The 57,671-nt window shown below is 68.4% G+C and carries 42 protein-coding genes (2 of these 42 running past the window's edge); 28 read left to right on the plus strand and 14 right to left on the minus strand.

Annotated elements, in window-relative coordinates:
• The 10 genes from TSO5_RS07950 to uxuA form a co-directional block, all read left to right on the plus strand.
• A protein-coding gene (locus TSO5_RS07950) for an ABC transporter ATP-binding protein (protein WP_109151089.1) crosses the window boundary here: on the plus strand, positions 1–44 show its end. The gene continues 1,024 nt to the left of window position 1, outside the view; 44 of the gene's 1,068 nt are visible here — the last part of the coding sequence; its start codon lies off the left edge, out of view; the stop codon is at positions 42–44.
• Positions 41–943 carry a sugar ABC transporter permease gene (locus TSO5_RS07955; protein ID WP_109151090.1) on the plus strand — a complete coding sequence of 301 codons (903 nt, stop codon included), beginning with the start codon at positions 41–43 and terminating at the stop codon, positions 941–943. The genes TSO5_RS07950 and TSO5_RS07955 overlap by 4 nt, the downstream gene beginning before the upstream one ends.
• A gap of 12 nt (positions 944–955) precedes the next feature.
• Positions 956–1,789: an ABC transporter permease subunit gene (locus tag TSO5_RS07960; RefSeq protein WP_109151091.1), complete on the plus strand. Its 834-nt coding sequence runs from the start codon at positions 956–958 to the stop codon at positions 1,787–1,789.
• A 284-nt stretch (positions 1,790–2,073) separates the two neighbouring features.
• Positions 2,074–2,832: a GntR family transcriptional regulator gene (locus TSO5_RS07965; RefSeq protein WP_109151092.1), complete on the plus strand. Its 759-nt coding sequence runs from the start codon at positions 2,074–2,076 to the stop codon at positions 2,830–2,832.
• A 182-nt stretch (positions 2,833–3,014) separates the two neighbouring features.
• Entirely contained in the window at positions 3,015–4,529 is a 1,515-nt protein-coding gene (locus tag TSO5_RS07970; protein ID WP_109151093.1) for a mannitol dehydrogenase family protein, read from the plus strand.
• Between the two features lie 39 nt (positions 4,530–4,568).
• Positions 4,569–5,597, plus strand: coding sequence for a Zn-dependent oxidoreductase (locus TSO5_RS07975; RefSeq protein WP_109151094.1), 1,029 nt, complete (start codon positions 4,569–4,571; stop codon positions 5,595–5,597).
• 211 nt (positions 5,598–5,808) lie between these two features.
• Positions 5,809–6,834 (plus strand): TRAP transporter substrate-binding protein, encoded by a 1,026-nt coding sequence (locus tag TSO5_RS07980; RefSeq protein WP_109151095.1) that lies wholly within the window; start codon positions 5,809–5,811, stop codon positions 6,832–6,834.
• 198 nt (positions 6,835–7,032) lie between these two features.
• Positions 7,033–7,536 carry a TRAP transporter small permease subunit gene (locus TSO5_RS07985; protein WP_109074232.1) on the plus strand — a complete coding sequence of 168 codons (504 nt, stop codon included), beginning with the start codon at positions 7,033–7,035 and terminating at the stop codon, positions 7,534–7,536.
• Positions 7,536–8,810 (plus strand): TRAP transporter large permease, encoded by a 1,275-nt coding sequence (locus TSO5_RS07990; RefSeq protein WP_109151096.1) that lies wholly within the window; start codon positions 7,536–7,538, stop codon positions 8,808–8,810. The genes TSO5_RS07985 and TSO5_RS07990 overlap by 1 nt, the downstream gene beginning before the upstream one ends.
• Positions 8,811–8,853: 43 nt before the next feature.
• Positions 8,854–10,050, plus strand: a complete 1,197-nt coding sequence (gene uxuA / locus TSO5_RS07995; RefSeq protein WP_109151097.1) for a mannonate dehydratase — start codon at positions 8,854–8,856, stop codon at positions 10,048–10,050.
• Positions 10,051–10,067: 17 nt separating this feature from the next.
• On the opposite strand, the gene TSO5_RS08000 is transcribed toward uxuA, so the two are convergent.
• Positions 10,068–11,495, minus strand: a complete 1,428-nt coding sequence (locus TSO5_RS08000) for a sigma 54-interacting transcriptional regulator (protein WP_247870638.1) — start codon at positions 11,493–11,495, stop codon at positions 10,068–10,070.
• Positions 11,496–11,824: 329 nt separating this feature from the next.
• Here TSO5_RS08000 and TSO5_RS08005 point away from each other — a divergent pair, with 329 nt between their 5' ends.
• From TSO5_RS08005 to TSO5_RS08015, 3 genes are all read left to right on the plus strand, one after another.
• On the plus strand, positions 11,825–13,684 hold the full coding sequence (locus tag TSO5_RS08005; protein ID WP_109151098.1) for a histidine kinase N-terminal 7TM domain-containing protein: 1,860 nt from the start codon (positions 11,825–11,827) through the stop codon (positions 13,682–13,684).
• Between the two features lie 161 nt (positions 13,685–13,845).
• On the plus strand, positions 13,846–14,385 hold the full coding sequence (locus TSO5_RS08010; RefSeq protein WP_109151099.1) for a TRAP transporter small permease: 540 nt from the start codon (positions 13,846–13,848) through the stop codon (positions 14,383–14,385).
• Positions 14,382–15,665, plus strand: a complete 1,284-nt coding sequence (locus TSO5_RS08015) for a TRAP transporter large permease (RefSeq protein ID WP_109151100.1) — start codon at positions 14,382–14,384, stop codon at positions 15,663–15,665. The genes TSO5_RS08010 and TSO5_RS08015 overlap by 4 nt, the downstream gene beginning before the upstream one ends.
• Here TSO5_RS08015 and TSO5_RS08020 read toward each other — a convergent pair.
• On the minus strand, positions 15,662–15,928 hold the full coding sequence (locus TSO5_RS08020) for a hypothetical protein (protein WP_109151101.1): 267 nt from the start codon (positions 15,926–15,928) through the stop codon (positions 15,662–15,664). The two genes, TSO5_RS08015 and TSO5_RS08020, sit on opposite strands and share 4 nt — an antisense overlap.
• Positions 15,925–17,538 carry a nitric oxide reductase transcriptional regulator NorR gene (gene norR / locus TSO5_RS08025; protein WP_247870639.1) on the minus strand — a complete coding sequence of 538 codons (1,614 nt, stop codon included), beginning with the start codon at positions 17,536–17,538 and terminating at the stop codon, positions 15,925–15,927. The genes TSO5_RS08020 and norR overlap by 4 nt, the downstream gene beginning before the upstream one ends.
• Positions 17,539–17,684: 146 nt before the next feature.
• Here norR and hmpA point away from each other — a divergent pair, with 146 nt between their 5' ends.
• The 4 genes from hmpA to TSO5_RS08045 all read left to right on the plus strand — a co-directional run bounded on the left by hmpA (position 17,685) and on the right by TSO5_RS08045 (position 23,341).
• A complete protein-coding gene (gene hmpA / locus TSO5_RS08030; protein ID WP_109151103.1) occupies positions 17,685–18,860 on the plus strand; it encodes an NO-inducible flavohemoprotein in 1,176 nt (391 codons plus the stop codon).
• A 490-nt stretch (positions 18,861–19,350) separates the two neighbouring features.
• Complete coding sequence (locus TSO5_RS08035; RefSeq protein ID WP_247870640.1) at positions 19,351–21,528, plus strand: methyl-accepting chemotaxis protein; 2,178 nt, start codon at positions 19,351–19,353, stop codon at positions 21,526–21,528.
• 233 nt (positions 21,529–21,761) lie between these two features.
• On the plus strand, positions 21,762–22,688 hold the full coding sequence (locus TSO5_RS08040; protein ID WP_109151104.1) for an SIS domain-containing protein: 927 nt from the start codon (positions 21,762–21,764) through the stop codon (positions 22,686–22,688).
• Positions 22,688–23,341 carry a bifunctional 4-hydroxy-2-oxoglutarate aldolase/2-dehydro-3-deoxy-phosphogluconate aldolase gene (locus TSO5_RS08045; RefSeq protein WP_109151105.1) on the plus strand — a complete coding sequence of 218 codons (654 nt, stop codon included), beginning with the start codon at positions 22,688–22,690 and terminating at the stop codon, positions 23,339–23,341. Before TSO5_RS08040 ends, TSO5_RS08045 begins: the two co-directional genes overlap by 1 nt.
• A 35-nt stretch (positions 23,342–23,376) precedes the next feature.
• Here the strand turns inward: TSO5_RS08045 and TSO5_RS08050 are convergent, their stop codons facing one another.
• Positions 23,377–26,820 (minus strand): ATP-binding protein, encoded by a 3,444-nt coding sequence (locus TSO5_RS08050; RefSeq protein WP_247870641.1) that lies wholly within the window; start codon positions 26,818–26,820, stop codon positions 23,377–23,379.
• Between the two features lie 141 nt (positions 26,821–26,961).
• On the opposite strand from TSO5_RS08050, the gene TSO5_RS08055 reads away from it, so the two are divergent.
• Positions 26,962–28,044: a transporter substrate-binding domain-containing protein gene (locus TSO5_RS08055; RefSeq protein ID WP_109151107.1), complete on the plus strand. Its 1,083-nt coding sequence runs from the start codon at positions 26,962–26,964 to the stop codon at positions 28,042–28,044.
• Between the two features lie 226 nt (positions 28,045–28,270).
• Positions 28,271–29,986, plus strand: coding sequence for an MFS transporter (locus TSO5_RS08060; protein ID WP_109151108.1), 1,716 nt, complete (start codon positions 28,271–28,273; stop codon positions 29,984–29,986).
• 118 nt (positions 29,987–30,104) lie between these two features.
• On the opposite strand, the gene TSO5_RS08065 is transcribed toward TSO5_RS08060, so the two are convergent.
• Positions 30,105–31,280 (minus strand): hypothetical protein, encoded by a 1,176-nt coding sequence (locus TSO5_RS08065; RefSeq protein ID WP_109151109.1) that lies wholly within the window; start codon positions 31,278–31,280, stop codon positions 30,105–30,107.
• 255 nt (positions 31,281–31,535) lie between these two features.
• Here TSO5_RS08065 and TSO5_RS08070 point away from each other — a divergent pair, with 255 nt between their 5' ends.
• Entirely contained in the window at positions 31,536–35,033 is a 3,498-nt protein-coding gene (locus TSO5_RS08070; protein WP_109151110.1) for a NahK/ErcS family hybrid sensor histidine kinase/response regulator, read from the plus strand.
• Between the two features lie 44 nt (positions 35,034–35,077).
• On the opposite strand, the gene TSO5_RS08075 is transcribed toward TSO5_RS08070, so the two are convergent.
• The 3 genes from TSO5_RS08075 to gltA form a co-directional block, all read right to left on the minus strand.
• Positions 35,078–35,728: a response regulator transcription factor gene (locus TSO5_RS08075; RefSeq protein WP_109151111.1), complete on the minus strand. Its 651-nt coding sequence runs from the start codon at positions 35,726–35,728 to the stop codon at positions 35,078–35,080.
• A gap of 127 nt (positions 35,729–35,855) precedes the next feature.
• The gene (locus TSO5_RS08080; RefSeq protein WP_109151112.1) at positions 35,856–36,869 is read right to left on the minus strand and encodes a hypothetical protein; all 1,014 of its coding nucleotides are present in this window, start codon (positions 36,867–36,869) and stop codon (positions 35,856–35,858) included.
• A 46-nt stretch (positions 36,870–36,915) separates the two neighbouring features.
• Complete coding sequence (gene gltA / locus TSO5_RS08085) at positions 36,916–38,247, minus strand: citrate synthase (protein WP_109151168.1); 1,332 nt, start codon at positions 38,245–38,247, stop codon at positions 36,916–36,918.
• A 231-nt stretch (positions 38,248–38,478) separates the two neighbouring features.
• Here gltA and TSO5_RS08090 point away from each other — a divergent pair, with 231 nt between their 5' ends.
• Positions 38,479–38,727 (plus strand): hypothetical protein, encoded by a 249-nt coding sequence (locus TSO5_RS08090; RefSeq protein WP_109151113.1) that lies wholly within the window; start codon positions 38,479–38,481, stop codon positions 38,725–38,727.
• Positions 38,728–38,754: 27 nt separating this feature from the next.
• Here the strand turns inward: TSO5_RS08090 and TSO5_RS08095 are convergent, their stop codons facing one another.
• The 3 genes from TSO5_RS08095 to TSO5_RS08105 form a co-directional block, all read right to left on the minus strand.
• On the minus strand, positions 38,755–42,525 hold the full coding sequence (locus TSO5_RS08095) for a response regulator (protein ID WP_109151114.1): 3,771 nt from the start codon (positions 42,523–42,525) through the stop codon (positions 38,755–38,757).
• Positions 42,522–43,958, minus strand: a complete 1,437-nt coding sequence (locus TSO5_RS08100; protein WP_109151115.1) for a sigma-54 dependent transcriptional regulator — start codon at positions 43,956–43,958, stop codon at positions 42,522–42,524. The genes TSO5_RS08095 and TSO5_RS08100 overlap by 4 nt, the downstream gene beginning before the upstream one ends.
• 149 nt (positions 43,959–44,107) lie before the next feature.
• Entirely contained in the window at positions 44,108–44,878 is a 771-nt protein-coding gene (locus TSO5_RS08105) for an FCD domain-containing protein (protein ID WP_109151116.1), read from the minus strand.
• A 479-nt stretch (positions 44,879–45,357) separates the two neighbouring features.
• On the opposite strand from TSO5_RS08105, the gene TSO5_RS08110 reads away from it, so the two are divergent.
• From TSO5_RS08110 to TSO5_RS08135, 6 genes are all read left to right on the plus strand, one after another.
• A complete protein-coding gene (locus TSO5_RS08110) occupies positions 45,358–47,034 on the plus strand; it encodes an L-lactate permease (RefSeq protein ID WP_109151117.1) in 1,677 nt (558 codons plus the stop codon).
• Between the two features lie 49 nt (positions 47,035–47,083).
• Positions 47,084–49,954 (plus strand): FAD-binding and (Fe-S)-binding domain-containing protein, encoded by a 2,871-nt coding sequence (locus tag TSO5_RS08115; protein WP_109151118.1) that lies wholly within the window; start codon positions 47,084–47,086, stop codon positions 49,952–49,954.
• Positions 49,955–50,124: 170 nt separating this feature from the next.
• Positions 50,125–50,874, plus strand: a complete 750-nt coding sequence (locus TSO5_RS08120) for a (Fe-S)-binding protein (RefSeq protein ID WP_109151119.1) — start codon at positions 50,125–50,127, stop codon at positions 50,872–50,874.
• The gene (locus TSO5_RS08125; RefSeq protein WP_109151120.1) at positions 50,864–52,288 is read left to right on the plus strand and encodes a LutB/LldF family L-lactate oxidation iron-sulfur protein; all 1,425 of its coding nucleotides are present in this window, start codon (positions 50,864–50,866) and stop codon (positions 52,286–52,288) included. The genes TSO5_RS08120 and TSO5_RS08125 overlap by 11 nt, the downstream gene beginning before the upstream one ends.
• The gene (locus TSO5_RS08130) at positions 52,281–52,943 is read left to right on the plus strand and encodes a lactate utilization protein (RefSeq protein WP_109151121.1); all 663 of its coding nucleotides are present in this window, start codon (positions 52,281–52,283) and stop codon (positions 52,941–52,943) included. The genes TSO5_RS08125 and TSO5_RS08130 overlap by 8 nt, the downstream gene beginning before the upstream one ends.
• Positions 52,940–53,197: a hypothetical protein gene (locus TSO5_RS08135; RefSeq protein WP_109151122.1), complete on the plus strand. Its 258-nt coding sequence runs from the start codon at positions 52,940–52,942 to the stop codon at positions 53,195–53,197. Before TSO5_RS08130 ends, TSO5_RS08135 begins: the two co-directional genes overlap by 4 nt.
• Here TSO5_RS08135 and TSO5_RS08140 read toward each other — a convergent pair.
• Positions 53,140–54,441 carry a D-amino acid dehydrogenase gene (locus TSO5_RS08140; RefSeq protein ID WP_109151123.1) on the minus strand — a complete coding sequence of 434 codons (1,302 nt, stop codon included), beginning with the start codon at positions 54,439–54,441 and terminating at the stop codon, positions 53,140–53,142. The two genes, TSO5_RS08135 and TSO5_RS08140, sit on opposite strands and share 58 nt — an antisense overlap.
• 330 nt (positions 54,442–54,771) lie before the next feature.
• On the opposite strand from TSO5_RS08140, the gene TSO5_RS08150 reads away from it, so the two are divergent.
• Positions 54,772–56,343, plus strand: a complete 1,572-nt coding sequence (locus tag TSO5_RS08150) for a sigma-54-dependent transcriptional regulator (protein WP_247870642.1) — start codon at positions 54,772–54,774, stop codon at positions 56,341–56,343.
• Between the two features lie 21 nt (positions 56,344–56,364).
• Here TSO5_RS08150 and TSO5_RS08155 read toward each other — a convergent pair whose 3' ends face one another.
• Entirely contained in the window at positions 56,365–57,177 is an 813-nt protein-coding gene (locus tag TSO5_RS08155; RefSeq protein WP_109151124.1) for an MJ0042-type zinc finger domain-containing protein, read from the minus strand.
• A gap of 134 nt (positions 57,178–57,311) precedes the next feature.
• Positions 57,312–57,671, minus strand: the 3' portion of a protein-coding gene (locus TSO5_RS08160) for an electron transfer flavoprotein-ubiquinone oxidoreductase (RefSeq protein WP_109151125.1). 1,290 nt of this gene lie beyond the right edge of the window; 360 of the gene's 1,650 nt are visible here — the last part of the coding sequence; its start codon lies off the right edge, out of view; the stop codon is at positions 57,312–57,314.

Raw genomic sequence — 57,671 nt, forward strand, 5'->3', positions numbered from 1 at the left:
GCGCCGATGCCGGCCGCGTGCTGGTGTTCGGTGACGCGCGATGAGCGCCGTCATGGAAGGCCGCGCCGAGGGCCCGACCCTGCGCCAGCGGCTGGCCGCCCGCGGCATCGACGGGGCGACCCTGCTGGTGCTGCCCTGCGTGGCGCTGATCCTTGGGCTGTTCATCTACCCGTTCCTGTACGGGCTGATGCTGTCCTTCGAGCCGAAGGACGGGTCGCTGTTCGGCAACTATGCCAGATTCTTCAGCGATCCGTTCCTCTACGGCACCATCTTCAAGACGCTGCGACTGGCTTTCCCGGTGACGCTGCTGAACCTGCTGATCGCGATCCCCATCGCCTTCCGGGTGCGGCTGATGCGGCGCCAGCGGCTGCTGACCACCCTGCTGGTGTTGCCGATCACGCTTGGCACCGTGCTGGTCGCCGAAGGCATGCTGTTCTATTTCGGGCCGCAGGGCTGGTTCAACCGGGTCCTGATGGCGGTCGGGCTGCTGTCCACCCCGATTTCGGTGCTGAACGGCTATTGGGGCGTCTTCATCTCGCTGGTGCTGACCGGCTTCCCCTTCACCTTCCTGCTGACGCTGTCCTACGTCACCGGCATCGACCCGTCGCTGGAGAATGCGGCGGCGACGCTGGGCGCCGGGCCGGCTGCCCGCTTCCGTGAGGTCTTCCTGCCGCTGCTGATCCCCGGCCTCGCCATCACCTTCTGCCTGTCCTTCGTCCAGGCCTACTCGGTGCTGCCTTCGGCGGTGCTGGTCGGCGATCCGGCCAACGCCACGCGCGTCATCTCCATCGCCGCCTATCAGGCCGCGTTCGAGGAGTACGACTACTCCATGGCCTCGGCCATCGCGATGATCATGGGGGCGGTCCAATTGCTGGTGGTCGTGGCGGTTCTCGGCTGCCGCTCGCTGTTCTACCGCGGCCCCGCCGCGGGCGCCAAAGGCTGAGGAGAGGCGGCAATGCAGAAATCCATCATGTCCCGCCTGTGGGTCTTCGCCGTCTGGGCGGTGATCGGGCTGTTCCTTATCAATTTGATGGGGCTGATCGCCTCGGTGCTGACCTCCTCGGTGGCGACGCGCTGGCTCGGCACCTTGATGCCGGCGGGCTTCACCACCCGCTGGTATTTCGCCGCCTGGGACGAGTTCCAACTGGGAGACGTGCTGTGGGTCACCTTCCAGGCGGTCGGGGCTGTGGTCCTGCTGTCCGGCCTGCTCGGCGTCCCGGCCGCCTATGCGCTGGCGCGGCGCGAATTCCCGGCCAAGCGGGCGGTGATGCTGCTTCTGCTTCTGCCCCTTCTGGTTCCGCCGATCACCTACGGCATCCCGCTGGCGACGGTGCTGTACAAGGCGGGGCTGGGTGGCACGCTGACCGGCGTCATCCTGGCCAATCTGGTGCCCACCGTGCCCTTCGTGGTGCTGGTGATGATCCCCTTCATCGAGCAGATCGATCCCCGCACCGAGGCGGCCGCCCGCGTCTTCGGCGCCAACATCTTCCAGATGTTCGTCCATGTGCTGGTGCCGATGCTGATGCCGGGCGTGCTGGCGGCGCTGCTGCTGGTGCTGGTGCGGACCATCGGCATGTTCGAGCTGACCTTTCTGGTCTCCGGGCCGGGCAGCCAGACGCTGGTGGTGGCGCTCTATTATGCGGTGTTCGCCTCCGGTGTTCGGGCGGTGCAGTCGATCGACGCCATGGCGGTCATCTATATGGCGACCACGCTGGTCTGGCTGATCGTCGCCCTGCGCTTCGTCAACCCGACCCAGATCGTCGGCCGCGGCAAGCGTCCCGCAGCGTAAGCTCGGGGTTACGGCCCGGCTCCACTCAAGACCATGATGCCGGCATCATGGTCTTGCAGTCGGTCCTCACAATTTCCGTCGGCACAGGCCGACGGTTTATTTGTGGAACTCTGGCAGGGACTGTTTGGCGGGAAAGAGCTTTCGTTGGCAAATCCGCACCATGCCAAGTCGGGGTGGCGGGAAATACTCTTGCCGCTGGCTTGGTATGGTAGTATCCTGATAGACCAGATATTCGCTCCGGCCCTTTGGGCCGGTTTCGAGGCGCCATAAACCATGACGTGCCGATGCTGAACAAGATCGACGTGGAATCCGGCGAACCGATCGCGCGGCGCGTGTACCGGGTGCTGCGCCAAGCCATCGTGACGATGCAGTTCCGTCCCGGTCAAGCCCTGTCCGAGCAGGAGATCGCCGATCAGCTCGGCGTCAGCCGCCAGCCGGTGCGCGAAGCCTTCATCAAGCTGAGCGAGTCGGGGCTGCTGACCATCCGGCCGCAACGCGGGACATTCGTCGTCAAGATCTCGGTCAAGCAGGTGCTCGACGCCCGCTTCGTGCGCGAGGCGGTGGAGACCGCCGTGGTGCGCAAGGCCTGCGAAACCATCACGCCGGCCGGTATCGCCGAACTGCGCGACAACCTGAAGGCCCAGTGGGACATCGCCGACGAACCGGTTCCGGTGCGCTTCCTGGAACTGGACGAAGCCTTCCACCGGACCATCGCCATCGGGGCGGAGTGCGAGTATGCGTGGCGCATCGTCGAGGAGACGAAGGCCCAGATGGACCGCGTCCGCTATCTCAGCGTTCCTTACGCCACGCCGATCCGCCGGCTGATCTCGCAGCATCAGGCGGTGGTCGAGGCCATCGTCGCCCGCGACCCCGCAAAGGCGGAGGCGGCGATGGGGCTGCATCTGCGCGAAATCCTGACCTCCCTGCCCGAGCTGGAGGGCAAGTTCCCCGACCTGTTCACCCTGGACGACGCCGCGCCTCCGCCGCCCCAGAAGGCGGCCTCCCGAAATGCGGGCCGCGCGAGGGTTGCCGGAGCGCGCTGATCGGCCCAGCTTTCAGGGGACGGTGAGGGGCGGTCCGGCATGGTTCGTCCGTCTCCATCGACGGCGCGGTCGGGGAGATCAGTTCGCCCAGGGAACAATCCGGATTGCCCTTCTCCGATTCCTGTGACATACTACCATACAAGAATGTGAGCGCGCAGCTCGCCAGGAAGGAAGCAGTTCCCATGCAAACGCCCGCATCGTCCTCTTCTCCTTCCGGTGCCCCGTCCCGGCGCCTCGACGCCTCCACATTGGCCACCCTGCCGGCGGCGGTGGCGCGGCCCGGTTACGACCGCAGGGATCTGGAGATCGGCATCGTCCATCTCGGGGTCGGCGCCTTCCAGCGCGCCCATCAGGCGGCCTATACCGACGCGCTGCTGGAGACGCAGTTTGGGGCGTGGGGCATCGCCGGGGTCAGCCTGCGCAGCCCCGACACCCGCGACGCGCTGGAACCGCAGGATGGGCTCTACACCGTCGCCGTGCGCGACGCGGAGGGGGAGCGGCTGCGGGTGATCGGCTGCCTGCTGGAACTGCTGGTGGCGCATGAGGATCCGGAAGCGGTGCTGGAGCGGATGTGCCGCCCGTCGGTGCGCATCGTCACCCTGACGGTGACGGAGAAGGGCTATTGCCACGACCCGGCGACCGGGGCGCTGAACGAGGACCATCCCGACATCCGCCACGACCTGGACAATCCGGCCAAGCCGCGCACCGCCATCGGCTTCCTGGCCGAGGCGCTGTCCCGCCGCCGCGCCGGCGGTCTGCCGCCCTTCACCGTGCTGAGCTGCGACAACCTGCCGAGCAACGGCGACACCGTCGCCCGCATCCTGCGCCGCTTCGCCGAGCTGCGCGGTGCCGATTTCGGCGCCTGGGTGGCGGAGTCCGTCGCCTGCCCCAACAGCATGGTCGACCGCATCGTTCCGGCCACCACCGAGGCCGACCGTGCCCGCGTATCCCAGTCGCTGGGCGCGCAGGACGCCTGGCCGGTGGTGACGGAGCCCTTCACCCAGTGGGTGGTCGAAGACCGTTTCCCTGCCGGCCGCCCGGCCTGGGAGACGGTGGGGGTGGAACTGGTCGCCGACGTCCACCCCTATGAGACGATGAAGCTGCGGTTGCTGAACGGCAGCCACTCGACCATCGCCTATCTGGGCTATCTGGCGGGCTATGAGACGGTGTCGGACACCATGGCCGATCCAGCCTTCGCCACGCTGGTCCGCAACCTGATGGACCGCGAGACCGGGCCGACGCTGCGCATGCCTCCCGGTGCGGATATGGAGCAGTACAAGGACGCGCTGATCGCCCGCTTCCGCAATCCGGCGCTGCGCCACCGCACCTGGCAGATCGCCATGGACGGCACGCAGAAGCTGCCGCAGCGGCTGCTGAACCCGATCCGCGACCGGTTGGCCGCCGGCCTCTCCATCGACCGGCTGGCCTTGGCCGTCGCCGCCTGGATGCGCTACGTCGCCGGCACCGACGAGGCCGGCAAACCCATCGACGTGCGCGACCCGCTGGCGACCCGTCTGGCGGAAATCGCTGCCTCCACCGCCGGCAACCCCAACCGGCTGGCCGAGGCTCTGTTCGGTCTGACCGCAGTGTTTGGCGAGGATCTGCCGCGCGACCCGCGCTTCACCGGCCCGGTCACCGCCGCGCTCAACCGGCTGTTTGCCGAGGGTGCGCGCGCCGTGGTTGCCGCCACCGCCTGACCCCGCTTTACAGCATCATCTTCTTTAGGGAGTGTTCCCGTGGTTGCCCTGACCGTCGAAAAGCCGCATGTGCTGGCGCTCCGCCCCGAAAACGCCCCGGATGCCGGGCCGGTCAAGGCCGGCGAGGTGCTGGTCCGCGTCCGGCGCGCCGGGATCTGCGGGTCCGACCTGCACATCTACCACGGCTCCAACCCCTTCGCGGTCTATCCCCGCGTGATCGGCCACGAGTTCGCCGGCACGGTCGAGGCGGTGGGCGACGGCGTGGGCAATGTCGCGGTCGGCGACCATGTGGTGGTCGATCCAGTGGTGTCCTGCGGCCGCTGCTACGCCTGCCGCGCCGGGCGGACCAATGTCTGCGCCAATCTGGAGGTGTTCGGCGTCCATCGCGACGGCGGGTTCCGCAACCATGTCGTGGTGCCGGCAGCCAACGCCATCAAGGTGCGCTCCGACCTGCCCTTCTCGCTTGCTGCACTGGCGGAGCCGCTGTCCATCGCCGCGAACGTGCTGTCGCGCACCGGCATCGGCGCCGACGACACGCTGCTGGTCTATGGTGCCGGGACGGTGGGGCTGACGGTGGTGCAGGTCGCCAAGCTGCACGGCGCCCGCTGCATCGTCGCCGACCTGGACGACAAGCGGCTGGAGCGGGCGAAGGAGTTCGGCGCCGACGTGGTCCTCAACTCGTCGCGCGTGTCGGTGCCCGACGCGGTGCGCGACGAGAATGACGGGCTAGGGCCCACGGTGGTGATCGACGGCGCCGGCGTCCCGGCCCTGCTGGAGGAGGCCTGCCGCCTCGCCAGCCCGGCGGCGCGCATCGGCCTGCTGGGCTTCTCCCCCGCCCCCTGCAACATCAGCCAGCAGGAGATCGTGAAAAAGGAGTTGACGCTGGTCGGCTCCCGCCTGAACCGCCGCCTGCTGCCGCAGGTCATCGACTGGCTGGAGAGCGGCAAGCTGCAGCCGGCGGCGATGATCACCCAGGTCTTCCCGATTGCCGACGCGGCTAGCGCCTTCGCCCTGATCGAAACCGACCCGTCCAGCACGATCAAGGTGCAACTGGACTTCGAGGGCTGAGGGTTTGTGAGCTTTTCTCGGCTGTCATTCCCGCGAAGGCGGGAATCCAGACCTGCCGAATGGAGGCTTTCATCGTGAAGCCTGGATCCCCGCCTTCGCGGGGATGACGGCCGAGAAGGGAGCCTGAAGGTTCACAGCCTCTTACCGCCTCAGTCCATCCATCACCCAATGCAAGGCGGACCTGATCCGCCCATAACGGAGGAACACCAGGATGAACAGCAAGACCCCGATCTCCCGCCGCACGCTGGCGAAGAGCATCGGCCTCGGCGCCGGCATCGCCGCAGGTGCGACGCTGCTGGGCGGCATCGCCGCGCCGGCCATCGTCCGCGCCCAGGCCAAGACGACGCTGAAGCTCGGCCACCTCGCCAACGAGGACAATGTCTGGCACAAGGCCTCGCTGGTCTTCGCCGAGGAAGTCGCCAAGCGCACAAACGGCGCGGTCGAGGTCAAGGTGTTCCCCAACGAGCAGCTCGGCAAGGAAACCGACCTGATCAAGGGCATCCAGCTCGGCACCATCGACTTCACCATCACCGGTGAATCGCTGCAGAACTGGGCGCCGGCCGCGGCGCTGCTGGCGGTTCCCTATGCCATCCGCGATCTCGACCATCTCGACAAGGTCGTCACCGGCGAGCCGGGCAAGAAGATCGCCGACGCCATCGAGCAGAAGACCCAGTTGGTCCCGCTGACCTACTTCGCCCGCGGCCCGCGCAACCTGACCAGCAAGCGCCCGATCAAGTCGCCGGACGAGCTGAACGGCCTGAAGATGCGCGTCCCCAACGTGCCGCTGTTCGTGTCCTTCTGGCAGGGGCTGGGCGCCAAGCCGACGCCGATGGCCTTCTCGGAGGTCTTCACCGGCCTGCAGAACGACACCATCGAGGCGCAGGAGAACCCGCTGGCCCTCATCAAGTCGGCGAGCTTCTACGAGGTCCAGAAATACGTGAACCTGACGGAGCACGTCATCAGCTGGATCTATCTGGTCGGCGGGTCGAAGAAGCTGAACAAGATGCCGGCCGAGCAGCGCACCGCGATCATGGAAGCCGCCAAGGCAGCGCAAGCCGCCGAGCGCAAGCTGTTCATCGAGGACGAGACCAAGCTGGCGGCCGACCTGAAGGCCAAGGGCATGGAGTTCATCACCGTCGACAAGGCCGCCTTCGCCGAGATGGGCCGCCCGGCCGTCGTCGCGGCGCTGTCGCCGGAGATCAAGCCGATCTACGACGAAATCCTCGCGGTGAAGTGAGGGGGAAGACCCTAGCCCTCTCCCGTCCCGGGAGAGAGAGGGGACCCACGAAGTGGGGAGGGTGAGGGGGAATGCGAGAATCCCGAACCGCATGGTTCCTTGCACCACCCCTCACCCCTCCCACCGCTTCGCGGCGGGCCCCTCCCCTCTCCCGGGGCGGGAGAGGGTGTACTCCCCCCAACCGCAAGAGCCTTTCCAATGCGCAACGCCTTTGCCGCCGCGGTGTCGGCCGTCTCCGCCCTTTGCCGCTGGGGAACCCTGGCGGCCATCGGCGTCCTCATCGTCGTCGTGACCATCCAGGTGCTGGGCCGCATTCCCGGTTTCCCCTCGCCGCCCTGGACGGAGGAGGTGGCCCGCTTCGCGCTGGTCCATCTCGTCGCCTTCTCCTGCGGGCTGGCGCTGCTGCGCGGCGAGCTGGTGAACGTCGACATGTTCATCCTGCTGCTGCCCAAGCCCCTGCAGACGGCGGTCGCCCGACTGGTCGATCTGGCGATCCTGGTCTTTGCCATCGCCATCATCCCCGGCGCCTGGGATTACGTGGTCGGCAGCATCGGTGAGCGGGCACGCTCCATCAACGTGCCGATGATCTGGGTCTATGTGGTGACGCTGATCATCCCGGTGTCGCTCGCCTTCTTCTCGATCGCCCGGCTGGCCGGGCTCGGGCGCGATTCCGCGCCGCCCAGCCATGGGGAAACCGTCTGATGGTCACCGCACTGTTCGTCACCTTCGCCGTCCTGCTGATCCTGGGCGCGCCGGTGGGCATCGCGCTGGGCGGGGCTTCGGCGGTTTATCTGGTCGGCAGCGACATCGACCTCGCGGTGGTTCCGCAATTCATGTATGCGGGCATGGACAGCTTCGTTCTGCTCTGCATCCCCGGCTTCGTGCTGGCCGGCAACCTGATGAACGGCGGCGGCATCACCGACCAGATCGTGCTGTTCAGCAACCGGCTGGTCGGCCATATCCGCGGCGGCCTCGGCCTTGCCAACGTGACGGGATCGATGGTGTTCGCCGGCATCTCCGGCACCGCGGTGGCGGAGACCGCCTCCATCGGCGCGGTGATGATCCCGGCGATGCGCAAGTCCGGCTATGACGCGCCCTTCGCCGCCGCGGTGACCGCCGCCGCCTCCACCGTCGGGCCGATCATCCCGCCCAGCGTGCCGATGATCATCGTCGGCACCCTGACCGGCCTGTCGGTCGGCAAGATGTTCATGGCCGGCGCCATTCCGGGCCTGCTGCTGGGCATCGGCATGATGCTGACGGTCTGGATCCTGGCGCGGGTGCGCAACTATCCGCGGGAGCCCTGGCAGGGTTTCGGCGCCCTGCTGCGCGCCAGCCGCGGTGCCTTCTGGGCGCTGCTGATGACGGCGATCATCCTGTTCGGCATCGTCGGCGGCTATTTCACCCCGACCGAGGCTTCCATCGTCGCGGCGCTCTACGCCTTCGTCATCGGGTTGTTCGTCTACAAGGGCTTCAAGCTGCGCCAACTGCCCGGCATCCTGCTGGAAAGCGCCATCGGGGCGGGCGGGCTGATTCTGCTGGTGGGCCTCGCCAACGTCTTCGGCTGGATCCTGACCAGCGAGCAGATCCCGCAGGCCATCGCCGCCTCGATGCTGGCGCTGACCACCAACAAGTATCTGATCATCCTGCTGATCAACATCCTCCTGCTGATCGTCGGCACCTTCATGGAGACGATCGCGGCGCTGATCATCCTGTTCCCGCCGCTGCTGGCGGTGGCAACCCAGGTCGGCATCGACCCGATCCATTTCGCCACCTTCGCCGTGCTGAACCTGATGATCGGCCTCACCACCCCGCCGGTCGGCGTCTGCCTGTTCGTCGCGGCGAACATCGCGAAGATCTCGCTGGGCGCCATCACCAAGGCGATCTGGCCCTTCCTGCTCTGCAACATCGTGATCCTGTTCCTGGTCTCCTACATCCCGGCCCTGTCGCTGTGGCTGCCGAGCCTGCTTTTCCGCTGACACCCAAATCCAAAGCCCCTCTCTTTCCAAGGAGTTCGCAGCCATGGAACAATCCTGGCGCTGGTTCGGCCCCGAAGACGCCATCAAGCTGAACCACATCCGCCAAGCCGGCGCCACCGGCGTGGTCACCGCCCTGCACCACATCCCCTACGGCGTCGTCTGGTCGGTCGAGGAAATCCAGAAGCGCAAGGCGATGATCGAGTCCGACAAGGAACTCGGCCTCAGCTGGACCGTCACCGAAAGCCTGCCGGTGCACGAGGCGATTAAGATCGGCGAAGGCGACCTGACCGAGCTGTTCGACAACTACCGCCAGTCGATGCGCAACCTCGCCGCCTGCGGCGTGACCACCATCTGCTACAACTTCATGCCGGTTCTGGACTGGACGCGGACGGACCTGGCGGCGGCTCTGCCGGGCGGCGGCACCTCGCTGCGCTTCAACGCCCATGAGCATGCCGCCTTCGACGTCTACATGCTGGAACGTCCGGGCGCCGAGGAGGACCATTCGCCGGAGGTCCTCGCCAAGGCCAAGGAGTGGTTCGACCGCTCGTCGGAAAGCGACCGGGCAAAGCTGCTGTCGAACATCATGGCCGGCCTGCCGGGCGCCTATGACCGCTACGACATTCCCGGCCTGCGCAAGATGATCGCGCGCTTCAACGGCATGTCCGCCGACGGCCTGCGCGAGACGCTGGCCCGCTTCCTGCGCGAGGTGATCCCGACGGCGGAGGAGGTCGGCATCCGCATGGCGATCCACCCCGACGACCCGCCCCGCCCGCTGTTCGGCCTGCCCCGCATCGTCAGCACCGAGGACGACCTCGCCCACCTCATCAACGCGGTGAAGTCGCCGAACAACGGCCTGACCTTCTGCACCGGCTCGCTGGGCGCGGGCCAGACCAACAATGTGCCGGCGATGGCCAAGCGCTTCGCCGAGGACATCCATTTCGTCCACCTGCGCAACGTCGCCAAGGAACCGGACGGGTCCTTCGAGGAAGCCGACCATCTCGGCGGCGACGTCGACATGGTGTCGGTCGTCACCACCCTGCTGGAGGAGCAGAAGCGCCGCCAGGACGCCGGCAACGACAACTGGCGCCTGCCCTTCCGCCCCGATCACGGGCATGAACTGCTGGACGATGTGGGCAAGCCGACCCACCCCGGCTACCCGATGATCGGCCGCCTGCGTGGTCTGGCCGAAATCCGCGGCGTGATGACCGCCGTCGCGGCGGTGAAGCAGCTGCCGATGTGAGTGGGGAGGCGCCGGCGTCACCCGCCGGCGCGCATCCCCAGCCGGGCGAGTTTCTTGTAAAAGGCGGCGCGGGAAATGCCGAGCGCCCGTGCCGCCTCCGTCGCCCGGCCGCCGCTGGCCGCGAGCGCACGGCCCAGCAGCCCGCGCTCGAACTCGTCGAAAGCCTCGTCATAGCCCGGTGGGGGCTGCGGCGTCGCATGAACCAGCGCCTGGACCGGCGTCGGACGCGTCACCTCTGCCGGTTCTGCATCCGCCAGATCCGGCAGCGCCTCGGCGAGGTCGGCGGCGGTCAGGCGCCGGTTATCGGTCAGCAGGCAGGTGCGTTCCAGCACGTTGCGCAGCTCGCGCACATTGCCGGGCCAGCGGTGGCGGCTCAGCGCCTCGACCGCTTCCGGGGTCAGGCCGCGCAGGGGAAGGCCGCTGCGGGCGGCGATCTCTTGAAGAATAGACTCTGCGATGGCTTCCAGCCCGCCGCCCATCTCCGCCAGGGCCGGCAGGCGGATCGGCAGCACGTTCAGCCGGTAATAAAGGTCGGAGCGGAAGCGGCCGTCGCGGATCCGCTGCTCCAGATCGACATTCGTCGCCGCGATCACCCGCACATCCACCTTCACCGGACGGTCGGAGCCCAGCGGTTCGATCTCCTGCTCCTGCAATGCCCGCAGCAGCTTGGCCTGCAGCCCCAGCGGCATGTCGCCGATCTCGTCCAGGAACAGGGTGCCGCCGTCGGCGGTCTTGAAGCGGCCTTCCCGGCCCCGGCGGTCCATCCCGGTATAGGCACCGGGCACCGCGCCGAAGAACTCCGCCTCCAGCAGTGTTTCCGGGATCGCCGCGACGTTGACGCCGACGAAGGACCGGCCGCTGCGCGCCGACAGGCCATGGATGGCCTGGGCGATCAGCTCCTTGCCGGTGCCGGTCTCGCCCAGCAGCAGGATCGGTGCATCGCTGCGGGCGGCGAGGCGGGCCTTGCGCTTGACCTCCAGGCAGACCGGGCTGTCGCCGACATAGCTTTGCAGCGTGTAGCGCGGCTGCCGCCCCTCGTCGAGCCGGCGTCGGGTCGCCGCGAGTTCGGCCTCCAGCCGCGACAGCTCGGCCAGCAGGGGTTTCAGGCGGTGCAGGCTGTCATAGAGGACGAAGCCGACGGCGCCGATGATCCCGCCGCGGTCGTCGGTCAGGGGAAAGCGCGTCACCACCAGCCGCTGGGTTCCGAACAGCATCAGGTCGAGCAGGATCGGCTGGCCGGTCGCCAGCACCTGACGCATCTGCGAATGGGGGATGATCTCCTCCACCTCGCGGCCGATGGCCTCGGCGGGATCGGAGATGCCGAGCATGCGGGCGTATTTCTCGTTGATCCACACCACCCGCGCGTCGCGGTCGACCGCCACCGTGCCCTCGGACTGGGTTTCCAGCGCCTCGAACAGCGACGGGATGGCACGGCTGCGCAGCAACGCGGCATTCCCGGCAAAGGCATCGCCTGCCAGGGGAACCGCCGCCCTGTCCGCTCCGCCCCGCCGTCCGCCGTCCGCCCGTTCCGTCACCCCAACCGCTCCCCATGATCGTCGCATCCAGGTGTTATCGGGACCGCGCCCGGATTCCGCAATGCCGGATTCCGCAATGGTAGAGCGACCCTCGGGCCAAGGCCGATCACAGTGCCGCAGGCTCTTGCGGAGTTGCGGCCGGCCGGTCCATGCTGCGGTGCCGTAGCGCTTTCCCGCTCCATTGCGGAACGGCCGCGCCACTCCTCCGGAGCCATCTTGCCCGTTCCGTCCGTTCCGCCATGCTGACCCTGCCGGCCCTTCTCCTGCTTGCCGCGGTACTGGCGACCTTGTGGACGGCATGGCGCAGCTGGGCTCTGCCCCCCTTTCCTGGGCGCTTCAACTTTGTGGCGATGCAGTTGTCCGCCTCCTGGTGGACGACGGCCGCCGCCATCGAAACCATCGTCCCGGCCCCGGCGGACAAACTGTTCTGGGCCGAGATGGCGTGGTTCGGCATCGTCTGCACCCCCAGCTTCTGGGCACTGTTCCTCTGGTCCTACACGCAGGAGGAATTGGCGGCGCGCTGGCGGCTGGTGCCGGTCGTGGTCGGCGCGCTGACCTGGGTGGCGGCGCTGACCAACGATGCCCATCAGCTGATCTATACGGCGGTCCAACCGATCAGCGACGCGCCGGGCGCCGCGCTGGACTACAGCCACGGCCTGCTGTTCTTCGTCGTCACCATCTATCTCTATGCCTTCATGGTGATGAGCATCGTCGTCACCGCCAGCGGCATCCACCGGGCCACGCCGGCCTACCGCACCCATTACCTGGGCTTTCTGGTGGCGATGGCGGTGCCGTGGGTGGCGAATGTCGGCTACGTCACCGGCAACCTGACCCTGTTCGACTTCGATCCCACTCCCTTCAGCTTCCTGCTGATGGGCGCGGTGTTCTACTGGCTGATCACCCGGCGGCGCCTGTTCGTCCTGCTGCCGGTCGCCCGTGATGCCCTGCTGGACGCCGTACCCGACCCCGTTCTGGTGCTGGATGCCGACGGCACGGTGGTGGAGGCGAACCCGGCGGCCCTGGCGCTGGTGCCCGACGGCACGCCGCTCGGCCGCCGGCTGGCCGACCTCCCCGGCCTGTCGGCGCTGTCGCCGCGGAACATCACCCTTCCGGTGCCGCTGACGCTGGAGAGTGACGGCACCTTGCGCAGCTTCGAGGCGACCCGCGTCCCGCTCACCTCCGGCAGCGCCGGCGGGCGTGCTGCGGCGCGCGAGGTCGGCTGCCTGCTGATGCTGCGTGACGTCACCCATCGCCGCCGGGCCGAAATGCGGCTGGAGGACATGGTGCGGCGCCTCGACCTCGCCCGGCTGGAGGCGGAGGAACGGCTGGTGGCCGAGCAGGAGGCCAAGCGGGCGCTGAACGGCTTCCTGTCGATGGCGGCCCACGAGTTCAAGACGCCGCTCGCCATCATCGACGGCGCGGCCCAGCTTCTGCTGATGGATGCGGAGGTGAAGGCCCCCGGCATGCTGCCGCGGCTGGAGAAGATCCGTCGGGCCGTGCGCCGGCAGGTCAACATCCTGGAGACCTGTCTTGCCGACGACCGGCTGAGCGACCCGGCTTTCGCTTTGCGCCGCGATCCGCTGGAACTGCCGGCCCTGCTGCGCGCCGCCGCTTCGGCCCAGGGCGACGCCGCCCCCGGCCGGCGGATCGAGCTGGATCTGGACGGTTGTCCGGCCCGGATGACCGGCGACGGCCCGATGCTGGAGCTGTGCGTCCACAACCTGCTGAACAACGCGCTGAAATACTCGCCTCCAGGCACGCCGGTCCGGCTGCGCGCCTGCAGCGAGGACGGGCCGGACGGTCAATCACAGCTGGCGCTGTCGGTGGCCGACCAGGGCATCGGCATCCCGGACAGCGAGCGGGAGCGGGTGTTCGACCGGTTCTTCCGCGCGTCCAACACCGGAACGGCGGCGGGCAGCGGCGTCGGGCTGAACATGGTCCGCCGCATCGCGGCGCTGCATGGCGGGACGGTGACAGTGGACAGCCGGCTGGGCGAGGGAAGCGTCTTCACGCTGCGGATCCCGCTCGGTAAAGACGCGCTCTGCGAAGACCGGATGGCCGGCATGCCGGCGGATCAGGGTCTGTCAGATGCTTATTAAAGCACCTGACAGACCCTAAACTTTTGGTTTTCCAGTGTGATTCGCGGTTCAAGCGTTTCCGCTCGAACCGATCACACTTTAGTCCGTCGGAGAGATCGTTTCTTGCATTGATTGACAGGTGAAGGGAATAATCCCGCTCCCACCATCTGGACCCTGGCAATATGAGCGATCACGACCCCACCGTCGTCCGGCCGGTGCCGAAACCCCGCGTCCCCCTGGGCATCGAAGAGGTGCTGGTCGCCATCACCATGGCGGTGGTGGCGCTGATCACCTTCGCCAACGTCGTGGTGCGCTACCTCACCGACGTCTCCTTCGCCTTCACCGAGGAATATTCGATTGCGCTGATGGTGATCCTGACCTTCCTCGGCGCCTCGGCCGCGGTGGTGAAGGACCGGCACATCCGCATCACCTTCATCACCGACAAGCTGTCGCCCACCAACCGCCGCCGGGCGGAGCAGTTCGCCATGGCCTGCGTGGCGGTGATGTACGGGCTGCTGGTGGTCTATGGCACCTGGACGACCTGGGACGATTACCGGTTCGAGGTGACCTCCCCGGCGCTGGGGCTGCCGCAGTGGATCTACACGATCTGGCTGCCGGTCCTGTCGCTGGTGGTGCTGGCCCGCACCATCGGCCGCATGATCCGCATCCATCGCGGCACCGAACCGCTGGAAACCGGACATATCCCGGAGGGCGAACCGTGATCACCACCCTGCTCTTCGGGTCCTTCCTGGTCATGATGCTGGGGGGCGTGCCGATTGCCGCCGCCCTTGGCCTGGCCGGCACCGCCGCCATCGCCTTCGCCCATCTCGGCGTCATTTCGGTTCCGACCAGCGTCTATACCGGCATCGCCAAATATCCGCTGCTGACCATCCCGATGTTCGTGCTGGCCGGCACCATCTTCGACCGGTCGGGCGTGGCGCAGAAGCTGGTGCGCTTCGCCACCGCCATCGTCGGCCAGGGCAAGGGCGCGCTGGCGATCATCGCGGTGGTGGTGGCGATGATGATGGGCGGCATCTCCGGTTCCGGCCCCGCCATCGCCGCGGCGGTCTGCGGCGTGATGGCGCCCAGCATGATCCGCGCCGGCTATCCCCGCCCCTACATCGCCAGCGTCATCGCCGCGGCGGCGGCCACCGACATCCTGATCCCGCCGTCGGTCGCCCTCATCATCTACAGCGTCCTGGTGCCGGCCGCCCCGACCACCTCGATGTTCGCCGCCGGCATCATTCCCGGCACGCTGGCCGGCCTCGCCCTCATCATCCCGGTCTTCTGGCTGGCGCGGAAACACAATCTGGGCGCCAAGCTGTCGCACGAGCCGCGACCGCCCTTCTGGCGCAGCCTGTGGGACGCATCCCTCGGCCTGTTCGCCAAGGTCATCATCCTGGGCGGCCTGCGGATCGGCATCTTCACCCCGACCGAGGCGGCGGTGATCGCCGTGGCCTACGGCCTGCTGCTCGGCATGGTGGTCTACCGCACCATCCGCTTCCGCGATCTCTATTCCATGCTGGTGGAGGCTGCGGAGATCTCCGCCATCATCCTGACGGTGATCGCGCTGGCCAGCGTGTTCGGCTGGGCGCTGAGCACCCTGTCGGTGATCGACCCCATCGCCGACGCCATCATCCACTCGGGCCTTGGCGAATATGGCGTGATGGCGCTGCTGGTGGTGATGCTGACCATCATCGGCACCTTCCTGGACGGCATCTCGATCTTCATCATCCTGCTGCCGCTGCTGATCCCCATCGCCACCGCCTACAAGTGGGACCTGACCTGGTTCGGCGTCATCCTGACCCTGATGATCGCCGTCGGCCAGTTCACCCCGCCGATGGCCGTCAACCTGATGGTGGCCTGCCGCATGACCGGCTGTTCGATGGAAAGCACCCTGCGCTGGGTGATGTGGCCGCTGGTCACCATGCTGCTGGTGGTGGTCGCGGTGATCATCTGGCCGGAACTGGCGCTGTGGATGCCGCGGCAGATGGGGTTCTAGAGGAAGCGGGCGATGTCGCGGCTGGTCAGATGCAGACTGGCCGCGGCGCCGTAGCCGCGCCCTGATATCTTGCCGGCCGCCGCGGCCTCGAACGCGGTGCGGTGGGCGGCGGCGTAGGCGAGGCAGTCCTCCGGCGTCGGGTCTCGCCGGCCGAGCAGGGCGCGGAAGGCCAGACGGTGGACGGCGCACCAGCCGCCGTGGCCGGCCGGGCGGAAGACCAGCGCGTCGATGTCCGCGCGCCAGGACAGCCCCTCCCCGCTCATTCCCGCAATCCCAACCGCCGGGCGAGACGGAACAGGTTGCTGCGGTCCAGGCCGAGCGACCGCGCCGTCTGCGCCCAGTTGCCGTCGTGGCGGGCCAGATGCTCGCGGATCATCCGGCGTTCGAGATCTTCCACCGCGTCGCGCAACGGCAGTTCGGGCAGGTCCGGCGGTTCCGGCAGGCGGGACCGCTGTGCCGGCATCGCTGCCGTCATGGCACTCCCCCCCTCCTGCCCCGGATCGGCCAAGCCCAAATCCTCCAAGCCCAAATCCACCGGGGTCAGGGTCAGCACGCCGCCGTCCGGCGGACGGGCGACGCGGGCGCGGATGGCGCCTCGGCCGATGGCGTGCTCCAGTTCGCGCACGTTGCCGGGCCAGGGGTAGGCCAGCATGCGCCGCTCCGCCGCCGCCGACAGACGCAGGTTGCGCAGGCCCAGCCGCGCCCGGTTGCGTTCCAGGAACAGGCCGGCCAGCCGCAGGATATCGGTGCCGCGGTCGCGCAGCGGCGGCACCCGCAGCGGATAGACGCTGAGCCGGTGATAGACGTCGGCTCGGAAGCGGCCCTCCCGCACCTCCGCCGCAAGATCGCGGTTGGTGGCGGCGATCACCCGCACGTCGACGGTGATGTGGCGGTCGGAGCCGACTCGCTGGATCTCGCCGTTCTGCAGCGCCCGCAGCATCTTGGCCTGCACCGCCAGCGGCAGTTCGCCGACCTCGTCCAGGAACAGGGTACCGCCGTCAGCCAGTTCGAACTTGCCGCGCCGGTCGGCCACCGCACCGGAGAAGGCGCCGCGCACATGGCCGAACAGCTCGCTTTCCACCAGCGCGTCCGGCAGGGCGGCGCAATTGACGTGGACCAGCGGCCCGGCGGCGCGGGGGGAGTGGGCGTGCAGCCGGCGGGCCACCAGCTCCTTTCCCACCCCGGTCTCGCCCAGCACCAGCACGACGAGGTCGCTGGCCGCCACGGTATCGACCTCCGTCAGCAGAGCCGCCATCGCCGGGCTGCTGCCGACGGGGTCGAAATCGAGCCCATGCGGCGGATCGTCGAGGATGCGCAAGGGCGTTCCGCCATCCGCTGCCATGGCTGCGTCCTGTGCCGCCCGCCGCTCCACCGCGGTCGCGAGGTCGGCAGTCAATTGCGCCCAGGCGGCAATCGCCCCGTCCCAGCCGTCGAAACGCCCCTCGTTCAGCGCGTCCAGCGTCAGCACGCCCCAGGGCCGCCCGTCGACGCTCAGCGGCGCCCCGACGCAGTCATGCACATGCAACCGCTCGCGCAGGTCGGGGATCAGCCCGTCATAGGGGTCGGGCAATTCGCAGCCGGCGGGGAAGCGCAGCGGCCCGTCCTCCGCCTCGGCAATCGCCTGCAGGCGGGGATGCTCACCCAGTTCGAATCGCCGGCCGAGCGTATCGGGACTGAGTCCGCGCGTGGCCAGCGGCACCAGCAGCCCCTCCTCCCCCAGCCGGCTGTCGTGACGCAGCAGCGCACAGGCATCGCAGGGCAGATGCCGCGCCATCAGGTCGAGCAGCAACGGCCACAGTTGCGCCGGATCGTCCAGCGCCCGCAAAAGCGCCCCTGCCTCCGCGAGCGGCAGCACCGTTGTCGAAATGACCATATCGTTGTTCATTCGACATCATAGCGTCCGCGGTCGCTTTGACAACGCTCCCTTCTGTGCAGTGCGGAATCGCTGGCTGCGTCGCTTTGGCACAGGGTTTGCCATCTGGTTGCGACAACGTGACGCGTAAAAGGATTGCCCTCTTCATGCTGACGCCTGCACAGATCGCCGTCATCAAGGCCACGGCTCCCGCCGTCGCCGCCAATGCAAACGAGATCACCGGCACCTTCTATCCGCTGATGTTCGAGCGCTTCCCCGAGGTGCGCGCAGTCTTCAACCAGAGCCACCAGCGCAGCAGCGCCCAGCCGGAAGCGCTGGCCAACGCCATCATCGCCTACGCCTCCAACATCGACCGGCTGGAGGTTCTGGGCCCGGCGGTGGAGGCCATCGTTCAGAAGCACGTTTCGCTCAACATCACCCCCGACCAGTACAAGATCGTCGGTACCTGCCTGATGGAAGCCATCGGCAAGGTGCTGGGCGATGCGGTGACCGCCGAGGTCGCCGACGCCTGGGGCGCGGCCTACTGGCAGCTGGCCGAGTTGCTGATCGCGGCGGAGGAAAAGGAATATGCCCGCAAGGCGGCGCTGACCGGCGGCTGGCGCGGCGCCCGGCGCTTCCGCATCGTCGAAAAGACGCCGGAAAGCGCCGTCATCACCTCCTTCCGGCTGGCGCCGGTCGATGGCGGACGGGTGATGGACTTCCATCCCGGCCAGTATCTCGGCCTGCGCCTGACCGTCGCCGGCGACACCGTCCACCGCAATTACAGCCTCTCGGCCTCGCCGAACGGCCGCGACTACCGCATCTCGGTGAAGCGCGAGCCGCAGGGTCTGGTGTCCGGCTTCCTGCATGACCGCGTGCAGGTCGGTGACGAGATCGACGTCTATCCGCCGGCCGGCGAGTTCGTGCTGCGCGAGGGCGCCGGCCCGCTGCTGCTGATCACCGGCGGCGTCGGCCAGACCCCCGCCCTGCCGCTGGCGGAACAGGCGCTGGCCGCCGGCCGCAAGGTCATTTACGTGCATGCCGCGCTCAACGGCTCGGTCCACGCCTTCCGCCGGCAGATCGACGAGCTGGCCGCCCTGAACGAGGCGCTGAAGCCGGTCTATTGCTATGCCGAGCCGCAGCCGGGCGACCAGCCGCACATGGTCGGCCTGCTCGACCAGCAGCGTTTGGCCAACCTGCTGCCGAAGGAGCCGGGCGTGGCCGCCTATGTCGTCGGCCCGAAGCCCTTCATGGCCGCGGTGGTCAAGGCGCTGACCGCACTGGGCCTCCCGGAGTCGGCCATCGTCCATGAGTTCTTCGGCCCGCGGGAAGCGCTCGCCTGACGCGGCACCCGAACAAAGTTGCCTCCAAACCTCACGAGCCGGCCTTTCCCCAAAGGCCGGCGATTTTTTGGGCCGATGTCCGTCCGCCTGACGCCTTTGCGGCCGGCGGTTGCGAGTAAATCTGTTATATCACTTAAATCAGATGTGATTTGCCGCGGCATAGGCCACCCTTCCGACTTGCGTCCGGCAGAGTGTGCTCCTTCTCGGTGAAATCCTCATGTGACGCGGCGGGCCATCCATTGCGATGCGGCATGATCCGCAACGCAATGCGGAAGAATCGTGGATTCTCCTTATTTCTTTCTTAGCGATTTTGGCGCTTTCCTAGTCACGGAACGGTCAAATTATTTGCAACTGTTCCTTTCCCGTGACCTCGCCGATGGCCGTCCCGGGGAGGGGACGGAGGAAACGGTGATGCGGCGAGAGCCGGAACGGCCGGCCGCAGTGACGTGTGGAGCGCTGGTGCCCGAGAGCATCAAGGGGGGAGGACGGTATGTCGAACGATAGCCGGAGCATGATGCTCCAGGGCGCGCCCGCGAAAGGCGCCGCCTGGTATTCCGGGCTGCGCGCCAAGCTGATGATCGCCATCGGCGTGGTGTTGTCCGGCACGCTGGTCGCCGCCGCCGTGGCGCTGATCGGCTATGCGAATGTGCGCACCACCATCGACGCCATCGTCGGCGAAGCGGTGCCGGCGATGACCGAGGGCATGGCGGTGGCGCAGCAGGCCGAACGGCTGGTGGCGCTGGCACCGGCCCTCACCTCCGCCGACGACGCCGCCGCGCGGGAAGCGGTTTCCGCCCGCATCGCGGAGGCGAAAGAGGAATTCAACACGCGCCTGTCCCGGCTGCGCGCCACCGGCTCCGCCGGGGACCAGCTCGCCGCCATCGAGCAGGCGTCGCAGGGGCTGCTCAACAACCTCGTGCAGCTCGACCAGGCGGCGGCCGAACGGGTGGCGCTCGCGGCCGAGCGCACGGCGATGCTGCCGAAGGTGATGGCGGCCGAGGCGGAAATCCAGAAATTCGCCGCCCCGTGGACCTCGGTCCTCAACAACGACGAGGAACAGGCCCGATCCACCCTGGGAGAGGCGGACACCGCTCCCGCCGCGCTGCGCGAAGCGGCGGCCGCACTGTCCAAGATCACGACTCAAAAGAAGCCGCTGATGGTCGTCACGAACGAGGCGGCCAACATCCGCAACATGCTGATGGAAGCGGCGACGACCAACGACGATCAGCGGCTGGCGATCATCGAGACGCGGGTCGGCGTGTCGCTCGCCGGCCTGTCCAACGGTGCCCAGGGGCTGCCGGAGCGGCTGGCTGCCGTCGCCTCGAAGCAGGCGGACCTGCTGAAGGATTATTCGATCGGCGAGACCTCGCTGGTCACCCTCCGGCAAAAGGAACTGGCGATCCAGGGCTATTTCACCCAGCTGCTGGAGAGCAACCACGCCCTGACCACCACCCTGTCCAAGGGGATCGCCACCCTGGTCGAGGGCCAGAAGCACAACATCGCCGAGGCCAGCGGCGCCACCACCCGCATGCTGGACAACAGCCAGCTGACGCAGATCGCCGTCGCCGTCGCCAGCATCCTGGTGTCGATCCTGGTCGTCTGGCTCTATATCGGCCGCATCGTCATCCGTCGGATGATGGCTCTCAAAGCTGGCATGGGCCGGATCGCCGCCGGCGACCTGGACGCCGAGATCGCGCTGCACGGCCATGACGAGATCGCGGAGATGGGGGCGGCGCTGCTCGTCTTCCGCGACACCGCGCGCGAGGTGGAAACAACCCGCGCCGCCGCCGAGGCCGAACGCCAGCGGGCCGCCGGCGAACGCCGCCAGACCATGCTGTCGCTGGCCGACCAGTTCGAGAACGGCGTGAAGACTGTGGTGGAGACGGTGTCCGCCGCCGCCACCCAGATGCATCAGACCGCCGCCGGCATGGTGGCGACCGCCGACGACACCTCCCGTCAGGCCGGCAGCGCCGCCGAGGCGGCGGAGACCGCGTCGGTCAACGTCGACGGCGCCGCGTCGGCCGCGCATGAGCTGTCGCAGTCGATCAGCGAAATCGCCCGGCAGGTGACCGAATCGGCGACCATCGCCGCCAAGGCGGCAAACGAGGCCGACCGCACCGACAGCACCATGCGCGAACTGAACGAGGCCGCCAGCCGCATCGGCGCCGTGCTCGACCTGATCTCCGACATCGCCGGCCAGACCAACCTGCTGGCGCTGAACGCCACCATTGAGGCGGCGCGAGCGGGAGAGGCCGGCAAGGGCTTCGCCGTGGTGGCGCAGGAGGTCAAGCAGTTGGCCAGCCAGACGGCGAAGGCCACCGACCAGATCGCCGGCCAGATCGGCGCCATGCAGCAGGCGACCGGCGAGGCGGTGAACGCCATCCGCAGCATCGGCCTGACCATCGGCCGCCTGAACGACATCGCTGCCAGCATCGCCGCAGCGGTGGAGGAGCAGGGCGCCGCCACCTCGGAGATCGCCCGCAACGTCCAGCAGGCGGCGGGCGGCACCGCCCAGGCCTCGCAGAACATCGGTCAGGTCCGCACCGCCGCCGGCCAGACCGGCCAGTCGGCCCAGGAGGTCCTGTCGGTCGCCCAGGAGGTCTCGACCCAGACCGGTCACCTCCAGCAGCAGATCGACCGCTTCCTCAGTCAGGTGCGGTCGGCCTGACCCAGCCGAAAAGCCCCTCTCCCCCAGGAGAGGGGCTTTTCATTTGTAACGCCAGGATCACCTCCTGCATCGGGCACTCTCCCCTTCGACACCCGCCAAATCCGCTCGGGCAAGGGTACGGCAAGTGAAGGGGTACGCGGACGAAATGTAGCGTTGCTTCACAGACGGGTCGACAAAGCGGCGTGTCTGTAGTAAAACTACATTCGTTCCTCGGCAGCCACGCTGGCCCTTCCATGCTGGACACCATCGCCTCGTCCCTCGACAGCCTGCGCCGCGCGGAAGCCGCGGTGGCCCGCACCGTTCTGGCCGATCCGGAGGCCGCGGTCCGCGACAGCCTGGCACAGCTGGCCGGGAAGGCAGGGGTCAGCGAGCCGTCGGTCCTGCGCTTCTGCCGTTCCGCCGGCTTCGGCGGCTTTCAGGAATTCAAGATCTCGTTGGCCCAGCATCTGGCGGCCTCCGCCGTGCGGGAGGAGGTCGGCGACCGCCCGACCCCGCTGGTGCGCGACCTCACCCCCGGAGACAGCGTCGCCAGTGCGGCGGAGAAGGTGCTGAACCGCTCCATCGACGCGCTGGTCCGCCTGCGCAGCCGGCTCGACAGCATGGCGCTGGAAAAGGCGGCCGGGGTGCTGGCGCGGGCGCGGCGGGTGCAGATCGTCGGCGTCGGCGCGTCGGGCGCGGTGGCGCTGGACGCCCATCACAAGCTGTTCCGCCTGCTGCCGCAGGTCACCGCCAGCACCGACGCCCATCTGCAGGCGATGGCGGCGGCAACACTCGGCCCCGGCGACGCCCTGCTGGCGATTTCAAAGACAGGCACCAGCGACGAGATCTTCGATGTCGCCGCCATCGCCCGCGACGGCGGCGCCACGGTGATCGCCATCACCGCGTCGGCGACTCCGCTGGCCGAACGTGCCGACATCCGCCTGACCGTCGACGTCGACGAGGACACCGCCGTTCACACCCCGATGGCGTCGCGGCTGGCGCAGCTGGCGCTGATCGACGTGCTGACGGTCGCCGTCGGGCTGCAGGCTCCGCCGGGCCTCGACCGCCGTCTGGCCCGCATCAAGGCGGTCCTGGCCGGGCACCACCGCGTGCCGGAGCGGCCGGCTTCCCTTTCAAACTCCGCATCCCCAATCATCCAGAAGAAATCCGAGGAATCCTGATGTCGACCACACAGAGCCCTGTTGAAATCCTGGACCAGCTGGTCGCCTACGGCGTCGTTCCGGTCATCCGCAACAGCTCCGCCGATCTGGCGCGCACCGCCGTCACCTGGCTGCGCGAGGCCGGTTACGGCACCTTCGAGATCACCATGACCACCCCCGGCGCCGTTGGCCTGATCGAGGAGCTGTCGGCCGAGGGCGACGCCCTGATCGGCGCCGGCACCGTCCTGACCCCCGCCGCCGTCGCCGAGGTGGTGAAGGCCGGCGCCAAGTATGTGGTGTCGCCCTGCGTCGTGCCGAAGGTGGCAGCCGCCTGCCGCGACCACGGCGTCGCCTGCCTGATGGGCGCCCTGACCCCGACCGAGGTGCATGCCGCGATTTCCGCCGGCGCCGACGCCATCAAGATTTTCCCGGCCTCCACCGTCGGCCCGGCGCACATCAAGGCGCTGAAGTCGGTCTTCCCCGGCGTCCGCTTCGTCCCCACCGGCGGCATCGATGCCACCACCGTGGCGTCCTATGTCGCGGCCGGCGTGGCCTGCGTCGGCGCCGGCGGCAAGCTGGTCGACGAAACCCTGGTCAAGAAGGGCGACCGCGAGGGCATCCTCGCCGCCGGCCGCCAGCTGATGGAAGCCTACCGCGCCGCCAAGGGGGCGTGAGCAAGTCGGCATGAGGCGGGGGAGAACTCCTCGCCTCACACCCCCTCCAGCACACCCCGCACCGCATCCATCGCCGCGAGACCGCGGCTGAACGCCGACTCCGCGGTGGCGGCCAACTCCTGCGCCTCGGCCCGGCGGCCTTCGCGCATGCCATCCTCCACCGCGCGCATCAGGCCGACGAAGCCGGTCAGGCCGAAATGGCTGGCGGCGCCGGCAAGCCGGTGGGCGATGTCCTCGATCTCGTCGTCGGAGCTGTCGGCGGCGCTCAGGCGGGGCAGCCCGTCCTGCGCCGATTCCAGCAGCAGGCCGCGGATGGTGGCAAAGCGTGCCGGACCGAGGGAGCGGATGTAACGCTCCAGAATTTCCTCGTTCACATCGTCCTCCACCACCGGCGGACGGGCGGACGGCTCGAACGGCACCGTTCCGGCACCCGTCTCCTCGTCCTCATCGGATCGCGCGGCGACGGCGTTCGACAGCAGGTGCATCAGGCGTTCCGGGAAGATCGGCTTCTCGATCACCGCATCAATACCGGAGGCGATGTAGCGGGCACGGTCGGCGGCGAAGACGTTGGCGGTCACCGCCACGATCGGCACCGCCGCGCGGTCGGCGTCGTCAAGCGCGCGAATGCGGCGCGCCACCTCCGGCCCGTCGATGTCGGGCAGGCGGATGTCCAGCAGGATGGCATCGAAACGCCGCCGCGTCGCCAGTTCCAGCGCCTTTTCCCCCGTCTCCGCGACGGTGATGCGGTGGCCAGCGTCGGACAGCAGGCCCAGCGCCACCTCGCGGTTGATCGCGTCGTCCTCCACCAGCAGCAGGGCCAGCGAGCGCACCCGGCTGATCGGCAGAAGCCGGCCGGGCCGGGCGGGAAGCGCCGGCTCGATCACCCGTTGCAACGGAATTGTGACGGTGAAGACGCTGCCAAGCCCCTCGGCGCTGTCGACGCGGATGCTGCCCTGCATGGCATCCAGCAGGTGGCGGACGATGGCCAGTCCCAGGCCGCTGCCGCCGAAGCGCCGGGCGATGGTCGGATCGGCCTGCTCCAGCTTTTCGAAGATGGCGGCGCGGCGGTCGGCTGGAATGCCGATGCCGGTGTCGCGCACGGCCAGACGCAGCATCTCTCCGGAACCGGAACGTTCCGGCCCCGGTTCGATATCGACGCGCAGGTCCACCCCGCCGCGCTCGGTGAATTTCACCGCATTGCCGACGAGATTCACCAGAATCTGACGCAGCCGCTGGCGGTCGACCACCACCAGCTCCGGCACCTCCGGCGCGATGTCGAGGTCCAGGTCGATCCCCTTCTCGTTCGCCAGTCCTTCCACCGTCGCAACGACCTCTTCCAGCACCGGCAGCAGGGCGCAGGGGGCGGGGTCGAGGTCCAGCTTGCCGTCCTCGATCTTGCGCAGGTCCAGGATGTCGTTGACCTGATCGAGCAGCCCATGGCCGCAGCGCATGATCGACATGGCATAGCGCCGCTCCCCGGCATGGAGCTGGCCGGTCAGCAGCAGCCGGCACAGGCCGAGGATGCCGTTCAGCGGTGTACGCATCTCGTGACTGACAGTGGCGAGGAATTCGGTCTTCGCGGCGTCGGCCCGCTCCGCCCGCTCCTTGGCCTGCCGCAACTCCTCGCGCGCCCGGCGCGACGCGGTGATGTCGTTGGCGACGCAGATGATTCGGCAGCGCCCGTCGCCCGACCATTCGAAGGGATGGCGCTGCAGGGCGAAGACGGTGTTCTCGCCGTTGCGGGGAAGCACCAGCTCCTCCACCCCCAGCGAGCGCATCGAACCGGGATCGCCGCCGGCAAGCGCCCGGCCGGTTTCCGGCCCCAGAACCTCGCCCAGCGTGCGGTTCTCGATGTCGGCGCGGCGGGTGCCGAAACAATCCTCCGCCGCCCGGTTCCACAGGACGACGCGGCCGCTGTCGCCGTCCAGCACGTAGAGAACGCTCGGCACATTGTCGATCACCGCATCCAGGAAGGCCTGGGTCCGGCGCAACAGTTCCTCCGCCTCGCGGCGGCGGGTGATGTCGACGACCGAACTGAGCAGCACCTCCTCGCCCTGGAATTCGAAGGCGATGCCGGACAGCAGGCCCCACAACCGGCGACCGGACTGGGTCACCAGCTCTGTCTCCACATCGAGCGCGATGCCGCTGGTGAAGACGTCGCGGACGAACTCGTCGCGCACCTGCGGGACGTACCAGACACTGGCGGCGGGGCGGCCGAGCAACTCGCCGGCCTCGTCCACCTCGAACAGGTCGGCGGCGCGGCGGTTGACGAAGCGGATCTGGCCGTCGGCGCGGCCGGAGATCACCAGCGGGACGGGAGCCGCCTCCAGCACCGTGCGCAACCATTGCTCGTTGCGGCGGAGCGCCGCGCTCTTATCCTCCGTCTCCTGGATGTAAAAGCGCAGCGCGCGGGCAAGCTGGCCGATCTCGTCGGCGCCGGTCACCGGCACCTCGGCCCGGCCGCCGCCGGTGCGGTCGCGAATCGCCTCGCTGACCGCCCACAGCCGGGCCAGCACCTTGCGCCGCACATACAGAACCGACAGCACCATCCCCAGCACGACCACGCCGACCGAGGCGAAGAACAGGCGGGTGTAGGTGGTGGAGACCTCGATCACCTGCTGGCGGCTTTCCTCCGCCGCCTTGGTCTGTTCGACGAAGATGCCGGTGTTCAGCCCGGTGTTGACCAGCGACACCTGATTGGCGCGGTCGACCAGCCCGTTCAGCATCTCCGACGCCTGCAACTCCGCCTGCCGCTGGCGAAAGACGGAACGGTCGCCTTCCACCACCGACCGCATGCCCTCGGCAAGCCGGGCAAGCCGGTCCGACACGTCCCCCGCCGGAACCGACCCGTCCAGCGTTGCCAATTGCGCCGCGGCGCTGTCGGCCAGCCGGGCAAGCGCGAAGCTGTTCTCCGCCTGATGGACCGAGGCGATCAGAAACAGCAGCCGTTCCGCCATCGCCAGCCAGCGCTGCACGCCGGCATCCTCTACCCCGCGCAGCGCAGGTTCGGCCAGGGCGTCGGCCATCCGCCGCACGTCGCGGGTGCGGTCGGCCAGGGCGCGGCGGGCGGTGATGCGGGCGGCGACGCCGCGGTCGATGGCGTCGCGCAGCCGCAGGATCTCGTCGCGCTGCAGCTTCAGCCCGGCGATCCGTTGGGCCTGCCGGCCGTCGGCCGAATCCAACTCGGCCAGCAGGCGATCATAGCCGTCGAGCTGGTCGGCCAGCCCCTGCTTGATCGTTTCGCGTCCGAAATTCTCTTCGGACAGGGCCAATTGTTCCAGGGTCCGCATGATCCGCTGGTGCTGGCGCTCCAGCTTGGCGGAGGCGACGACGGCCGGGAACTGCTCCGACGTGACCTTGGTGATGCCGGCATGCAGCCCGTCAAAGGCGATGTAGGCGCCCAGTCCGATCAGGAAGGCGACCAGCCCGTTGAAGGCAAGCGCGCCGAACAGCCGCGCCCCGACCCCGATCCTGACCATCCCGGCCCTGTCCGGTTCAGAACCGCCAGACCCCGACCCGCTGCCGTCCGCCATTCCTGTCCCTGCTTATCCGGTCCCGCATCGTTTGCGCGAGAACGATCGCAGCGTATCATAGCCCGGCCGTGGGATAAGGGGAGAAGGATGGGGTCGAAGCCTGTTGCCGTCGCGTTCGGCCTGCTGCTGGCGCTGCAGTCCTTTACCGGTGCCGTCACCGGAGCCGCCGCGGCGCAGCCGGACTCCGCCGCCGCGCGCAATGGCGACCGGCCGGTGCTGGCGGAGATCGAGCGGCGTGGGGTCGTGCGCTGCGGGGTGTCCTTCAACCCCGGTTTCGCCGCCAACGACGACGGTGGCCGTCCGGTCGGCTTCATGGTCGATCTGTGCCGGGCGCTGGCGGCTGCGGTGCTGGGCAAGGCCGACGCCATCGAGATCCGCCGGCTGTCGAAGCTGCAGGAGTTCGACGCCGTCGCCGCGGGCGAGGTCGACGTCTCCTTCGCCCAGACCTCCTGGACCCTGACGCGCGACGCCACCTATGCCGTCGATTTCGGACCGCCGATCTTCTACGACGTGCAGGGGATCGCCGCGTGGCGGCTGCCCGACGGCCGGTCGGCGCTGGACGGCGAGCTGACGGTCTGCGTGCCGGCCGGCACCACCACCCAGGCCGAGTTGGAGTCCCTGATCGCCGGCGGCAAGCGACCCTGGAAGCTGCGCAGCTTCCCCGGCTGGCCCGACACGCTGGAGGCCTTCCTCAGCCGCGACTGCGCGGCGGTCAGCGCCGACCGGGCGTTGCTGACCACGGCGTTGAATATGCTGGACGCGCCGCAGGACGCGCTGGAAATCGCCGACACCCCCGTGGCCTCTTCCGTTGCTGCCCGCGAGCCGCTGGCCCCACTGACGCCGAACAGCGACCGCATGTGGATGGCGGCGGTACGCTGGGTCATGTTCGCGCTGTTCCTGACCGACGATGCCGGCGTCACCGGCGCCAACGCCAATTTCCAGCGCATCACCGGCAGCAGCGAGATGCGGCGCCTGCTGTCCGGCATGCCGGACGTTGCGGCGAAGGCGGGCCTGCGTCCGGACTGGGCCTATCAGGCGGTGGTGCAGGTCGGGAATTACGGCGAGATCTTCGACCGCAATCTCGGCAGCCGCTCCCCCTTCAAGCTGGACCGCGGCGTGAACAGGCCCTGGACGCAGGGCGGGCTGCTCTATGCCCCGGTTTTCCAGTAAGGGCTGTTCCGGCAAGCGGCCGAATTCGCACAATAGGACAGCGTAACCCAATACCGCGCCCCGTTGCCCCCCGACCATGGTCGGGGGTGACGCTGATAGTTTGTGTACACAACTATCCGCACAACGACCAAGAAGCGGGCTCGGTCATTCAACGGCATGACCGCGATGTGCCGCTCACCAAAAACCTACCACAGTCCTGGCTTATTCACTTGGGAGGGTGAAGACCATGGCCTATGCGGCTTCGACGGCTGATGCCGTCCGACCGATGACGGGCGAGGAGAAGAAAGTCATCTTCGCGTCCTCGCTCGGGACCGTTTTCGAGTGGTACGACTTCTACCTCTACGGATCGCTCAGCGCGGTCATCGCCGCGCAGTTCTTTTCGGGCGTGAACCCGACCGCGGCCTTCATCTTCGCCCTGATGGCGTTCGCCGCCGGCTTCGCGGTTCGGCCCTTCGGAGCCCTGGTCTTCGGCCGTCTCGGCGACATGATCGGCCGCAAATACACCTTCCTGGTCACCATCCTCATCATGGGCCTGTCGACCTTCATCGTCGGCATCCTGCCCAACTATGCCTCGATCGGCATCGCCGCGCCGATCATCCTGATCGGGCTGCGCCTGCTGCAGGGTCTGGCTCTCGGTGGTGAATATGGCGGTGCCGCCACCTATGTTGCCGAACATGCGCCGCATGGGCGCCGTGGCAACTACACCTCCTGGATCCAGACCACTGCGACGCTCGGCCTGTTCCTGTCGCTGCTGGTCATCCTGGGCTGCCGCGTGTCGATGTCGCCGGAGGATTTCAACGCCTGGGGCTGGCGCATCCCGTTCCTGATCTCCATCGTGCTGCTCGGCATCTCGGTGTGGATCCGGCTGATGCTGAACGAATCGCCCGCCTTCAAGAAGATGAAGGAGGAGGGAAAGCATTCGACCGCGCCGCTGACCGAATCCTTCGGCCGGTGGAAGAACCTGAAGATCGTGCTGCTCGCCCTGTTCGGCCTCGTCGCCGGTCAGGCGGTGGTCTGGTACACCGGCCAGTTCTACGCCCTGTTCTTCCTGACCCAGACGCTGAAGGTCGACGCCCAGGCGGCCAACCTGATGATCGCGGCGGCGCTGCTGATCGGCACGCCCTTCTTCGTGATCTTCGGTTCGCTGGCCGACAGGATCGGCCGCAAGCCGATCATCATGGCGGGACTGCTGCTGGCCTGCCTGACCTATTTCCCACTGTTCAAGGGCATCACCCACTACGCCAACCCGGCGCTTGAGGAAGCCATCGCCACCGCGCCGGTCGTCGTCGTCGCCGATCCGAACGAATGCTCGTTCCAGTTCAACCCGGTCGGCACCAGCCAGTTCACCAGCTCCTGCGACATTGCCAAGAGCGCCCTGGTGAAACGCGGCATCCCCTACACCAACGAAGCGGGGCCGGCCGGGACCGTCGCCTCGATCAAGGTCGGCAGCACGGTCATCCCCGGCTACTCCGCCCTGCCACAGGCCAACACCACCGTGTCGCTGAGCCACGGTCCGGCCACCGCCGCCACCCCGGCCGACGCCAAGGCGGCGGGCGCCGCCTTCGACAAGGGGCTGGGCGACGCGCTGAAGGCGGCCAACTATCCGCCGAAGGCCGATCCCGCCCGCATCGACACGGTGATGGTCGTCGCCCTGCTGACGGTGCTGGTCCTCTATGTGACCATGGTCTACGGCCCGATCGCCGCCATGCTGGTGGAGATGTTCCCAACCCGCATCCGCTACACCTCGATGTCGCTGCCCTACCACATCGGCAACGGCTGGTTCGGCGGCTTCCTGCCGACGACCTCCTTCGCCATCGTGGCGGCCACCGGCGACATCTATTCCGGGCTGTGGTACCCGATCATCATCGCCGCCGCGACCCTGGTGATCGGCCTGCTGTTCGTCCGCGAGACCAAGGACGTGGACATCTATCAGCACGATTGACGCCACCGGCCTTCGCCTGAACCGGCGATGGTCCAGCAAAGGAAATGGGCGGAGGGGATTTCCCTCCGCCCATTTTCCGTCCGGGTTCCGTCAGGCGGCCGCCGTCAGGTGACCCCCATCAGGCAATCGACAGCGCCGCGTGCGGCTGCGTGGCGTCGGCCGCGGCAAAGGCGGTGCCGGTGGCGAGCGGCGAGGCGTCGCGGCCTTCCTGGTAGCCGAACTGGACGTAATGGTTGGTCGCGGCCTGCAGATCGGTGCCGAAGGCGGCCTGCAGATCCGGATAGCGCGCCAGATAGGACGAGGCGTCGAACTCCAGGTTCCGGCCCTCGTTGCGGCCGAACTGGGCATAATGGAGCGCCGCCGCGGTGGTGTCCGTGCCGAAGGCGGCGATCAGGTCCGGGTTGGCGGCGAGATAGCTCATGGAATCGAAATCGGTCTGGCGGCCTTCCAGCCGTCCCATTTCGATATAGTGACGGGTCGCCGCGCTGGTGTCGGTGCCGAAGGCGGCGAAGATGTCCGGATTGTCGGCGAGATAACCCGCGGCGTTGAAGGTCAGGGTGCGCCCCTCGCTCCACCCGAAGGACCGGTAATGGTCGAAGGCGGCATCGGAGTCCGTGCCGTAGGCCGCGGCAAGGTCGGTGTTGGCGGCGAGATAGGACAGGCCGTCGAACACCGGGGCGGTGGCGCCGGCAACCGTCTGGTCGGCGTACTGGATGAACTCGACATTGGTCAGCCGGTCATAGCCGTTGGCGTCGATCACATAGATCTCGCCATCGTGCTTGACCGCACCGCTGTCGGCCCGCGAGGCGTGGCGGACCACCGTGTCGATGCCGTCGCTGCCGTCGATGATATTCACGCCCTTGCCGCCATCCAGCAGGTCGTCGCCCCGGCCGCCGTTGATGGTGTCGTCGCCGGCATAGCCGCGCATCGTGTCGTTGAAATCCGACCCGGTCAGGCTGTCGTTGCCGCTCAGCAGGGCATCACGGATCGCCTCCGCGCTTGTGCCGGCCGCAGCCCAGTTCAGTGCGGTCGCGACCGGCAGGTTCAACTGCGACACCGACAGGTCGGGAACGCCGTTCGTGGCGTTGGTGACGCTCGCGATGGTGCCGCCGGTCAGGGTCTGGCTGGCCGCGTCATAGGTGAAATTGCCGCGGAAGTCGGTGGACCGGCCGTCCGGATAGCTGATGACGAGCTGGCTGGGCGTGGCCACGGTGACCGTGCCGCCCCGGATACCCGTCACCCCGAGTTCGTCGGTGTTGATGCTGGTCTGGGACCCGGCGCTGACCGCTACCATTCGGACTCTCCTTACCCTTGCGTTTTCGACCAAAGGCTTTGCAGCCCCGCAGGAAGAACAACGACTGATCGGAAGAGTGCCACGTTCGCCGGAGGCGCGGTCGGGCGGCCACCTTTGCCCCCGTCCAAGGCCGGCATCCGCCTTATGCGTGCGGCCGAAGGTGGGTGGCGAATGCGGGCGCGGCGCACATGCGCGCCTTGTGATAAGCTGCCTCCCGCAGGGAGTGAAAATCAAGAACGGGATGCGCAAAGCCCCATGGAAAGCTGGTTCATCCTGGCCGCATCGCTGGCCTATCTGTTGTCGCTGTTCGCCATCGCGTGGTACGGCGACCGCACCGGCAATCATGGCAGCGACCGGCGCACGCCCTGGCTCTATGCGCTGAGCTTCGGCGTCTATTGCACCTCCTGGACCTTCTACGGCGCGGTCGGGCGGGCGGCGACGGGGGGGTTCTATTTCCTGCCGATCTATATCGGGCCGATCCTGATGATCGGGCTGGGCTGGCCGATTCTGGCCCGCATCGTCCGGGTGGCGAAGTCGGAGAACGTCGTCTCCATCTCCGACTTCCTGTCCGCCCGCTACGGCAAGAGCCGCAGTCTGGCGGCGCTGGTCACCATCGCCGCCGTGATCGGGCTTCTGCCCTACATCGCCCTGCAGTTGAAGGCGATCAGCGTCAGCTTCGAAATCCTGGCCGGAGGCTCGCTGGGCACCGACCTCAGCCAGATGCCGGGCGGGACGGCATTGATGGCGGCGCTGCTGATGGCGGCCTTCGCCATCCTGTTCGGCGTGCGCAGCGTGTCGGCCAACGAACATCACCGCGGGCTGATGATGGCCATCGCCGCCGAATCGGTGGTGAAGCTGGCCGCGGCGCTGGGGGTGGGCGGCGCCATCGCCTTTTCCGTCTTCGGCGACCCCGCCACCTTCATCGACGCCGCTGTCCGCAATCCCGGATTCCTCGAACTGATCAGGCTGGACAGCATCGGCACCGACTGGTGGGTGGCCTGCCTGCTGTCCGGGCTGGCGATCCTGTGCCTGCCGCGCCAGTTCCACGTCGCGGTGGTGGAGAACACCCATGCCGGCGACGTGCAGTCGTCAGCCAAGCTGTTCCCCGCCTATCTGGTCGCCATCAACCTGTTCGTCCTGCCGGTGGCGCTGGCCGGGCTGATGCTGCTTCCCGACGGCACGACCAACGCCGACACCTTCATGGTGTCCATCCCGCTGAGCCAGGGCCGGCCGTGGCTGGCGCTGGCGGCCTTCATCGGCGGGCTTTCCGCCGCCACCAGCATGATCCTGGTGGAGATGGTGGCGCTCAGCACCATGATCTGCAACGACATCGCCGTTCCGCTGCTGATGGCGTTGCGCCCCGACGACCGGCGACTGCGCGACGATCCGGCGGGGATCCTGCTGCTGGTGCGCCGGTCGGCGGTGATCGTGCTGGTTCTGCTGTCCTATGGCTGCTACCGGCTGATCGGCCCCGCCTTTCCGCTGGCGACCATCGGCATGATGAGCTTCACCGCGGTGGCGCAGTTCGCCCCCGCCCTGCTGGGAGGCCTGATCTGGAGCCGGGCCAGCCGCAGCGGCGCCTTCGCCGGCATCTGCGCCGGCTTCCTGGGCTGGGCCTACACCATGCTGCTGCCGTCCTTCGCCGATGCCGGCTGGCTGGCCTCCAGCGCGCTGCGCGAGGGTCCGTTCGGCTTGACCGGCCTCAGCCCGGTGGCGTTGGCCGGCATCGCCGGCATCGACCCGCTGACCAACGCCGCCCTGTGGAGCCTGGGTCCGAACATCCTGCTGTTCGTTGTGATGTCGCTGCTGACCCGCCCGTCAACGCTGGAGCGCCAGCAGGCCGCCCGTTTCATGAGCCTGCGCCGCGCCTCCGACGGCGAGCCGCACGGGCCGCGCGGCGCCACGCTGGCCGACCTGCACGATCTGGCGGTACGCTATGTCGGGCAGCCGCGCGCCGACGCCGCCTTCCGCCGGTTCACCGGGGTGGCGGAGGGCGATCTGCGCACCGCGTTGCTGACACGCACCGACGGGGAGGCGATCCAGCTGACCGAACGGCTCTTGGCTGGTGCGGTCGGTTCGGCGTCGGCCCGCGTTGTGGTGGCCGGGCTGCTGTCGGACCGCCGGCTGTCGCGCACCGACGCGCGGTCGATCATCGACGAGGCGTCGCGCGCCATCCTGAAGCAGCACGAGCTGTTGCGCGCCACGGTCGAGAACGTCCCCCAGGGCATCGCGGTGTTCGACGAGGACTGGCGCGTCGCCACCTGGAACAACCAGTTCCTGGTCCTGCTGGATCTGCCGGACGGCTTCGTCCAGGTCGGCACCTCGCTGCAGGACATCGTCGGGCTGATCGCGCGGCGCGGCGAATATGGCCGGAATGGCGAGATCGAGACCCTGCTGGAGCGGCGTTCCGACCCGCGCCGCCGCAACAAGCCCGACGTCTATGAACGGGTGCGGCCCGACGGGACGGTGCTGGAGATCGCCACCAACCCGATGCCCAGTTCAAAGCCTCGGGGCGGCGGCTTCGTCGCCGTCTACACCGACGTCACGGAGCGCCACCGCGCCGCCGCTGCCCTGCGCGAAGCCAACGAATCACTGGAACGACGGATCGAGGAGCGCACCCACGCCCTGTCGGAAGCCAAGGCGGAGGCCGAGCGCGCCAACCGCGGCAAGACCCGCTTCCTGGCCGCCGCCAGCCACGATCTGCTGCAGCCGCTGCACGCCGCCCGGCTGTTCCTGTCGGCCCTGTCCGAACGCAACGGCGACAGCGCCATCCGCCAGATCGACGCCTCGCTGCGGTCGGTGGAGCAGATCCTGGGCGATTTGCTGGACGTCTCCAAGATCGACAGCGGCGTGGTGAAGCCGAACCCGGTGCCGATGCGCATCGAAGAGTTGCTGAAGCCGCTGGGCGAGGAGTTCACCGTGCTGGCCAGCCGCCACGGGCTGGGGCTGCGCGTGGTCGACTGTTCGGCCACGGTGCGCAGCGACCCGACGCTGCTGCGGCGCATTCTGCAGAACTACCTCGCCAACGCGGTGCGCTACACCCGCACCGGCCGCATCCTGCTGGGCTGCCGCCGGCGTGGGAATTTCCTGTCGATCGAGGTGTGGGACACCGGGCCGGGCATCCCCGAACACAAGGTGCCGGAAATCTTCATGGAGTTCCGGCAGTTGGACAATGACGGCGACGACCGCGGCAAGGGGCTGGGCCTCGGCCTCGCCATCGTCGAACGTCTGGCCGGCATCCTCGGCCATACGGTCCAGGTGCGCTCCAAGGTCGGGCGGGGCAGCGCCTTTTCCGTGCTGGTGCCGCTGACCGACGAGCCGGTCGCCGCCCGCGCCGTGGTGGTCCGCCCGCGCGGCCGCGACCTGCGCGGCGTGCTGGTGCTCTGCCTGGAAAACGAGCCCGCCATCGCCCGCGCCACCGAGGATCTGCTGTCCAGCTGGTCCTGCCGCGTCGTCACCGCGGTCGCCCCGGACCTAGCCCTGGAGAAGCTGGAGGGCCGCACGCCCGACGTGATCCTGACCGACTACCACCTCGACCGCAGTCTGACCGGCGTGGAGGCCTTGCGGACATTGCGCGCCCGGCTGGGCAGCGACATCCCTGCGGCTGTCGTCACCGCCGACCGCGACGCCGCCGTGCGCGAGGACATCGAAGCTGCGGGCTGCCGGCTGCTCTACAAACCGGTGCGTCCGGGTGCGCTAAGGGCGCTGCTGGGGCAGTTGCTGGCGGAAGGGCAGCGGATGGCGAGCGATTGACGCGCCGTACCCTCTCCCCACCCCTCCCCCTCTTCGAGGGAGATTTACTCCACCGGCGGCGGCGGTGCCGCGGACAGCGCCAGCTGGCTCGCCAGCACTGCGGCCTGGGTGCGGGTCAGCACGCCCAGCTTGCGCAGGATCGTGGTGACGTGGGCCTTCACCGTCGTCTCGGCGACGTTCATCTCGTAGGCGATCTGCTTGTTCAGCTTGCCTTCGGCGATGCCGGCGAGGACGCGGAGTTGCTGGGGGGTCAGGGTGGCGGCGCGTTGGGCGGGGTCGGGGGCATCGGTTTCGGGGCCGCCATTGATCTCCGGCAGCCACAATTCGCCGTCCAGCACCGAATGGATCGCTTCGACGATCTGGGTGTTGGGGGCCGATTTCGGGACGAAGCCGGAGGCGCCATAGTCGATGGAGCGCTGGATCGTCACCGGATCCTCCGACGCCGACACCACGATCACCGGAATCGCCGGATGTTCGGAGCGCAGCATCATCAGTCCGATCAGTCCGCTCATCCCCGGCATGTGCAGGTCCAGCAGGATGATGTCCGGCGGCTCCCCGGTATCGAGAAGCGGCTTGATGTGGTCGAACCGCGACGCCTCCAGAATCACGGCGCCGGGAATCGCCTGACCGATGGTCTGGGTCAATGCAGTGCGCATCAGCGGGTGGTCGTCGGCGATCAGGATGCGGTGCGACATCGGCCTTCTTGGATTTTCCGGCTATGGACAGTCCGGGTTTAAAACCGTTCCACCAGTATCCGCTTGCAGCCGCCCGTTGACAACTGCGCCCAATGCCGCGCGTCGAAGTTTCCGATGGATTTTACCCTTATCCGTCCGCGGATGGGATGGCACCGGCGCTGGTGCGTTCGTGGATGGCCTGGCGGCGGAAGCGGTACAACTCGGCGGGCCGGCCGCCGGTCTGGCTTTCATACTGGCCGGTGGGCTCGACGAAGCCGCCGGAGATCATCAGGCGGCGGAAATTCTGCTTGTGCACCCGCTCGCCGGACAGCGCCTCCACCACCAGCTGCAGTTGATGCAGGGTGAAGGTCGGCGGCAGCAGTTCGAAAACGATGGGGCGGTAGCGCAGCTTGCCGCGCAGCCGCTCCAGCGCGGTTGCCAGGATGCGCCGGCCGTCGCGCGCCATCGGCCGGCCGAGCGCCCGCGGCATCGGCCCACCGGCCCGCACCGAGGGGTCGACCCGTGCGGCGAGGTCGCGGTCGCGGAAGGCCTCCACCACCAGACCGGCCTCGTAAAGCAGTTCGAACCGCTCCAGCACGCGCTCCATGTCCCAGTCGGCGCCGTCCAGGCCGAAGGCCATCTGGGCACGCTCGGCCCTGCGCAGTCGGGTGCCCTCGTCGGGCGCCGAGGCGATCCAGCCGCCGAGCGCCGGGCCGATCACGGAGTCCAGCAGCGGCGGGCGCTGGTCGCGCCAGTCCTCCCACGGGAAATGATCGTAGAGGTCGCGCCATTCGGCCGAAGCCTCGCCGCCCAGCGGGCCGTCGCGGACCAGCGCCAGATAGCCGACCACGACGGAGCGCGGGCCGCCGAACAGCTCGTGCGGATCGCGGTAGCGGTCACCGAAGGTATAGAGCTGCTCGACATAGCGCAGCGCCAGCCCCGACAGTCCTTCCGCCACCGCGCGCACACCGTCCTGCAGGGTGCGGAAGCGGTCGGGCTCGAAGGGTGCGCCGGGCAGCGCGTCGCGATGCGGCAACGGCTCGTCGCCGCGCCGGTGGTCTTCCGGCACGGAAAAGCCGCTGCGCACCGTCACGACGCGCGGCGTCCCGCCGGTCACCGCAACGATGGCGACCGACAGGCCGAGTTGGAGAGGCTGGGTCACAGGGCGCCCCTCTCCTTTTGGAGAGGGGACGCCGTAATTCGACCGATCAACGCTTGTCCAGCGGGACGAAGGAACGGGCGGCGTGGCCGGTGAAGAGCTGGCGGGGGCGGCCGATCTTCTGGGCCGGGTCCTCGATCATCTCCTTCCACTGGCTGATCCAGCCGACGGTGCGGGCCACGGCGAACAGCACGGTGAACATGCTGGTCGGGAAGCCCATCGCCTTCAGGATGATGCCGGAATAGAAGTCGACGTTCGGATAGAGCTTCTTCTCGACGAAATACTCGTCCGACAGGGCGATCTTCTCCAGCTCCATCGCGATGGACAGATGCGGCTCGTCCTGGATGCCAAGCCGGTCGAGAACCTGATAGCAGGTCTCGCGCATGATCTTGGCGCGCGGGTCGTAGTTCTTGTAGACCCGGTGGCCGAAGCCCATCAGGCGGAAGCTGTCGTTCTTGTCCTTGGCGCGGCGGACGAACTCGGGGATACGCTCGACCGAGCCGATCTCCTCCAGCATCTTCAGCACGGCCTCGTTGGCGCCGCCATGGGCCGGACCCCACAGCGCCGCGATGCCCGACGCGATGCAGGCGAACGGGTTGGCGTGCGACGAACCGGCGAGACGGACGGTGGAGGTCGAGGCGTTCTGCTCGTGGTCGGCATGCAGGATGAAGATCTTCTCCATCGCCTCCGACAGGACCGGATCGACCTTCCATTCCTCGCACGGCGTGCCGAAGGTCATGTAGAGGAAGTTTTCCGCGAAGGACAGGTCGTTGCGCGGATACATGAAGGGCTCGCCGACCGTGTATTTGTAGGCCATGGCGGCCATGGTCGGCATCTTGGCGATCAGGCGGTGCGCGGCGATCTTGCGCTGCACCGGATCGAAGATGTCGGTGGAGTCGTGATAGAAGGCCGACAGGGCGCCGACGACGCCGCACATGATCGCCATCGGGTGGGCGTCACGGCGGAAGCCGCTGTAGAACTTGGCGAGCTGTTCATGCACCATCGTGTGATAGGTGATGGTGCGCTCGAAATCGGCCTTCTGCTGCGGGGTGGGCAGTTCGCCGTTCAGCAGCAGGTGGCAGACCTCCAGGAAATCGCAATTCTCGGCCAGATCGGCGATGGCATAGCCGCGGTGCAGCAGAACGCCCTGGTCGCCGTCGATGTAGGTGATGGCCGAATCGCAGGCGGCGGTGGAGGTGAAGCCCGGATCGTAGGTGAAATAGCCGGTCTCGGCGTAGAGCTTGCGGATGTCGATCACGTTGGGACCGGTCGACCCGCTGAGCACCGGCAGCTTCAAGGTCTTGCCGGTGGCGTCGTCTGTCAGCGTGACGGTGCCGACCTGGTTCACATCGCCGTGCGGCGTGTGCTTGCTCGATTCCATGACCTTCTCACACTCCTTGCTGGCCGGCCGGGCGGCGGCTCGCGGCCTCCGCTGCCGGACCTTGGTGGTTGGCCCGTCTTCGGCGCGCATTGGCGGCGCGCTTGTATCGCGCGCTCGTTCGCCCCTTGCGGCGCCGCGCCGTCTTCTCCCGGTCTGACGCAAGGATCGGCCGGGAGCGGAACCCCCACCCTTCCTGGTCGTTGACTCCTCCAGAAGATAGCAGAGGACATCATGACCGACACGCCTCAAACGCGCACCCCCTCCGAAGGAATGCCCCAGCCGAGGGAATCCGGTGCAGACACGCCCGGCGCCAACACCCATGACCAGACCCCGGCCGGCGAACGCTCCCCGCGGGAGGACCTGACCAAGACTCCGGGCGACGGAACGCTGCAGGACGCCACGCCGGCCGGCCTGTCGTCGAAAGAGCTGCGGGAGCGGGCGGAGGATGCCGACGGCTCGACCCAGCCGGGCACCGGCTGACCGCAATCCGGAAGGCCGACGGGAGACTCAGGCCGCCGGCCGCTGCACGCCGGTGCGCTCGCGCAAGGAACGCTCCAGCCGGGCGGACTCGTGCAGCAGCACCGGCAGGAGTTGGCCCGCCTGATCCCGGTCGCCATTGCGGCAGAGGACTTCCATGCGCCAGGCATGATGCATGACCGTCATCCCGCCGAAGCTGCCGGCGAGGCTGGACAGGTCGTGCGCCTCCCCCGCCAGCGCCCGCAGGTCTGCGGTGCCGGCCAGAACGGACTCCGCCATCGCGGACAGCCGTTCGAGCCGGCGCGACACGTCGTCGAGGAAGCTGTCGACGATCAGCGCCAGATTGTCGGCGCCCACCGTTTCCACCAGATCGGCCAGCACCGCCTCGTCCAGCGCGTCGCCGCTGTCGTGACCGCCGCTCCCGTCACCCGGATCCGCCGGGACGCCGGCGGACCCCGCCTTGGTTTCCGACGCTCCGATCCAGCAGTCCAGCGCGGCCAGCAGGCCGGCGCGGCTGATCGGCTTGGTCAGGTAATCGCTCATGCCCGCGCGCAGGCACAGTTCGCGCGTGCCGGGCATGGCGTCGGCGGTCAGGGCGATGATCGGCAGGCTGGCCAGGGCGCCGCCGCGCGCCCGGATCGCCTGCGCCGCCTCCAGCCCGTCCATCCCCGGCATCTGGACGTCCATCAGCACCAGATCGAGACCGCCGCGGCAGGCGGCCGCGACCGCCTGCTCCCCGTCCTCCGCAACCTCGACCGTATAGCCCAGCTTGCGCAGCAGGGTGGTGGCGAACAGCTGGTTGGTGCGGTTGTCCTCCGCCAGCAGGATGCGGCCGCGGCGCGGCGCGTCCTCCGCCCCGGGGTCCCTGGCCGGAGCGGCAGCCGCGGCAGAGGCGGGGGTTGCCGCAGCCAGCAGTCCGGTCAGGCAGCCGGCCAGCGAACTCTGGCGCAGCGGCCGGTTCAGCGTGGCGTGGGCCAGCCCCTGGGGCACGCCGTCGGTCCGCGCGGCGGGCCCAAGCGTGACGATCAGAACGCGCCGCGTCACCGCCAGCGCCGGATCGCCGGCAACCGCCGCCAGCAGCGCGTCGCCGCCCATGCCAGGCATGGTCTGATCGGCGAGCACCACGTCGAAGGGCCGGCCGCCGGCCACCGCGCGCCGCAACGCCTCCAGCGCGTCGGGCCCGTTTTCCACCGTGACAGGCATGGCGCCCAGGCTGTCGAGCATCGACGCCAGCACCCGGCGGTTCACCGCCAGATCGTCCACCACCAGGGCGCGGCGCCCGGCCAGCGGCCGTTCGGCCGGCGGCAGGGCCTCGTCCGACAGGGCCAGCGGTAGGTCGACCAGGAAACGGCTGCCGGAACCCGGGCTGCTCTCCACCGCGATGCTGCCGCCCATCAGTTCCGACAGCTGGCGGCAGATCGCCAACCCCAGGCCGGTGCCGCCGAACTTGCGGGTGATCGAGCCGTCGACCTGCTGGAACTTGTTGAACAGGGTTGGCAGCGCTTCGGCCGCGATGCCGATGCCGGTGTCGGTCACGGTGATGCGCAGCACCAGATGGGAGTCGGTGGCGTCCAGCGCCTCCAACTCCACCGCGACGGACCCCTCGTCGGTGAATTTCACCGCGTTGCCGACCAGATTGACCAGAATCTGCCGGATGCGCGTCGGATCGCCCAGCAGCGTGCGGCGCAGCAGCGGGTCGATGTAGAAGCCGATCTCGATCCCCTTCTCGTGCGCGCGCGGAGTCAGCAGTTCCACCACCCCTTCCACCAGATCGGCGGCGTCGAAGGGCAGCGTCTCGATGGTGACGCGGCCGGCCTCCAGCTTGGAGATGTCGAGGATGTCGTTGATGATGGTCAGCAACGCGTTGGACGAGCTGCGGATGGCCTGGGCGAACTGGTGCTGCTCGGGGGTCAGGGCGGTGTCGAACAGCAGCTCCGTCATGCCCATGATGCCGTTCATCGGCGTGCGGATCTCGTGGCTCATCGCCGCCAGGAATTCCGACTTCGCCTGCGTCGCCGCCTCGGCGCGCGCGCGCAAGGCGTCGGCCTCCTCGCGGGCGGCGTCGAGCCCTTCGGCCAGCGCGCACATGTCGGCGGCCTGACGCTGCAGTTCCGCCTCGAAGCGCTTGCGCTCGGTGATGTCGGTGCGGGTGCAGACCAGCGAACCGTTGCTGGTCCGGTTCTCCGCCACCACGATCCAGCGGCCGTCGGGCAACTCCCGCTCGAACGGGGCGCCGGGGTTGCGGTGCTGGGACAGTTCGCCCTGGATCCAGGCTTCGTCGCTCGGGCCATCCGGATTGCCCGCGAACTCGCCATTGGCGATGGCGGCGCGCAGGATGTGCTCAAACGGACGGCCGGCGGTCAGCAGCGGCGCCGTCAGCGGATGGGCTTCGCGGTAGCGTTCGTTGCACAGGATCAGCCGGTCGTCGGCGTCGAAATAGGCCAGCCCCTCCGGCACCGCCTCGATCGCGTCGTCCAGCGTCTGCTTGGCGAGCCGAAGCTCCTCCTCCGCCAGCTTTTCGCGCGTGATGTCGGTGTGGGCGCCGACCATGCGCACGACCCGGCCATTGGCATCGCGGATGTGAATGGCGCGGCTGAGGATGTAGACGGTGTGGCCCTGCTTGTGGCGGAAGCGCTGAACCGCCTCGAATTTCGGGATCCGCCCCGCATTGTAGGCGCGGACCATCTCCAGCGCGGCGATCCGGTCCTCCTCGAAGATCAGGCCGGCCCACATGTCCAGGCTGTTTTCCAGCTCGCCGTCGCGATAGCCGAGCTGTTCCTTCCAGGTGGAGGAGAACCAGATACCGCCCGTCTCCAGGTTCCAGTCCCAGATGCCGTCCCGCGTCGCCTGGACGGTCAGGTCCAGAAGCTCGCGGTTCGACCGCAGTTCCGCCTCTTCCCGCTTGGCGTCGGTGATGTCCTGGACGACGCCCAGCAGGCCGACCGGCCGGCCGTCGGCCCCGCATTCGGCCATGCCGCGGATGAAGACATAGCGCAGCGTCCCGTCCGGCCGGATGACCCGCGCCTCGACCGAGAACCCTTCACCGGTCGTCCGCGCCCGCTCGACCAGTTCGGCCAGAAGCGGCCGGTCATCCGGATGGTAGCAGGCGCGCGACAGCTCGACCGTCGGCGTTTCACCCTGCGGCGGAAGGCCCATGATGCGGTAGACCTCGTCGGACCAGCGGCGGGCATCGGTGACGAAGTCGATGTACCAGTGGCCGAACTGGCCGATCTCCTCGGCGAGGTTCAGCAGGCGCGAACGGTCACGCAACTCCGCTTCCGCCCGCTCGCGCCGGGCGACCTCGCGGCGAAGCGTCATCTCGTCCACCACCAGCCGGGCGAGCTGGGCCAGGGTCTCCGCCTCGCGGTCGTCGAAGCCGGCGCGGGGCACGTCGTCGATGACGCAGAGCGTTCCCAGCTTCTGCCCATCCGCCACCAGCGGCGCGCCGGCATAGAAGCGGATGTGCGGCGCCCCGGTGACCAGCGGATTGCCGGCGAAGCGCGGGTCCTTGGTCGCGTCCGGCACGACCAGCACGCCATCGTCCAGGATGGCGTGGGCGCAGAAGGCCAGATCGCGGTGGGTCTCCGTCGCCTCCAGCCCGACCCGGCTCTTGAACCACTGGCGCTCGCGGTCGATCAGCGAGACCAGCGCGATGCGCGTGCCGAAGAAATGCCGGGCCAGCCGGGTGATGTTGTCGAAGCCCGATTCCGGAGCGGTGTCGAGGATGCAGTAGGAGTCCAGAACGGCCTGCCGCCGGCTCTCATCAGGCGGCAGAGCGGCCGGCACCGCCCCCGCGCTCAAGCGGCACTCTCCCCGGCGCCGCGGGCGTCAGCGACGCGCCACTGCTGAAGCTTTCGGTAGATGGTGGACGGGCTGATTTCCAGCATCAGGGCGGCGCGCGGCACATCGTCGCCGGTCAGCCGCAGCGCCTTCTGGATCATGTCCTTCTCGACCCGCCACAGCGGCTGCACGGCGCCATCCTCCTCCGGCGCATCGGCGGCCGGCGAACCGCAGGCGGCGCACGGGGAGGCGCCGGCGTCTGGACTGCCGATTGCCGGACCGCCCATCGGCGGCAGCATGTCCAGCGTGACCTGCGGCCCGTCGTTCAGCACCACGACGTTGCGGACGACATTCTGCAATTGCCGCACGTTGCCCGGCCAGTCATGGGCGCGCAGCCGCGCCTCCACCTCCGGGGCGAAGGCTGACAGCGACTTGCCCTCCTCCCGCGCATAATCGATCAGGAAGGAGCGGGCGATCTCGATCACGTCGTCGCCGCGGTCGCGCAGCGGCGGCAGGGCCAGCGGGATGACGTGCAGACGGTAATAGAGATCCTCGCGGAAACGGCCGGCCTGCACCTCGGCCAGCGGATCACGGTTGGTCGCGGCGACGAAGCGCACGTCCACCCGTTCCTCCCGCCCGCTGCCGACCGGGCTGACCGTGCCGGTCTGGACGAACCGCAGGAGCTTGCTCTGCAGGTCGAACGGCATCTCGCAGATCTCGTCCAGGAACAGCGTGCCGCCGTCGGCCAGCAGCGCCGCCCCCGGCCGGTCGCCCGCCGCCCCGGTGAAGGCGCCCTTCACATGGCCGAAGATTTCCGATTCCAGCAGATCCTTAGGGATGGCGGCGCAGTTCAGCGCGACGAAGGCGCGGTCGCGCCGCGGGCTTGCGCGGTGGATGGCCTGGGCCGCGACCTCCTTGCCGGTCCCGCTCTCCCCGGTGATGAAGACGTTGGCGCGGCTGGCGGCCACGCTTTCGATGGTGCGGTAGACCGCCTGCATTTCCGGCGAGCTGCCGATGAAGCCATGGAAGCGCCCGCGGTCCAGATCCTTGCGGTATCCCTCCACCATCCGCGCCAGCGTCCGCCGTTCCACCGCATTGCGCAGGGTCAGGTTCAGCCGGTCGGCGTTGAAGGGCTTCACGATGAAGTCGAAAGCGCCGAGCTTCATCGCCTCCACCGCCAGATCGATGGAGCCGTGGGCGGTGATGATGACCACCGAAACGCTGGGATCGCGGGCATGCAGCGCCTGCAGAACCTCCAGCCCGTCCATGTCCGGCAGCTTCAGGTCCAGGATCACCGCATCGGGCGGCGATGCCGCCGCCGCGTCCAGCGCCTCCCCCCCGCGGGTGCAATGCACGACCTCATGGGCGTCCGCGCGCAGGAACTCGATGTAGAGCTTGGCGAGCGGGACCGTATCCTCGATCAGCAGGATGCGGCGCTTCTTGGGAGAGGACACGGGGCGGCACTCTGACGGTCGGTGAAGGGGCGTCGATCAGGCAAGATTGCCCGCGCAGTGTAACCCGGCCAAGGCTCTGCCGCCAGTCGGGCTGAGCCTACCTGCATATGACTTTTGACGGAGAGCGCCGGCAGGAGGCGCCCCCCCCTTCATGCTCCGCTGTCGATCAGGTCGGTGCGTCCGATCCGCCGCAACGAGACCTGGACGCGGGCGTTGTGCTCGCGGATCTCGCGCAGGGTCTGCAGCGTGAATTCCACATGGGCCTCGGCCGCCGCTCTGGCCGCCGCCGCGTCGCCGGCCAGAACCGCGTTGGCGATGGCGAGATGCTGTTGCAGCAGCAGCTCACGCACGCCCGGCCGGGAGTAGAGGTCGGTGCGGTTGTAGAACACGTCGTTGCGCAGCAGGTCGGACAGCGTCCGCATGATGTGCAGCATGACGACGTTGTGCGCCGCCTCGTAGATCGCCAGATGAAGGTCGGCGTCCGAGTCCGCCTCCTCCGAGCTGTCGTCCTTGCCATGGGCGGTCTGCATGCGGGCGACGATGGTGCGGATGCTGTCGCGGTCGAGGTCGGTCGCCCGCTGGGCCGCCAACCCGGCCGCCGCCACCTCGATGGAGCGGCGGAACTCCAGATAGTCGAAGGACGCGTCCGGCTTGTTGCGCATCAGCGTCATCAGCGGATCGGCGATCTGCGCCAGGAAGGTGGCGACATGGGTGCCGCTGCGCCCAGTGACCAGCAGGCCACGCTCCTCCAGCTTGGCGATGGCGTCGCGCAGCGACGGGCGCGACACGTCCAGCTTCACCGCCAGTTCGCGTTCCGCCAGCAGCTTCTCGCCGGGGCGCAAAGCGCCTTCCAGGATCAACCGCTCCAGATGCTCGGCAATGGCATCGGCCAGCTTGGCCGGTTTGATCGTCCCCTGCATTGGGTAGGCGGCCTCTCCCTGCACGTCTTGATCCTCTTCAATACCGATGGACGGAACAGGCGTCCAGAGCAGTGGCTGACCGGCAACGTCGCACCCCCCTACCAAAGTGGGCCGCTTGGCAAACGATTCAGCCGTTGCACAGTCTGGTAAAATATTTTATCCAAGCTCCACCGTATGGATAAGAGATGTCCACCGCTTCCCGAATGGCAAGGGGTCTTCCCCAAGCTTGACCGGGGCGGAAGGTGCATCCACACGTACCGGGATAGGACGGACCAAGCCCCACAAGGGCACATCCGCACCGCGAGCATCGGGGCCGCAAGACCCCGGCGGCGGTGAACGCCTCCGCTTTGCCGAACGTCCAGCCTTCCCCCGCGCCTCCCTTCAGGATGCGGGCAGGCCGGGTGCAGCCAAATGCGGCCAGCCTTCTCCCGGGACACCGTTCGGACCGACATCACTCCCCGAGAAGGAGACCCCCGAGGATGACCTGGTCGCAAGTCTACGACCCTATGAACAACATCTGGCTGTCGACGCTGTTCGCGTCGCTGCCGGTCCTGGTGATGCTGGGCGGTCTCGGCATCTTCCACATGAAGGCGCACCGCGCGGCCCTGCTGGGCCTGGCGACCGCGCTGGCGGTGGCCGTCGCCGTGTTCGGCATGCCGGTGGCGATGGCGGGAAAGACCGCGCTGATGGGTGCGGCTTATGGCCTGCTGCCGATCGGCTGGATCGTCGTCAACATCATCTTCCTCTACCACCTGACCGAGCAGCGCGGGCAGTTCAAGATCCTGCAGGAAAGCATCACCGGCATCACCAACGACCGCCGGCTCCAGCTTCTGCTGATCGCCTTCTGCTTCGGCGCCTTCTTCGAAGGAGCGGCCGGCTTCGGCACGCCGGTCGCCGTGACCGGCGCCATGCTGATCGGGCTGGGCTTCACCCCGCTGGCGGCGTCCGGCCTGTCGCTGATCGCCAACACCGCCCCGGTCGCCTATGGCGCGCTCGGCACGCCGGTGCTGGCGCTGGCCGCGGTCACCGGCCTGCCGCTGCTGGACCTGTCGGCGATGATCGGCCGGCAGCTGCCCTTCTTCTCCGTCCTGGTTCCTTTCTGGCTGATCATCGCCTTCGCCGGCTGGCGCGGCATGATCCAGATCTGGCCGGCCATCCTGGTCGCCGGCGTGTCCTTCGCCGTCCCGCAGTTTGTGGTGTCGAACTATCACGGCCCCTGGCTGGTGGACGTCGCCGCGGCCATCGTCTCGCTGGTCTCGCTCACCCTGTTCCTGAAGGTCTGGCACCCGAAGACCATCTGGCACACCGCGGGCGGAGCGTCCGCGCTCACGCAGGGTGTCGGCGCCGCCGTGGTCGAGGGCGAGGCGCGCCGCAGCCACGGCTACAGCGCCGCCGAGGTCCGCCGCGCCTGGATGCCCTGGGCGATCCTCAGCATCCTGGTCTTCCTGTGGGGCATCCCGGAGGTCAAGGCCTTCCTCGACGGCGTATCGATCCTCAAGTTCCCGATCGACGGCCTGCACAACATGGTGATGCGCGTTCCGCCGGTGGTGGCCAAGCCCCATCCGGAGGCCGCCGTCTACGTCCTGAACTGGCTGTCGGCGACCGGCACCGGCATCTTCATCGCCGCCGTCATCTCCGGCTTCCTGATGGGCTATTCGCCGGTCGAGATGGTGAAGACCTACGGCCGCACCCTCTACGCCATCCGCAACTCGCTGCTGACCATCTCGGCGATGCTGGCGCTGGGCTACACCACCCGCTATTCGGGTCTGGACACCACGCTGGGCCTCGCCTTCGCCAACTCCGGGTTCCTCTACCCGTTCTTCGGCACCTTCCTGGGCTGGCTGGGCGTGGCGTTGACCGGGTCGGACACGGCGTCCAACGTGCTGTTCGGCAGCCTGCAGAAGGTGTCGTCGGAACAGCTGGGCCTGCCGCCGGTGCTGATGGCCGCCGCCAACAGCTCGGGCGGCGTGATGGGCAAGATGATCGACGCCCAGAGCATCGTCGTCGCCGCCGTCGCCACCAAGTGGCATGGGCATGAGGGCAAGATCCTGCGCTTCGTCATCTGGCACTCGCTGGCGCTGACGGCGCTGGTCGGCCTGCTGATCATGGCCCAGGCCTATCTGTGGCCCTTCACCCAGATGGTGATCGGCCGCTAAGGCCGGTTCCTCCCGCCACCTCCCCCACCACCAGCAGGAAGCGCCGCCGATGCCGTCCCTCCCCCTGGCCGCCCCCTACGACCGCGTGCTGGCCGAGCTTCAGGCCGTCATTCCCGAAGCCCGGCTGGTGACCGACCCGCTGCGCACGCTGGCCTACGGCACCGACGCCAGCTTCTACCGGCTGATCCCGAAGATCGTCGCGCTGGTGGAGACGGAGGAGGAGGTGGTGCGGCTGCTGCGCATCACCCGCGGCCATACGGTGCCGGTGACCTTCCGCGCCGCCGGCACCAGCCTGTCGGGGCAGGCGGTCAGCGACAGCGTGCTGGTGGTGCTGGGGGACGGCTGGCGCGGTTGCAGCATCGGTCCAGGGGCCGCCACCGTCACCCTGCAGCCCGGCGTGATCGGGGCGGAGGCGAACCGGCGGCTGGCCCCGCTGGGGCGCAAGATCGGCCCCGATCCGGCCTCCATCGCCACCGCCAAGATCGGCGGCATCGCCGCCAACAACGCCAGCGGCATGTGCTGCGGCACCGCGCAGAACAGCTACCGCACGCTGGAGTCGATGCGGCTGGTTCTGGCCGACGGCACGGTGCTGGACACCGCCGACGCAGCCAGCCGTAGCCGCTTCCGCGACAGCCACGCCGCGCTGCTCGGCCGGCTGGCCGATCTCGGCGCCCGCACCCGCGCCGACGAGGCGCTGGCCGGCCGCATCCGCGACAAGTTCCGCATCAAGAACACCACCGGCTACAGCCTGAACGCGCTGGTGGACTACGAGGACCCGGTCGACATCCTCCAACACCTGATGATCGGGTCGGAGGGGACGCTCGGCTTCATCTCCGCCATCACGTTGCGCACCGTGCCGGAGCATCCGCACAAGGCCAGCGCCCTGCTGTTCTTCCCCGACATCGGCGAGGCCTGCCATGCCGTGTCCTTGCTGAAAGCGGCACCGGTCGATGCGGCGGAGCTGATGGACCGCGCCTCCCTCCGCTCGATCCAGGACAAGCCGGGCATGCCGCCGCAGATCCGCGGCTTCGGCCCCGAGGTGGCGGCGGTTCTGGTGGAGACCCGTGCCGAGAGTGCGGCGGCGCTGGAGGCCAATGTGGCGGGGATCGCCAGAGTTCTGGCCGACTGCGTCACCATCGGCGACACCGGCTTCACCACTGACGCCAAGGCCTGCGAAGGCTTCTGGAAGATCCGCAAGGGCCTGTTCCCGGCGGTCGGCGCCATCCGCCAGACCGGCACCACCGTCATCATCGAGGACGTCGCCTTCCCCCTGCCCCGGCTGGCCGAAGCGACGCGCGAGCTGCAGGAACTGTTCGTCCGCCACGGCTATCACGAGGCGATCATCTTCGGCCACGCGCTGGAAGGAAACCTGCACTTCGTCTTCACCCAGGCCTTCGACACCCAGGAGGAGATCGACCGCTACCGCCGCTTCATGGACGATGTCGCCGTGCTGGTGGTCACCCGCTATGACGGCTCGCTGAAGGCGGAGCACGGCACCGGCCGCAACATGGCCCCCTTCGTCGAGATGGAATGGGGTCCGCAAGCCTATGGACTGATGAAGGAGATCAAGGGGCTGTTCGACCCCGACGGGCTGCTGAACCCCGGCGTCATCCTGAACGGCGACCCGCAGGCCCATCTGAAGAACCTGAAGCCGCTGCCGCCCGCCGACCCGCTGGTCGACACCTGCATCGAGTGCGGATTCTGCGAGCCGACCTGCCCCTCCCACCGCTTCACCCTGTCACCGCGTCAGCGCATCGTCGGCCGGCGCGAGATGGCACGGCTGGCGGCGGCCGGCGACGATGCCGGGCGTCTGGCGGAAATCAGCGCCGCCTATGAGTATCAGGGCATCGATACCTGCGCGGCTTGCGGCCTGTGCGCCACCGCCTGTCCGGTGGGGATCGAGACCGGGCTTCTGATCAAATCCATGCGCGGCGAGCGGCGCGGGGCCATGGCCCGTAAGGCGGGGACGCTGGTCGCCGACCACATGGAAGGCACGCTGGGCCTCGCCCGCACCGGCCTGCGTCTGGCCGACCTCGCCCGCCGCACCATCGGCCATGGCGCCACCCAGGCGGCAGCCCGTGTGCTGACCGGCGGCAACCTGCCGGTGCTGCCGCGCAATATGCCGACCGCCGCGACCTTCTCGCCGCACCCCGACGCGCTTGGCATGGATGACGTACCGACCGTGGTCTACGCCCCCAGCTGCGTCAGCCGGACCATGGGACCCGCGGCGACCGATCCGCAGCAGCGCCCGCTTCCACAGGTGGTGGAGTCGGTGATGCGCAAGGCCGGCTTCCGCATCCTCTATCCGGAGGCGGCGGATGGCCAGTGCTGCGGCATGCCGCTGGAGAGCAAGGGGCTGATCGAAGCCGCCGACGCCAAGGCCGACGCCATGCTGGCGGCCCTGTCGAAGGCGAGCCGAGGCGGCCGGTATCCGGTGGTGATGGACACCAGCCCTTGCGCCCTGCGCCTTAAGAAGCGCCTGACCGACGCGGGCCTGCGCATCCTCGACGTGGCGGAGTTCCTGAGCGAGTTCGCCCTGCCGCGCCTGGACATCGCCAAGACGGCGGAGCCGGTGATGCTGCACCTGACCTGCTCGACCCGCCGGATGGGGCTGGACGGTGCCCTGACCGCGGTGGCGAAAGCCTGCGCCGAGACGGTGGTGGTGCCGCCCGACGTCGGCTGCTGCGGCTTCGCCGGCGACAAGGGCTTCACCACGCCGGAACTGAACGCCCACGCACTGCGCCACTTGCCGGCATCGGTGCCGGAGGGCTGCGCGTCGGGCTATTCCACCAGCCGCACCTGCGAGATCGGCCTGTCCGACAAAGCGGGCGTGCCCTACCGGTCGATCGTCTATCTGGTCGACGCCTGCGCCACGGCGAAGGTGGTGGAGAAGGCTCGGGTGGCGGAGGTGGCTTTCTGAGCGATGATTCATGAACGCGCCGATGCCCCCTCCCTAACCCTCCCCCGCCTTTGGCGGTGGAGGGGACTGCCGCCGCCTCGCGGAAGGCACCCCCTCCCGCGAAGCGGGGGAGGGTTGGGGAGGGGGCACCGACACCAAGCCATAAGAAGACTCCGCTGAGGAAACCACCAATGCCCGCCACCCCCAAACCCACCCGCGTCTATTACTTCGGCACCTGCCTGGTCGACCTGTTCTTCCCCGACGCCGGGATGGCCGGGATCGAGCTTCTGCAATCCCAGGGCCTGACCGTCGTCTTCCCCCAGGGGCAGAGCTGTTGCGGCCAGCCTGCCTACAACTCCGGCTACCGCGCCGATGCCCTGAAGGTTGCCCGCGCGCAGCTGGACCTGTTCCCCGGCGACGATCCCATCGTCGTGCCGTCGGGCTCCTGCGCCGGCATGATGAAGAAGCACTGGCCCGACCTGTTCCGCGGCGAGCCGGACGAAGCGAAGGCGGTGCAGGTGGCGTCCCGCGTGTGGGAGCTGACCCAGTTCCTGGTCCATGTGCTGGACGTCCAACTCACCGACAAGGGCGAGCCGGTGCGCGTCACCTGGCATGCCTCCTGCCATGCTCAGCGCGAGATGGGCGTGGTGGAGGAGCCGAAGGCGCTGCTGCGCCAGCTTGCCAATGTCGAACTGGTGGAGTTGAAGCGGGAGAAGGAATGCTGCGGCTTCGGCGGCACCTTCGCCGTGCGTCATCCGGAGATCTCCGCCGCGATGGTCGGCGACAAGGTGGCGGACATCGAGGGCACCGGCGCCGCCCGCGTGGTGTCGGGCGATTGCGGGTGCCTGTTGAACATCACCGGCGCGCTGGAAGCCGGAGCCAAGGCCGCGCGCGGCCAGCACATCGCCCAGTTCCTGAAGGAGCGCATCCATGGACGGTAACGCACCGGATTTCGCCGCCGCCTCGCGCGCGGCGCTGGCCGACCCGCAGCTGCGCGGCAATTTCCGCCGCGCTATGGACGGGCTGATGACCAAGCGCGCCGCCCAGTTCTCTGACGCGGGCGAATGGCATGGCGTGCGGGCGCTGGCCGCCTCGGTCCGGCTGCGCGCCCTGTCGAAGCTGCCGGAACTGCTGGAAAAGCTGGAGGAGAACTGCACCCGCAACGGCATCACCGTCCACTGGGCCGCCACGACGGACGAGGCCAACGCCATCGCGCTCGACATCCTGCACAAGGCCAACGCCAAGCTGGTGGTCAAGGGCAAGTCGATGGTGACGGAGGAGATGCACCTGAATGCCGTGCTGGAAAAGGACGGTATCGAGGTGCTGGAAAGCGATCTCGGCGAATACATCGTGCAGCTGGACGGCACCATGCCGTCGCACATCATCATGCCGGCGATCCACCTGAACACCAAACAGATCGCTCATCTGTTCAAGCGCAAGATCAAGGATGCCGAAAGCCGGGAGGACGCGGCCTATCTGACCGACCTCGCCCGCCGTGTGCTGCGCGCCAAGTTCCAGGCCGCCGACGTCGGCATGTCCGGCGTCAACGCGGCGGTGGCGGAGACCGGTACCCTCTGCCTGATCGAAAACGAGGGCAACGGCCGCATGTGCACCACGGTGCCGCCGGTCCACATCGCCTTCATGGGGCTGGAAAAGGTGGTGGAAAAGCTGGAGGACGTGCCGCCGGTCATCAGCCTGCTGCCTCGCTCCGCCACCGGCCAGCCGATCACCACCTACGTCAACATGATCTCCGGCCCGCGCAAGGACGGCGAGAAGGACGGCCCGCGCGAGGTGCATCTGGTCATCCTCGACAATGGCCGATCCAGCATCTACGCCGACCCGGAACTGCGCGACACGCTGCGCTGCATCCGCTGCGGCGCCTGCATGAACCATTGCCCGGTCTACACCCAGGTCGGCGGCCATGCCTATGAGGCGCCCTATCCCGGCCCGATCGGCAAGATCCTGGTGCCGCAGATCGAAGGGCTGGCCAAGCGCGGCGCCATGCCCCACGCCTGCACCATGTGCAACGCCTGTGTCGAGATCTGCCCGGTGAAGATCCCCATCGTCGAGATCATGGGACGCTTGCGGGTGGAAGCGGTGAAGCCTGGTGGGGCGGTGAAGGATGGCGGTGCCAAGGCCAGCCGTGCGGAATCGATGGTGTGGAGCGGCTGGGCGGCGATGAACGCCTCCCCAACCGCCTACCGCATCGCCACGCTGGCAATGAGCAAACTCGGCAACGCGGCGCCGGCTTCGCTGCCCATGCTGAAGGAGTGGACGAACGTCCGCACCAAGCCGCGCTTCGCCGGCCGCACCCTGCACGACCTCGCCCGCGCCAAGGGGATTCCCGATGTCTGACGCCCGCAACTCGATCCTGACGAAGCTGCGCGCCACCCGCGACGCCCATCCGCTGACACCGCCCCCGTCGGACTTCGCGCCGATCGAGGCGAAGCACTGGGCGGAGGAGGAGCGCCTGCCCCGCATTCGCCGCCTGATGGAGGCGGTGCATACGGAGTTCCTCGACGCGACGGAGGCCGACTGGCCGGTGGTGCTGCGGGAGTTCCTGGAGCGGGAGGGTGTGGGGTCGCTGCTCTACGCTCCGGCGACGGAGGCGGGGAAGCGGCTGGTCGAAGGGTGGGGCGCTGCCTCCACCACCCTCATCCCCTACGACCGCCCTCTCGAAGACATCAAGCCCCAGCTGTTCGAGTCCATCGAGGCCGGCCTGACCACCACCCGTGGCGCCATCGCCGAGACCGGAAGCCTGATCCTGTGGCCGACGGCGGACGAGCCGCGCACCCTCTCGCTCGTCCCGCACATCCACATCGCAATCCTGCGCACCGACGCCCTCTACGACACCTTCCTACAGGCGATGCGCGAGCAGGGATGGGCGCAGGCGATGCCGACCAACGCGCTGCTGGTGTCCGGCCCCAGCAAGACCGCCGACATCGAGCAGACGCTGGCCTACGGCGTCCACGGCCCGAAGCGGCTGATCGTGCTGGTGGTCCATCCATGACCACCCGCCCAACCAACGAGCCGGCAGCCCGCCTCTACGAGGCGATCCTGCATCTCAGGCGCCTCGGCCACCGGGTGGAGAAAAGCGAAGGGCGGCGCGGGCGACATCGGCTGGATGGGGCCGAGATCACCGACGCCGCCCTTCTGGAGCTGGCGATGACCCGCGTCCGCCGGGCGGCGCGGGTATCGTATTCGGATCAGGCAGGACGGACGGCGGCCGGACGGGACACCGCCACCGTCGGCTGGCGGCCGTAGCGCTCGACGCTCAGCCCGTCCATGTCGATCTCGGTCCGGCGGCCGCTGACCACGTCGGCCAGCACGCGGGCGGAGCCGGCGGACATGGTCCAGCCCAGCGTGCCGTGGCCGGTGTTGAGATACAGGTTGCGGATATGGGTCGGCCCCAGGATCGGCGTGCCGTCCGGCGTGTTCGGGCGCAGGCCGGTCCAGAACTCTGCCTTCGACAGGTCGCCGCCGTTGGGGAACAGGTCGCTGACCACATGGTCCAGCAGCCCGCGGCGGCTCTCGCGCAGGGTCAGGTCGAATCCGGACAGCTCCGCCGTGCCGCCGACGCGGATGCGGTCGCCGAGCCGGGTGACGGCGATCTTGTGCGTCTCGTCCATCACCGTCGATTCCGGCGCGTGGGCGGCGTCGGTGATCGGCAGGGTCAACGAATAGCCCTTCACCGGATAGACCGGCAGGTCGATGCCCAGCGGCTTCACCAGCTTGGGCGAATAGCTGCCCATGGCGACGATGTAGCTGTCGGCGGTCAGCGTGCCCTGGTCGGTCAGCACGCCAGTGATCTTGCGACCGTCGCTCTCCAGGCCGCGGATGGAGACGCCGTAACGGAACTCCACCCCACGCTTGGCGGCATAGGCGGCCAGCTTGTTGGTGAACTGGAAGCAGTCGCCGGTCTCGTCGCCCGGCAGGTGCAGCGCGCCGACCAGCTTGTCCTTCACATGGGCTAGCGCCGGCTCGACCGAGGTCAGGCCGTCGCGATCGAACAGGCTGTAGGGAACGCCATAACGCTCCAGCACCGCCATGTCGTAGCCGGCGGCGTCCATCTGCTTCTGGGTGCGGAAAACCTGGAGCGTGCCCTGGGTGCGCTCGTCATAGGTGATGCCGGTCTCGGCGCGCAGAGCCTTCAGGCAGTCGCGGCTGTATTCGGCGACGCGGACCATGCGGCTCTTGTTCAGCTGGTAGCTCGCCTCGTTGGCGTTGGCCAGCAGCTTCAGGCACCAGGACCACATCGCCGGATCCAGCTTCGGCCGGATCACCAGCGGCGAATGCTTCATCATCATCCACTTGGCGGCCTTCAGCATCAGCCCCGGCGCCGCCCAGGGAGCGGAATAGCCCGGCGACACCTCGCCCGCGTTGGCGTAGCTGGTCTCCAGCGCCGGGCCGGCCTGACGGTCGATGACGGTCACCTCATGCCCGGCGCGCGCCAGATAATAGGCGGTGGTGACACCGATGACGCCGCTGCCCAGAACGATCACGCGCATGAGACTGGCTCCCAAGGGGATGGATGACTTCGCTTGGGGAAGTGGATCGCAAACTGTGTGCCAGACGGGAAAATGGCGGATTTGCTGAGGTGCGGGGGGGAGGGGTGGGGCGTGGAGTGTATGCAGATGTTTACAGCATGAGGGGTTTTTGGACGCAGAGTGTTGGAAATCATGGAATTTTTGCAGTGTAAAGATTTTGATACGGCGTAATGATGCGTGTACAGTGGGTGCCGGGAGCCCCCTCCCTAACCCTCCCCCGCTGGCGCGGGAGAGGGAACTGCCGCCGCTTCGCATAAGGCACCCTCTCCCGCGGAGCGGGGGAGGGCTGGGGTGGGGGCAATCGACACCTCCCACTCCGAACGCTCCACCCGCATGCGCATCGAAGTCACCTTCACCGACCGCGTCGGTATCGCCCATGAGATCCTCGCCGTGCTGGCGCTGCGCCGCCTGAACGTCGTCGGCGTCGAGGTCGACCCGCCGCTGATCCACATCGACGCTCCCGGCCTCGATCCGGCGGCGCTGCCGGCCCTGTCCGACGCGCTGCGCACCATCGCCGGGGTGCGATCGGTGGCAGCCATCGACATGCTGCCGGGCACACGGCGGCGGCTGCATCTGGATGCGCTGCTCGCCGCCCTGCCCGACCCGGTGCTGGCGGTGGACCGTACCGGGCGTGTCGTGGTGGCGAGCACCGCCGCGGCCCAGGTCGCGGGATTGCCGGAGTCGCGCCTCGCCGGGCTTGATATTGGCGAACTCTTCGGCGAACCGGGGTTGACGCGCGAACTGACCACCGGCGGCTTCCGCATGTCGGGCCGCGAGGTGACGCTGAACGGCCAGCCCTTCCTGCTGGAGGTGACGCCCATCGTCGATGTCGAGGCGGCGGGCGCCGTCATCACCCTGTTCACCCCATCACGTCTGGGCGAACGGCTCGATGCCATCCAGAATTTCGATGAGGGCGGCTTCGACCGCATCCTCGGCGAGTCGCCGCCGGTCAGGGCGCTGAAGGCACGTGCCGCGCGGGTCGCCGCGATGGAGGCGCCACTGTTGATCCTGGGCGAGACCGGCACCGGCAAGGAGCTGATCGCCCATGCCTGCCACCGCGCCAGCCCGCGCCGCGACAAGCCCTTCCTGGCGCTGAACTGCGCCGCCGTGCCGGAGAATCTGGCGGAGAGCGAACTGTTCGGCTACGCCCCCGGCTCCTTCACCGGGGCGCAGCGCGGCGGCAAGCCCGGTCTGCTGGAACTCGCCCATGGCGGCACGGTGTTCCTCGACGAGATCGGCGAGATGTCGGCCTATCTCCAGGCCAAGCTGCTGCGCTTCCTCAATGACGGCAGCTTCCGCCGGGTGGGCGGCGAGCGCGAGCAGAAGGTGGATGTCCGCGTCATCAGCGCCACCCACCGCTCGCTGGAGGCGATGGTCGCCGACCACAGCTTCCGCGAGGATCTGTTCTACCGCCTGAACGTGCTGTCGCTGAGCGTCCCGCCCTTGCGCGAGCGCGGCCATGACATCCTGCTGCTGGCCCGCCATTTCATCGCCCGCGCCGCCGCGCAGGCCCGCCGACCGCCCGGTCGTTTGACTCCGGCGGCGGCGGCGGCGCTGCTCGCCAACCGCTGGCCCGGCAATGTGCGCCAGTTGGAGAACGTCATCTTCCGCGCCATGACCATGAGCGACGGCGGCGCACTGGACGCCGCAGACCTGGAATTGGCCGGTGCCGGCATGCAGTCGGCCGGGGTGCCGGCGGAAGAGGCGGATAGTTGGGAGGACGCGGTGGAGGGGTTCGAGCGGACGTTGCTGCGCCGGCTCTATCCGCGCTTTCCGTCCAGCCGCAAGCTGGCGGCGCGGCTGAACACCTCGCACACGATGATCGCCAACAAGCTGCGGAAATACGGCATTCCGGAGCGGTGACCCACCGGTCAGGGGTACGGGTCAGTGGCCGCTGGCGTGCCCCGGTGCCTTGGCCGGAGCGGCATGGCTGTCCGCCGCCGGCTTGGCGTGGCCGGCTGCCTTCTCCGGGGCCTTCTCGGCCGGTTTCTCGGCAGCAGGGGGTTCCAGGCCGGGGGGCGGACCGCCGAAGGTGATGGTCACCTCGGTCACCGGGCCGGGATCGGGCTGGCTGTGGTGGAAGTTCGCCGATGCGCCGGGGCCGAGCGTCTCGGCCGACGGCTCGATGGTCCAGCTCTGCAGCAGCTTGTGCTCGGGACCGAAGGTGATGACGCGCAGCGGCGGCAGGGTGCGCTCGACCTCGGTGCTGTTGGCGACCTCGCCGTCGAGCAGCAGAACGGTGGTTCCGCCCTCGATCTTCTGTTCGGAACGAATGTTGCGCAACTCCAGCCCGAAGCCCGGCGGCTCGGCCGGCATGCCGAGGGTGTCATAGAGCAATGCTGCGGGCGGCCAGCTGCGAACAATGGCGTCGCGGCCGAAATAGGCGCCGGCAGCGACCCCGGCAACCAGCAATCCCAGCAGGGCGAAACCGATCACCGTGCTGCGCGCCGGCTTGGCGCGCGGGGCCTTCGGCGGCTTGACCTTGGTCTTGGCGGCAGTCTTCGCGGCAGGCTTGGTGGGATTGGCCGGCCGGATTTCCGTCAGGGCGTCCGGAACCACCTCATCGGGTTCCGGCCGATCGGGCATCTGCCACCAAGTGTGGCCGCAGCGGGCGCAGCGAACCTTCCGGCCGTCCTGGCCGAGCGACTCGTCGGACAGGGTGTAGCGCGTCGAGCAGGTCGGACAGGAAACGATCATCGCGCCGTCGCAGAAAGGTTACCCCCTGCCTTATAGATAGGAGTGGCCCCCGGCGCAACCGACACCCGACTGTCGGCCTTGCCCCCTCCCCAACCCTCCCCCGCTCACGCGGGAGAGGGAGAGACAAAAGCGCCTTACATGCCACCCGGATAGTTCGGGCCCCCGCCGCCTTCCGGCACGACCCAGTTGATGTTCTGGGTGGGGTCCTTGATGTCGCAGGTCTTGCAGTGAACGCAGTTCTGCGCGTTGATTTGCAGGCGCGGATCGCTGCCGTCGTCGTTGCGGACGATTTCGTACACGCCGGCCGGGCAATAGCGCTGCTCCGGCGCGTCGTAGAGCGCCAGATTGACGCTGATCGGGACCGATTTGTCCTTCAGCGTCAGGTGCGGCGGCTGGTCTTCCTCATGGTTGGTGTTGGAGAGGTAGACCGAGGACAGGCGGTCAAAGCTGACCTTGCCGTCCGGCTTGGGGTAGGCGATCTTCGGCGCCTCGCT

The organism is Azospirillum sp. TSO5, assembly GCF_003116065.1.
In the GTDB taxonomy this organism is placed as follows: Bacteria; Pseudomonadota; Alphaproteobacteria; order Azospirillales; family Azospirillaceae; genus Azospirillum.

Coding starts and splice junctions, on each gene's coding strand:
- TSO5_RS07955 (WP_109151090.1), top strand. CDS start 41: ATGAGCGCCGTCATGGAAGGCCGCGCCGAGGGCCCGACCCTGCGCCAG.
- TSO5_RS07960 (WP_109151091.1), top strand. CDS start 956: ATGCAGAAATCCATCATGTCCCGCCTGTGGGTCTTCGCCGTCTGGGCG.
- TSO5_RS07965 (WP_109151092.1), top strand. CDS start 2,074: ATGCTGAACAAGATCGACGTGGAATCCGGCGAACCGATCGCGCGGCGC.
- TSO5_RS07970 (WP_109151093.1), top strand. CDS start 3,015: ATGCAAACGCCCGCATCGTCCTCTTCTCCTTCCGGTGCCCCGTCCCGG.
- TSO5_RS07980 (WP_109151095.1), top strand. CDS start 5,809: ATGAACAGCAAGACCCCGATCTCCCGCCGCACGCTGGCGAAGAGCATC.
- TSO5_RS07985 (WP_109074232.1), top strand. CDS start 7,033: ATGCGCAACGCCTTTGCCGCCGCGGTGTCGGCCGTCTCCGCCCTTTGC.
- TSO5_RS07990 (WP_109151096.1), top strand. CDS start 7,536: ATGGTCACCGCACTGTTCGTCACCTTCGCCGTCCTGCTGATCCTGGGC.
- uxuA (WP_109151097.1), top strand. CDS start 8,854: ATGGAACAATCCTGGCGCTGGTTCGGCCCCGAAGACGCCATCAAGCTG.
- TSO5_RS08005 (WP_109151098.1), top strand. CDS start 11,825: ATGCTGACCCTGCCGGCCCTTCTCCTGCTTGCCGCGGTACTGGCGACC.
- TSO5_RS08010 (WP_109151099.1), top strand. CDS start 13,846: ATGAGCGATCACGACCCCACCGTCGTCCGGCCGGTGCCGAAACCCCGC.
- TSO5_RS08020 (WP_109151101.1), bottom strand. CDS start 15,928: ATGAGCGGGGAGGGGCTGTCCTGGCGCGCGGACATCGACGCGCTGGTC.
- norR (WP_247870639.1), bottom strand. CDS start 17,538: ATGGTCATTTCGACAACGGTGCTGCCGCTCGCGGAGGCAGGGGCGCTT.
- hmpA (WP_109151103.1), top strand. CDS start 17,685: ATGCTGACGCCTGCACAGATCGCCGTCATCAAGGCCACGGCTCCCGCC.
- TSO5_RS08035 (WP_247870640.1), top strand. CDS start 19,351: ATGTCGAACGATAGCCGGAGCATGATGCTCCAGGGCGCGCCCGCGAAA.
- TSO5_RS08040 (WP_109151104.1), top strand. CDS start 21,762: ATGCTGGACACCATCGCCTCGTCCCTCGACAGCCTGCGCCGCGCGGAA.
- TSO5_RS08045 (WP_109151105.1), top strand. CDS start 22,688: ATGTCGACCACACAGAGCCCTGTTGAAATCCTGGACCAGCTGGTCGCC.
- TSO5_RS08050 (WP_247870641.1), bottom strand. CDS start 26,820: ATGGTCAGGATCGGGGTCGGGGCGCGGCTGTTCGGCGCGCTTGCCTTC.
- TSO5_RS08055 (WP_109151107.1), top strand. CDS start 26,962: ATGGGGTCGAAGCCTGTTGCCGTCGCGTTCGGCCTGCTGCTGGCGCTG.
- TSO5_RS08060 (WP_109151108.1), top strand. CDS start 28,271: ATGGCCTATGCGGCTTCGACGGCTGATGCCGTCCGACCGATGACGGGC.
- TSO5_RS08065 (WP_109151109.1), bottom strand. CDS start 31,280: ATGGTAGCGGTCAGCGCCGGGTCCCAGACCAGCATCAACACCGACGAA.
- TSO5_RS08070 (WP_109151110.1), top strand. CDS start 31,536: ATGGAAAGCTGGTTCATCCTGGCCGCATCGCTGGCCTATCTGTTGTCG.
- TSO5_RS08075 (WP_109151111.1), bottom strand. CDS start 35,728: ATGTCGCACCGCATCCTGATCGCCGACGACCACCCGCTGATGCGCACT.
- gltA (WP_109151168.1), bottom strand. CDS start 38,247: ATGGAATCGAGCAAGCACACGCCGCACGGCGATGTGAACCAGGTCGGC.
- TSO5_RS08090 (WP_109151113.1), top strand. CDS start 38,479: ATGACCGACACGCCTCAAACGCGCACCCCCTCCGAAGGAATGCCCCAG.
- TSO5_RS08105 (WP_109151116.1), bottom strand. CDS start 44,878: ATGCAGGGGACGATCAAACCGGCCAAGCTGGCCGATGCCATTGCCGAG.
- TSO5_RS08110 (WP_109151117.1), top strand. CDS start 45,358: ATGACCTGGTCGCAAGTCTACGACCCTATGAACAACATCTGGCTGTCG.
- TSO5_RS08115 (WP_109151118.1), top strand. CDS start 47,084: ATGCCGTCCCTCCCCCTGGCCGCCCCCTACGACCGCGTGCTGGCCGAG.
- TSO5_RS08120 (WP_109151119.1), top strand. CDS start 50,125: ATGCCCGCCACCCCCAAACCCACCCGCGTCTATTACTTCGGCACCTGC.
- TSO5_RS08125 (WP_109151120.1), top strand. CDS start 50,864: ATGGACGGTAACGCACCGGATTTCGCCGCCGCCTCGCGCGCGGCGCTG.
- TSO5_RS08130 (WP_109151121.1), top strand. CDS start 52,281: ATGTCTGACGCCCGCAACTCGATCCTGACGAAGCTGCGCGCCACCCGC.
- TSO5_RS08135 (WP_109151122.1), top strand. CDS start 52,940: ATGACCACCCGCCCAACCAACGAGCCGGCAGCCCGCCTCTACGAGGCG.
- TSO5_RS08140 (WP_109151123.1), bottom strand. CDS start 54,441: ATGCGCGTGATCGTTCTGGGCAGCGGCGTCATCGGTGTCACCACCGCC.
- TSO5_RS08155 (WP_109151124.1), bottom strand. CDS start 57,177: ATGATCGTTTCCTGTCCGACCTGCTCGACGCGCTACACCCTGTCCGAC.